Source organism: Pseudoalteromonas sp. OF5H-5 (genome assembly GCF_021530695.1).
GTDB lineage: Bacteria > Pseudomonadota > Gammaproteobacteria > Enterobacterales > Alteromonadaceae > Pseudoalteromonas.
Map to the genome: position 1 here is coordinate 115344 of NZ_JAKGBF010000001.1, position 57671 is coordinate 173014.

The 57671-nt window shown below is 44.0% G+C and carries 56 protein-coding genes and 1 riboswitch (2 of these 57 cut by a window edge); of the genes, 36 read left to right on the forward strand and 20 right to left on the reverse strand.

All coding sequences use genetic code 11. The annotated features are described in order from the left end of the window. From nqrF to ung, 13 genes are all read left to right on the forward strand, one after another. Positions 1-1037: the 3' portion of an NADH:ubiquinone reductase (Na(+)-transporting) subunit F gene (gene nqrF, locus L1271_RS00515; protein ID WP_235366538.1), read on the forward strand. The gene continues 190 nt to the left of window position 1, outside the view; 1037 of the gene's 1227 nt are visible here — the last part of the coding sequence; the start codon falls outside the window, past its left edge; it ends in the stop codon at positions 1035-1037. Between the two features lie 108 nt (positions 1038-1145). Further along, the gene (locus L1271_RS00520; protein ID WP_235366539.1) at positions 1146-2177 is read left to right on the forward strand and encodes an FAD:protein FMN transferase; all 1032 of its coding nucleotides are present in this window, start codon (positions 1146-1148) and stop codon (positions 2175-2177) included. Positions 2178-2277: 100 nt separating this feature from the next. Beyond that, positions 2278-2490, forward strand: coding sequence for a (Na+)-NQR maturation NqrM (nqrM, locus tag L1271_RS00525; RefSeq protein ID WP_010372193.1), 213 nt, complete (start codon positions 2278-2280; stop codon positions 2488-2490). An 80-nt stretch (positions 2491-2570) separates the two neighbouring features. Next, entirely contained in the window at positions 2571-3170 is a 600-nt protein-coding gene (locus L1271_RS00530) for a histidine phosphatase family protein (RefSeq protein ID WP_102057368.1), read from the forward strand. Positions 3171-3188: 18 nt separating this feature from the next. After that, positions 3189-3316, forward strand: a riboswitch (cobalamin riboswitch). Positions 3317-3385: 69 nt separating this feature from the next. After that, positions 3386-4183 carry an ABC transporter ATP-binding protein gene (locus L1271_RS00535; RefSeq protein ID WP_206472237.1) on the forward strand — a complete coding sequence of 266 codons (798 nt, stop codon included), beginning with the start codon at positions 3386-3388 and terminating at the stop codon, positions 4181-4183. Further along, a complete protein-coding gene (locus L1271_RS00540) occupies positions 4180-5205 on the forward strand; it encodes a FecCD family ABC transporter permease (protein WP_102057366.1) in 1026 nt (341 codons plus the stop codon). The genes L1271_RS00535 and L1271_RS00540 overlap by 4 nt, the downstream gene beginning before the upstream one ends. Then, the gene (gene cobT / locus L1271_RS00545) at positions 5198-6253 is read left to right on the forward strand and encodes a nicotinate-nucleotide--dimethylbenzimidazole phosphoribosyltransferase (protein WP_235366540.1); all 1056 of its coding nucleotides are present in this window, start codon (positions 5198-5200) and stop codon (positions 6251-6253) included. The genes L1271_RS00540 and cobT overlap by 8 nt, the downstream gene beginning before the upstream one ends. Continuing rightward, on the forward strand, positions 6253-7035 hold the full coding sequence (locus tag L1271_RS00550; protein ID WP_235366541.1) for an adenosylcobinamide-GDP ribazoletransferase: 783 nt from the start codon (positions 6253-6255) through the stop codon (positions 7033-7035). The genes cobT and L1271_RS00550 overlap by 1 nt, the downstream gene beginning before the upstream one ends. Continuing rightward, positions 7035-7574, forward strand: a complete 540-nt coding sequence (gene cobU / locus L1271_RS00555; protein ID WP_010606107.1) for a bifunctional adenosylcobinamide kinase/adenosylcobinamide-phosphate guanylyltransferase — start codon at positions 7035-7037, stop codon at positions 7572-7574. Before L1271_RS00550 ends, cobU begins: the two co-directional genes overlap by 1 nt. Next, positions 7571-9043, forward strand: a complete 1473-nt coding sequence (locus L1271_RS00560; protein WP_235366542.1) for a cobyric acid synthase — start codon at positions 7571-7573, stop codon at positions 9041-9043. The genes cobU and L1271_RS00560 overlap by 4 nt, the downstream gene beginning before the upstream one ends. Before the next feature lies 1 nt (position 9044). Beyond that, positions 9045-9641 carry a cob(I)yrinic acid a,c-diamide adenosyltransferase gene (gene cobO / locus L1271_RS00565; RefSeq protein WP_235366543.1) on the forward strand — a complete coding sequence of 199 codons (597 nt, stop codon included), beginning with the start codon at positions 9045-9047 and terminating at the stop codon, positions 9639-9641. Further along, positions 9641-10492 carry a cobalamin-binding protein gene (locus L1271_RS00570; protein WP_235366544.1) on the forward strand — a complete coding sequence of 284 codons (852 nt, stop codon included), beginning with the start codon at positions 9641-9643 and terminating at the stop codon, positions 10490-10492. Before cobO ends, L1271_RS00570 begins: the two co-directional genes overlap by 1 nt. After that, positions 10489-11157 (forward strand): uracil-DNA glycosylase, encoded by a 669-nt coding sequence (gene ung / locus L1271_RS00575; RefSeq protein WP_128728468.1) that lies wholly within the window; start codon positions 10489-10491, stop codon positions 11155-11157. The genes L1271_RS00570 and ung overlap by 4 nt, the downstream gene beginning before the upstream one ends. Positions 11158-11197: 40 nt before the next feature. Here ung and L1271_RS00580 read toward each other — a convergent pair whose 3' ends face one another. Beyond that, complete coding sequence (locus tag L1271_RS00580) at positions 11198-11389, reverse strand: DUF3545 family protein (protein WP_010606112.1); 192 nt, start codon at positions 11387-11389, stop codon at positions 11198-11200. A 406-nt stretch (positions 11390-11795) separates the two neighbouring features. Beyond that, complete coding sequence (tal, locus tag L1271_RS00585; RefSeq protein ID WP_235366545.1) at positions 11796-12746, reverse strand: transaldolase; 951 nt, start codon at positions 12744-12746, stop codon at positions 11796-11798. Positions 12747-13018: 272 nt separating this feature from the next. Between tal and yaaA the strand changes: the two genes are divergently transcribed. Beyond that, positions 13019-13795: a peroxide stress protein YaaA gene (yaaA, locus tag L1271_RS00590; RefSeq protein WP_010606114.1), complete on the forward strand. Its 777-nt coding sequence runs from the start codon at positions 13019-13021 to the stop codon at positions 13793-13795. Continuing rightward, complete coding sequence (locus L1271_RS00595; protein ID WP_158299126.1) at positions 13792-14070, forward strand: hypothetical protein; 279 nt, start codon at positions 13792-13794, stop codon at positions 14068-14070. The genes yaaA and L1271_RS00595 overlap by 4 nt, the downstream gene beginning before the upstream one ends. Positions 14071-14074: 4 nt before the next feature. Here the strand turns inward: L1271_RS00595 and L1271_RS00600 are convergent, their stop codons facing one another. From L1271_RS00600 to L1271_RS00620, 5 genes are all read right to left on the reverse strand, one after another. Beyond that, positions 14075-14860 (reverse strand): hypothetical protein, encoded by a 786-nt coding sequence (locus L1271_RS00600; RefSeq protein ID WP_102057359.1) that lies wholly within the window; start codon positions 14858-14860, stop codon positions 14075-14077. Positions 14861-14919: 59 nt separating this feature from the next. Continuing rightward, entirely contained in the window at positions 14920-16899 is a 1980-nt protein-coding gene (locus L1271_RS00605; protein ID WP_235366546.1) for a flavohemoglobin expression-modulating QEGLA motif protein, read from the reverse strand. Further along, positions 16883-17929 carry a glutathione synthase gene (gene gshB / locus L1271_RS00610; protein ID WP_010606117.1) on the reverse strand — a complete coding sequence of 349 codons (1047 nt, stop codon included), beginning with the start codon at positions 17927-17929 and terminating at the stop codon, positions 16883-16885. The genes L1271_RS00605 and gshB overlap by 17 nt, the downstream gene beginning before the upstream one ends. A gap of 147 nt (positions 17930-18076) precedes the next feature. Continuing rightward, positions 18077-19717 carry a methyl-accepting chemotaxis protein gene (locus L1271_RS00615; protein ID WP_235366547.1) on the reverse strand — a complete coding sequence of 547 codons (1641 nt, stop codon included), beginning with the start codon at positions 19715-19717 and terminating at the stop codon, positions 18077-18079. A gap of 377 nt (positions 19718-20094) precedes the next feature. Then, positions 20095-22326 (reverse strand): S9 family peptidase, encoded by a 2232-nt coding sequence (locus tag L1271_RS00620; protein WP_102057356.1) that lies wholly within the window; start codon positions 22324-22326, stop codon positions 20095-20097. A 112-nt stretch (positions 22327-22438) separates the two neighbouring features. On the opposite strand from L1271_RS00620, the gene L1271_RS00625 reads away from it, so the two are divergent. From L1271_RS00625 to L1271_RS00635, 3 genes are all read left to right on the forward strand, one after another. Next, a complete protein-coding gene (locus L1271_RS00625; RefSeq protein WP_010606120.1) occupies positions 22439-22831 on the forward strand; it encodes an HIT domain-containing protein in 393 nt (130 codons plus the stop codon). Between the two features lie 136 nt (positions 22832-22967). Beyond that, on the forward strand, positions 22968-23249 hold the full coding sequence (locus tag L1271_RS00630) for a hypothetical protein (protein ID WP_010606121.1): 282 nt from the start codon (positions 22968-22970) through the stop codon (positions 23247-23249). Between the two features lie 181 nt (positions 23250-23430). After that, the gene (locus tag L1271_RS00635) at positions 23431-23667 is read left to right on the forward strand and encodes a hypothetical protein (protein WP_235366548.1); all 237 of its coding nucleotides are present in this window, start codon (positions 23431-23433) and stop codon (positions 23665-23667) included. A 63-nt stretch (positions 23668-23730) separates the two neighbouring features. Here the strand turns inward: L1271_RS00635 and L1271_RS00640 are convergent, their stop codons facing one another. Beyond that, a complete protein-coding gene (locus tag L1271_RS00640; RefSeq protein WP_235366549.1) occupies positions 23731-25431 on the reverse strand; it encodes a dipeptidyl-peptidase 3 family protein in 1701 nt (566 codons plus the stop codon). A gap of 403 nt (positions 25432-25834) precedes the next feature. On the opposite strand from L1271_RS00640, the gene L1271_RS00645 reads away from it, so the two are divergent. Next, on the forward strand, positions 25835-26674 hold the full coding sequence (locus L1271_RS00645; protein ID WP_010606124.1) for an HDOD domain-containing protein: 840 nt from the start codon (positions 25835-25837) through the stop codon (positions 26672-26674). A 76-nt stretch (positions 26675-26750) separates the two neighbouring features. On the opposite strand, the gene L1271_RS00650 is transcribed toward L1271_RS00645, so the two are convergent. The 3 genes from L1271_RS00650 to L1271_RS00660 form a co-directional block, all read right to left on the reverse strand. After that, the gene (locus L1271_RS00650) at positions 26751-27644 is read right to left on the reverse strand and encodes an EamA family transporter (RefSeq protein ID WP_442960402.1); all 894 of its coding nucleotides are present in this window, start codon (positions 27642-27644) and stop codon (positions 26751-26753) included. Between the two features lie 347 nt (positions 27645-27991). Beyond that, positions 27992-28906: a recombination-associated protein RdgC gene (gene rdgC / locus L1271_RS00655; RefSeq protein WP_010606126.1), complete on the reverse strand. Its 915-nt coding sequence runs from the start codon at positions 28904-28906 to the stop codon at positions 27992-27994. Positions 28907-29054: 148 nt separating this feature from the next. Beyond that, the gene (locus tag L1271_RS00660) at positions 29055-30815 is read right to left on the reverse strand and encodes a sensor histidine kinase (RefSeq protein WP_010606127.1); all 1761 of its coding nucleotides are present in this window, start codon (positions 30813-30815) and stop codon (positions 29055-29057) included. A gap of 198 nt (positions 30816-31013) precedes the next feature. Between L1271_RS00660 and L1271_RS00665 the strand changes: the two genes are divergently transcribed. The 14 genes from L1271_RS00665 (at position 31014) to L1271_RS00730 (ending at position 46823) form a co-directional block, all read left to right on the forward strand. Beyond that, positions 31014-31379, forward strand: coding sequence for a response regulator (locus L1271_RS00665; RefSeq protein WP_010372125.1), 366 nt, complete (start codon positions 31014-31016; stop codon positions 31377-31379). Positions 31380-31619: 240 nt separating this feature from the next. Continuing rightward, positions 31620-34034: a bifunctional aspartate kinase/homoserine dehydrogenase I gene (gene thrA / locus L1271_RS00670; protein WP_235366703.1), complete on the forward strand. Its 2415-nt coding sequence runs from the start codon at positions 31620-31622 to the stop codon at positions 34032-34034. Between the two features lie 5 nt (positions 34035-34039). Beyond that, complete coding sequence (gene thrB / locus L1271_RS00675) at positions 34040-34978, forward strand: homoserine kinase (RefSeq protein ID WP_010606129.1); 939 nt, start codon at positions 34040-34042, stop codon at positions 34976-34978. Continuing rightward, on the forward strand, positions 34978-36261 hold the full coding sequence (gene thrC / locus L1271_RS00680; RefSeq protein WP_235366551.1) for a threonine synthase: 1284 nt from the start codon (positions 34978-34980) through the stop codon (positions 36259-36261). Before thrB ends, thrC begins: the two co-directional genes overlap by 1 nt. A 257-nt stretch (positions 36262-36518) precedes the next feature. Continuing rightward, complete coding sequence (gene glyA, locus L1271_RS00685) at positions 36519-37775, forward strand: serine hydroxymethyltransferase (protein ID WP_099030155.1); 1257 nt, start codon at positions 36519-36521, stop codon at positions 37773-37775. An 85-nt stretch (positions 37776-37860) separates the two neighbouring features. Further along, a complete protein-coding gene (gene nrdR, locus L1271_RS00690) occupies positions 37861-38310 on the forward strand; it encodes a transcriptional regulator NrdR (protein ID WP_010372109.1) in 450 nt (149 codons plus the stop codon). Beyond that, positions 38307-39419, forward strand: coding sequence for a bifunctional diaminohydroxyphosphoribosylaminopyrimidine deaminase/5-amino-6-(5-phosphoribosylamino)uracil reductase RibD (ribD, locus tag L1271_RS00695; protein WP_235366552.1), 1113 nt, complete (start codon positions 38307-38309; stop codon positions 39417-39419). The genes nrdR and ribD overlap by 4 nt, the downstream gene beginning before the upstream one ends. A 1-nt stretch (position 39420) precedes the next feature. Beyond that, the gene (locus tag L1271_RS00700) at positions 39421-40077 is read left to right on the forward strand and encodes a riboflavin synthase (protein ID WP_010606132.1); all 657 of its coding nucleotides are present in this window, start codon (positions 39421-39423) and stop codon (positions 40075-40077) included. A 28-nt stretch (positions 40078-40105) separates the two neighbouring features. Beyond that, the gene (ribBA, locus tag L1271_RS00705) at positions 40106-41218 is read left to right on the forward strand and encodes a bifunctional 3,4-dihydroxy-2-butanone-4-phosphate synthase/GTP cyclohydrolase II (protein ID WP_010606133.1); all 1113 of its coding nucleotides are present in this window, start codon (positions 40106-40108) and stop codon (positions 41216-41218) included. 116 nt (positions 41219-41334) lie between these two features. Further along, positions 41335-41799, forward strand: a complete 465-nt coding sequence (gene ribH / locus L1271_RS00710; protein ID WP_010372096.1) for a 6,7-dimethyl-8-ribityllumazine synthase — start codon at positions 41335-41337, stop codon at positions 41797-41799. Positions 41800-41810: 11 nt separating this feature from the next. After that, complete coding sequence (nusB, locus tag L1271_RS00715) at positions 41811-42221, forward strand: transcription antitermination factor NusB (protein WP_010372094.1); 411 nt, start codon at positions 41811-41813, stop codon at positions 42219-42221. Positions 42222-42264: 43 nt separating this feature from the next. After that, positions 42265-43227: a thiamine-phosphate kinase gene (gene thiL, locus L1271_RS00720; RefSeq protein ID WP_102057345.1), complete on the forward strand. Its 963-nt coding sequence runs from the start codon at positions 42265-42267 to the stop codon at positions 43225-43227. 8 nt (positions 43228-43235) lie between these two features. Beyond that, positions 43236-43718 (forward strand): phosphatidylglycerophosphatase A family protein, encoded by a 483-nt coding sequence (locus tag L1271_RS00725; protein WP_235366553.1) that lies wholly within the window; start codon positions 43236-43238, stop codon positions 43716-43718. Positions 43719-43742: 24 nt separating this feature from the next. Continuing rightward, positions 43743-46823: a ligand-binding sensor domain-containing diguanylate cyclase gene (locus L1271_RS00730; RefSeq protein WP_010606136.1), complete on the forward strand. Its 3081-nt coding sequence runs from the start codon at positions 43743-43745 to the stop codon at positions 46821-46823. A gap of 54 nt (positions 46824-46877) precedes the next feature. On the opposite strand, the gene dxs is transcribed toward L1271_RS00730, so the two are convergent. From dxs to xseB, 3 genes are all read right to left on the reverse strand, one after another. After that, the gene (gene dxs / locus L1271_RS00735) at positions 46878-48740 is read right to left on the reverse strand and encodes a 1-deoxy-D-xylulose-5-phosphate synthase (protein ID WP_102057344.1); all 1863 of its coding nucleotides are present in this window, start codon (positions 48738-48740) and stop codon (positions 46878-46880) included. Between the two features lie 164 nt (positions 48741-48904). Then, positions 48905-49804, reverse strand: coding sequence for a (2E,6E)-farnesyl diphosphate synthase (ispA, locus tag L1271_RS00740; RefSeq protein WP_102057343.1), 900 nt, complete (start codon positions 49802-49804; stop codon positions 48905-48907). After that, positions 49804-50043, reverse strand: coding sequence for an exodeoxyribonuclease VII small subunit (gene xseB, locus L1271_RS00745; RefSeq protein ID WP_010606139.1), 240 nt, complete (start codon positions 50041-50043; stop codon positions 49804-49806). Before xseB ends, ispA begins: the two co-directional genes overlap by 1 nt. Positions 50044-50277: 234 nt before the next feature. On the opposite strand from xseB, the gene pomA reads away from it, so the two are divergent. The 3 genes from pomA to L1271_RS00760 all read left to right on the forward strand — a co-directional run bounded on the left by pomA (position 50278) and on the right by L1271_RS00760 (position 52659). After that, entirely contained in the window at positions 50278-51045 is a 768-nt protein-coding gene (gene pomA / locus L1271_RS00750; protein ID WP_010606140.1) for a flagellar motor protein PomA, read from the forward strand. 2 nt (positions 51046-51047) lie between these two features. After that, entirely contained in the window at positions 51048-51977 is a 930-nt protein-coding gene (locus tag L1271_RS00755) for a flagellar motor protein MotB (protein WP_010606141.1), read from the forward strand. Positions 51978-52155: 178 nt separating this feature from the next. After that, positions 52156-52659, forward strand: a complete 504-nt coding sequence (locus tag L1271_RS00760) for a hypothetical protein (RefSeq protein WP_147389350.1) — start codon at positions 52156-52158, stop codon at positions 52657-52659. Between the two features lie 25 nt (positions 52660-52684). Here L1271_RS00760 and L1271_RS00765 read toward each other — a convergent pair whose 3' ends face one another. The 6 genes from L1271_RS00765 to L1271_RS00790 form a co-directional block, all read right to left on the reverse strand. Then, on the reverse strand, positions 52685-53887 hold the full coding sequence (locus L1271_RS00765; RefSeq protein ID WP_199539660.1) for an aromatic amino acid transport family protein: 1203 nt from the start codon (positions 53885-53887) through the stop codon (positions 52685-52687). Positions 53888-54140: 253 nt separating this feature from the next. Continuing rightward, positions 54141-55217 carry a tetratricopeptide repeat protein gene (locus L1271_RS00770; protein ID WP_017216359.1) on the reverse strand — a complete coding sequence of 359 codons (1077 nt, stop codon included), beginning with the start codon at positions 55215-55217 and terminating at the stop codon, positions 54141-54143. 180 nt (positions 55218-55397) lie between these two features. Then, complete coding sequence (gene lipA, locus L1271_RS00775; RefSeq protein ID WP_102057338.1) at positions 55398-56363, reverse strand: lipoyl synthase; 966 nt, start codon at positions 56361-56363, stop codon at positions 55398-55400. Next, positions 56360-57013 (reverse strand): lipoyl(octanoyl) transferase LipB, encoded by a 654-nt coding sequence (lipB, locus tag L1271_RS00780; protein ID WP_235366554.1) that lies wholly within the window; start codon positions 57011-57013, stop codon positions 56360-56362. The genes lipA and lipB overlap by 4 nt, the downstream gene beginning before the upstream one ends. 18 nt (positions 57014-57031) lie before the next feature. Beyond that, a complete protein-coding gene (gene ybeD / locus L1271_RS00785) occupies positions 57032-57310 on the reverse strand; it encodes a DUF493 family protein YbeD (RefSeq protein ID WP_010606146.1) in 279 nt (92 codons plus the stop codon). Between the two features lie 166 nt (positions 57311-57476). Further along, a protein-coding gene (locus L1271_RS00790; RefSeq protein WP_235366555.1) for a hypothetical protein crosses the window boundary here: on the reverse strand, positions 57477-57671 show its end. It continues 354 nt past the right edge of the window; 195 of the gene's 549 nt are visible here — the last part of the coding sequence; its start codon lies off the right edge, out of view — the gene reads right to left on this strand; the stop codon is at positions 57477-57479.

Here is a 57671-nt window from a genome sequence, read left to right on the forward strand (position 1 = left end):
TTTTCGTATCGTCTGCATGTGGTGGCGGTGGCTCATGTGGTCAGTGTCGCGTACATATTAAAGAGGGTGGTGGTGATATTCTACCAACCGAACTTGACCACATCTCTAAAGGTGAAGCACGTGAAGGCTGTCGTCTAGCGTGTCAGGTTAACGTTAAAAACGACATGGAAATCGAAGTTGAAGAATCAATCTTCGGTGTTAAAAAGTGGGAATGTACTGTTATCTCTAACGATAACAAAGCAACTTTCATCAAGGAGCTAAAACTAGGCATCCCTGAAGGTGAAGTTGTACCTTTCCGTGCCGGTGGTTACATTCAGATTGAAGCACCAGCTCACCATGTTAAATATGCAGACTATGATATTCCTGAAGAATATCGTGCTGACTGGGAACGTTTTGGTTTCTTTAAGCTAGAGTCTAAAGTTGACGAAGAAACGATCCGTGCATACTCAATGGCTAACTACCCAGAAGAGTTTGGCATCATCATGCTAAACGTACGTATCGCAACTCCGCCGCCAAATAACCTAACATTACCTTGTGGTAAGATGTCATCATTCATCTGGTCACTTAAAGAAGGTGATAAGGTTACTATTTCTGGTCCATTCGGTGAATTCTTCGCGAAAGACACAGATGCAGAAATGGTATTTGTTGGTGGTGGTGCTGGTATGGCGCCAATGCGTTCACACATCTTCGATCAGCTTAAGCGTCTTAACTCTAAGCGTAAGATGTCTTTCTGGTACGGTGCACGTTCTAAGCGTGAAATGTTCTACGTGGAAGACTTTGACGGTCTAGCTGAAGAAAATGATAACTTCCAATGGCATGTTGCCCTTTCAGATCCTCAACCAGAGGATAACTGGGAAGGTTACACGGGCTTCATTCATAACGTACTTTTTGAAAACTATCTTAAGGACCATGAAGCGCCAGAAGATTGTGAGTTCTACATGTGTGGTCCTCCAATGATGAACGCGGCAGTTATTAACATGCTTAAAGACTTAGGTGTTGAAGACGAAAACATCCTACTTGATGACTTCGGTGGTTAATTAGGTTTCGGTCTAACAATGAACTTAAGTTAGAATATAAGCCCTCCAGCAAAATACTTTGCTCGAGGGCTTTTTTATACCCGTTGGTACTAAACTCAGGGAATTCTGATGCAAGCAAGTTACGCTTTTTTATCTCGATTTTTTATTATTTCGTTTTTATTCGTTTTTTTAACAGGGTGCCAAGACGCCAAACCTGAAGCCAAGGAAATTGTGCTGTCTGGTAAAACCATGGGTACGACTTACAACATCAAGGTATTCCCCGGCGAAAAGCCGCTCGAACAAGCGCAGTTACATGAGGAGGTTGAGCAGGCATTAAAGGTTGTTAATCAATCTATGTCCACCTATATCCCAGATTCTGAGATTAACCAGTTCAACCGTTTAGCAGCGAATACCGTCATGCCTATCAGTGAAGACTTTCGCTTGGTAGTTGCAGAATCTATCCGTCTTGGAAAGTCGACCAAAACGCTTGATGTTACGATGGGACCGCTTATCGATTTGTGGGGATTTGGTCCTGACAAAAGACCAACAATGCGTCCGTCACAGGCTGAGTTAGACGATATGCGCACTCGTATCGGTGTTGATAAGCTTATTTTAAATGACCGTGGTCTTGCGAAAACAGTTACGGGGCTGGAATTATCATTTTCTGCAACCGCTAAAGGCTATGGCATAGATAAGGTCGCTGAGGTGATTGAGAGTCATGATATTCATGACTATATGGTAGAAATCGGTGGCGAGCTTCGCGTTTCTGGCAAGAAGCCGGATGGTGAGTGGCGTATTGCTATCGAGAAACCCGATGCGCCTGTTGGTCAACGCCAAATTCACCGCGTGATAGAGCCTGGTAAAAACGGTATTGCAACTTCAGGAGACTACCGTATTTTTTATGAAATGGACGGTGAAACCTTTACACACCTTATTGACCCTACAACGGGTCGCCCAGTTAAACATGAGCTGGTGTCTGTAACGGTACTACATCCATCTGCGATGACGGCTGATGGCCTAGCGACAGCATTGACTGTGATGGGCACTGAGCGTGCAAAGGCGTATGCCACTGAGCATCAACTCCCCGTGTATTTGATGTATAAAAGTCCTGAAGGGATCAAGAGTTACGCGAGTGAAGCATTTCAGCCGTACTTGAATTAAGCTGTACAACACCCCATAATTTAATTGTGAGTGACGCCATGAAAGCGTATAATTTGCGCGTCGTCACTCAATTCAATGTAGCAATAAAAGGGGCTAGATAATGTCTTTATTCCTCCTTACTTTCGGTTTACTTATGCTTATCGCTGTTGCGATGGCTGTAGGCGTTATCGTACAAAAGAAATCCATGGCAAGTAGCTGTGGTGGTTTGGGCTCAATGGGCATTGACAAAATTTGTGATTGCGACGATCCATGCGACAAACGCAAAAAGCGGTTAGCAAAAGAAGAGATGTGGAAAGAAAACCAGATCCTATAACCGTAGAATGGTATTAATTGAAAACGCAAGCTTAGCTTGCGTTTTTGCTTTTTGGGTAACAAACCTCAGGTTAAGTAAAAATGCAGCGGCAGCTATATTTTGTTCGTCATGGTGAAACGACCCTATCAGGCCATTTACTTGGAGTTACAGATCCCGAACTCAGTAGTACTGGTGCTCAGCAATTGCTGCAATCGTTAACGAGCCTAAGTGGCCTGCAGGGTATTATTAGCTCTCCAAGGAAGCGCTGCCTGAATACAGCCACAGCCTTTGCAAAGCAGTATCAACTCCCCGTTGAGGTGGAGCCAAATCTCGCCGAATTTGATTTTGGATTATGGGATGGACAACCTTATGATACGCTTTGGCGAGAAACCCAATTTCCAAGTATTGGTGACTTTTGGCAAAACCCTTGGCTGCACACGCCTCCTGAGGGCGAGTCTATGTATGATTTTCATCATCGGGTTGCCACATGGTGGCACAGCATTTTGGAATCGCCAAGTGAAGAGTGTACCGCCGTCGTAGCGCATGCTGGAGTAATAAAAGCGCTTGTAGCACTTATTCTTGACCTATCGCCTGAGCTTACTGCATACCAATCGAAGATAGATATTCCTTATGCGGGTATAGTAAAAGTTGAGGTGTTTTACGACAGCAGCCAAACTGCTTGGCCAAAAGTTGTATTTTAGACGTCTAGACTTCATAATATTGCAAATTTCGTGATAGGCAGATATTGGGAATGAGGTGTGAGTCCTCAACTGTCCCCGCAACTGTATGTGTATGAGTGTTACCTCTTGCATAAGTCAGATACCAAGGCCTATCTATATACTTAAGCGGGCAGACTTAAGTCAAAGTTGTCGCTTGTCTATAAGCTACTACTTTGCCGTGCCCAATCAGAGGTGCTATGGCAGTCACTCCACAGTTTCAAGTCGATAAACTTAGCGTGCAGCTTGGTGGTAAAGCCATCTTAAAGGCACTCAGCTTTGCTATTAATTCGGGTGAATTTATTGGTTTGCTCGGACCGAATGGTGCTGGAAAGTCGACTTTGCTGCGCACTTTATATCAATACACAGCGCCAAGTTCTGGGTCGCTACTTTTCAATGGTAAGCCGCTAGCTAGTTATGGACGTAAAGCCTACGCGAGACATGTTGCTGTGGTGCTACAAGAGATCCCCGCTGAGTTTACTCTGCCATTATTTGATATGGTATTGATGGGGCTAACACCGAACAAATCACTGCTCGCGACAACGACGGCTGCTGAAAAACAGGCAATCTTACATGCCATTGAGCAGGTTGGATTGAGCCATAAATTAGAGCAATGTTTTAGCTCCTTGTCTGGTGGGGAGAAGCAAAGGGCAATGATCGCACGTGCCATGGTGCAAGCGCCTCAAGTATTGATAATGGATGAGCCCACCAGCCATTTGGACATTAAATATCAAATCCAAATTATGGAGCTGGCCAAACAGCTTGGTGTTACTATCATTGCGTCTTTTCACGACTTAAATTTGGCTAGCGCCTTGTGCGACCGCTTATTAGTATTAAATAACGGTGAGCTTGTTGCAGATGGGTCGCCACTTGAAGTCATTACCGAAAGCCTATTAAGCCAAGTTTTTGGGGTATGTGCAGAGGTTTCTACTGTCCGCCATCCGCCAAATAACAGTGAGATCCCACATATACGCTTTCATTACGGGTATCAATTATGATTGCCGCAAAGCGGATCGCGTTGATATCGATACTGCTATTGAGCTTGTGCTGTTTTAGCATGCTGATGGCACTTAAGATCGGTGCGATTGATTTATCTTGGCATACGGTTATACAAGCGATTATTAATTTCGATCCCAACGTACTTCAACAACGGGTGGTAGTTGAGCTTCGTCTGCCACGGACGTTACTGGCGATGAGCGCGGGAGCAGGACTGGCGATAGCGGGTCTTATTTTACAAACCGTGACGCGTAACCCGCTAGCTGATCCTTATTTATTTGGTATTTCTTCAGGTGCTTCATTCGGTGTGGTGGTGCTTATTGCGCTATTTGGTGCACAGTCTAGCCTAATGATGTCTGGGGCTGCATTTGTCGGAAGTTTGCTGTCTATCTTGCTGCTTTTATTTGTGGCAAAACGCAATGCACTACAGCAGGTAGAAACTATGCTCTTGGCGGGCGTCGCACTTTCTTTTCTGTTCAGTGCCTTTACTAGCTTGTTGCTCTATTGGAGTGACCCTCAAGCCATCAGTGCAATCTTGTTTTGGAATCTAGGCTCGTTTGCAAGGGCGAGCTGGCAATGGCTATGGCTTCCATGTTTGGTCGTGTTGCTGAGTTTTATCACGCTTTTAGTGATGCGTCGGCCGCTCAACGCCTTGTTACTCGGAGATGAGAGCGCCACCACGCTTGGCGTGAATGTAGGACGAGTGCGAATAGGTATGTTGTTATTGAGCTCCTTACTCACCGCAGTACTTGTGGCTGCGTGCGGCGGAGTCGGATTTGTAGGCTTGATGATCCCGCATATCGTACGCTTTTTTATCTCGCAAGCAAAGGTCATTGGGCTTGTGGCCACCGCGCTTTGCGGTTCGCTTTTGATGCTATGGGTGGATGTATTGTCGCGCACGCTTATCGATAATCAGGAACTTCCTGTGGGGGTGATCACCGCCGCCATTGGCAGCGTGTTTTTCTTAGCATTGCTTATTTTCAAAAATCGCCGCTCTGGAGGCGTCGGAGTTACCCATGGTTAAACCGTTAGATACTCGCTTAAACACGCTTATTCAACAGCGCATCGACTTAAAAACCAAACCGCTAGGTGCGCTAGGTAAGCTTGAAGCTTTAGCTGTGCAGCTAGTACAGATCTTCTCACAAGGGCAGACGCAATTAGACATAGAGCAGTTAGCAATAACACGCCCTGCAATGTTTGTTTTTGCGGGTGACCATGGTATTGCAAGCCAAGGGGTTTCTATTGCGCCAAGCGAAGTAACTGGGCAAATGGTTGCAAACTTTGTGCAGGGGGGGGCCGCGATCAATGTTTTTTGTCGACAACTTGGTTGGCAGTTAACCGTAGTAGACTGTGGCACATTAGTGCCATGCGAGCCTTCGCCGAATTTGCGCTCGCAGCGACTTGGCGATATTACTCATGCTTTCCATAAACAGCCCGCGATGAGCGAAATGCAGCTCAAGCAAGGACTTGAATATGGAGAGCAAGTGGTGATGCCCGCTATTGAAGCGGGTAGCAACGTGATTGCTTTTGGTGAGATGGGGATTGGCAATACCAGTTCTGCAGCTGCAATTTTAGCGGCGCTCAGCGGGGCGAGTGTGGAATTATGTGTGGGGCGCGGTACAGGCATTGACGATGAAACGCTTTGCAAAAAACGGGCACTTATCAAACAGGCTCTAGAATATCATCAAGATAAGCTTGCGACACCAGAACAAATTTTGCAGCGCCTAGGTGGCTTTGAAATTGTGCAAATGGTTGGTGCCATGCTGGCGGTTGCACGGGCACAAAAAGTAATCATAGTGGATGGCTTCATCTCTACCGCAGCGGCTATGTTGGCAAGTAGAATTGCACCGCAAAGTAAGCAATATATGGTGTTTGCTCACGGCTCTATGGAGCAAGGCCATAAGTTAATGTTAGAGCAGTTAAACGCTGAGCCATTACTGCATTTAGATATGCGCTTGGGTGAGGGAACGGGCGCCGCTCTAGCGCTTCCATTATTACAAGCTGCGCTAGGCTTCTTTTGCGAAATGGCAAGCTTTGCCGATGCCGATGTTACGCAAGTGGTAGACGCATAATGCAGTGGCAACAAGAGTGGCGACTGTTTAAGTTTGCTGTGGTGTTTTTAACGCGGGTGCCAATTCGTTTGGAACCAGCCCCTTCTTCTGATGAACTCAGCGAAGTGAGTGGTTACTTTGCTTTGGTTGGTTTATTTGTTGGTAGCTTCTCGGCCATGCTTGGCTATGTTGCCAGTAGTGGTGTATCGCCGATGTTTGGTGCCGTTATCGTACTGGCTGCGAGTATTTTACTTACCGGGGCTTTTCACGAAGATGGTCTTGCCGATGTTTTTGACGGTTTTGGCGGTGGCTGGAGCCGTGAACAAAAGCTTGAGATCATGAAAGATAGCCGTCTTGGTACATACGGTAGTTGTGCGCTGATATTGCTGTTATTGGCCAAATTTTCGCTTTTGACCATGCTCTTTAATGACTTTGCTGTGACACTCGCTGCACTTATTTTAGCCCATAGCCTAAGTCGTGCCTTTGCGGTGTCTTTAATCGGTGCGCTTAACTATGTACAGGCTGATGAGCTGAGCAAAGTTAAGCCGGTAGCGAAACATATATCGAGTGCTGCGGCGACCCGCCTTACGCTCACTACCATTGCGATTTTAATTTTCTGTTGGCCATGGCTTGCGCTTTCACTGTTCGACTTGTTGATGCTGTGTACTTGCTTGTTTGTGCTAAGACTTGTGTGCATTAAATGGTTTAACGCTCAGCTTGGTGGTTACACCGGAGATTGTTTAGGGGCTGCGCAACAGCTTGCTGAGCTTGTTATTTTGCTTTTTATTGTGGGTCATCTCTAATGGCACAAATACAGTTAATACTGGGCGGTGCTCGCTCAGGCAAAAGTCGCTTGGCAGAGCAGCGCGCTATTCTATTGTTAGAGCAAGGTGCGGTGAACGAACTTTACTATGTTGCAACTGCAAAAGCCCAAGATGAAGAAATGAAAAGCCGAGTGTTTGCTCACCAGATGCAGCGTGATAGCCGCTGGCAGCTAGTGGAAGAGCCGTGGCATATTGATAAGCTTATTGCTACTGCACGCGAAGATGCGCTGTTACTTATCGATTGTTTGACCTTATGGCTGAGTTTTGGCTTATGCGAAATGGGTAAGGCCGCGACCATAGACAAAAAAGAACATGTGCTGGCGGCACTAGAAAGCTGTGCTGCCACTGTTATTTTGGTGAGTAACGAAGTGGGGCATGGGATAATTCCGCTTGGCGAGCTAAGCCGTGAGTTTGTTGATGAATCTGGTTGGCTCCATCAAGACATTGCTAAAGTGGCCGACAGAGTCGATTTTGTTATTGCAGGCTTGCCACAATGTTTAAAAGGTCAAGACGTATGAAAACCTTAATGGTGCAGGGCACCACGTCTGATGCCGGTAAAAGTACACTGGTTGCGGGACTTTGCCGGGTGCTGCAACGAAGAGGCTTATCTGTTGCGCCTTTTAAGCCGCAAAATATGGCACTAAATAGTGCCGTCACACCTTGTGGCGGTGAAATTGGTCGGGCACAAGCACTCCAAGCCGAAGCCGCAAAAGTCCCGCTATCCACAGACTTTAATCCTATTTTGCTTAAGCCAAACTCTGACACTGGCGCACAAGTGATCATTCACGGCAAAGCCATTAGCAATATGGAAGCAGCCGCTTATCATGATTACAAAAAGGTAGCGATGGAGGCCGTACTTTCCTCACATCAACGCCTCAGCGAACAATTTGAGCTGTGCATAGTGGAAGGGGCGGGGAGCCCTGCTGAGATCAATCTGCGTGAAAATGACATTGCCAATATGGGGTTTGCCTGTGAAGTTGCATGCCCCGTGATCATTATCGCTGATATCGACAAAGGCGGGGTGTTCGCACACTTGGTTGGCACACTTGCGCTATTAAGTGACTATGAACGAAGCTTAGTTAAAGGCTTTGTGATCAATCGCTTCCGTGGTGATATTGCGTTATTGCAATCAGGACTTGACTGGCTCGAGCAAAAAACGGGTAAGCCTGTACTTGGGGTATTGCCCTATTTGCATGGCTTAGCGCTCGATGCAGAAGATGCGGTGACGGTGGACAATATCTGTGAACGGGGATCGTTAAGCGTTAGGGTTTTACTATTTCCTCATATTAGCAATCACACCGATTTTGACACCTTGCGCTTAAACCCTGAAGTGGATTTGCGTTATGTACGCTATCAAGAATCTATCGGTCCTTGTGACTTAATCATTCTGCCCGGCAGCAAAAATGTGTTGAGCGATTTAACCTTCTTACGCAAACAGGGTTGGGCAGAAGAAATCAAACGGCATCTGAGGTACGGTGGTAAGGTACTAGGTGTGTGTGGCGGTTTGCAAATGTTAGGTAAGTTCATCAGAGATCCAAATGCGGTGGAATCAACACTCGGTGAAGTCGCAGGACTTGGTCTGGCTGACTTTGAGACCACACTCTCAGAGCAAAAAGTACTGACGCAAGTGTCTGGCATTTGCCAATTGGATGAGCAAAGTGCTGAAATTTGTGGTTACGAGATCCATGCAGGGATCTCTTCTGGAGCGGCACTAGAGGTGCCATTCTTGCGATTTAACACACATCCAAATAACAGTGTGCAGGACGGTTTTATCTCCCGAGATAATCAAATTGCAGCCACCTATTTACATGGTTTATTTGATACGGTCGCCGCCACACAGGCTATCTTGTCTTGGGCCGGTAGTAAGCAAGCGGGAACAGCCGCGATTGATTTAGCGAAGCACAGAGAGCTGCAAATTACGCGTCTTGCCGACAGCTGTGAAGCACATTTAGATTGGCAAAAATTGATGAAAATAATTGAGGAATAACATGAGCGAACAACAAGATAAGCATCAGCAACGACAGCAAAAAGTAAAACAACAAGTCGATGAAAAAATTGCCGCAGCGCAGCAAGAGCAGGGCATTTTACAAGTGATCACAGGTAACGGTAAAGGTAAGTCAACATCTGGTTTTGGCACCGTTGCGCGTTGTGTCGGTCATGGTATGAACGCTGCGGTTGTACAGTTTATTAAAGGAACTTGGGATTGCGGTGAACGCAATTTGCTCGAAAAAGTCGGCGTGCCATTTGCGGTAATGAAAACAGGCTTTACGTGGGAAACGCAAAACCGTGAAACTGACACTGCCGCTGCCCAGGCGACGTGGCAGCAAGCAAAAGTATGGCTACAAGATGAACGCATCGATTTGGTATTGCTTGACGAAATTACGTATATGTTGAGCTATGACTATCTAGATTTGGACGAAGTCATAACGGCGCTAGAAAACCGCCCTACCATGCAATCGGTGATTGTAACTGGGCGCGGTGCACATCGACGCCTGACCGAGCTTGCAGATACCGTGAGTGAAGTGCGTAATGTGAAGCATGCGTTTGAGGCCGGCATTAAGGCGCAAAAAGGGTTTGACTACTGATGCTAAAATTCGCCTTATTTATTGTTCTAGGTTTTGCCTTTAGCGTTAGTGCTAAGCCCGCAGAGCGGATCATCGCGCTTGCGCCTCATATTGTCGAAAATCTTTATGCAATAGGAGCTGGGGAGCGGATTGTAGGCACGGTCGCCTATGCTGATTATCCAGAATCAGCCAAGCAACTGCCTCAAGTTGGCGACTATCAAGGCATTTCGGTTGAGAAAATTTTGGCACTTAAGCCTGATCTTATCATTGCGTGGAAAAATGCAAGTCACGCTCCTATGCTTGAAAAGCTCGAAAGCTTTGGTGTTGACGTGATTTATAGTGAAGCGAAATATCTAGATAAACTGCCCAATGAGTTGCTACGCCTAGGTAAAATTACCGGCCTTGGAGCTCAAGCACAGCAACAGGCTGATTTATTTACTAAACGTTTAAATGAACTAAAAGATCAGTATAAACAAAGCGCTAGCTTAGCTGTATTTTATCAATTGTGGCCATCACCGCTGATGACCGTGGGAGGCGAAAGTTGGTTACAGCAAGTATTTACTGTGTGTAATGTGAAAAATGTTTTTGCCGACGCCACCACGGACTATCCGCAAATTAGCATTGAGAATGTTCTGTTGAAATCACCACAAGTGATTGTGATCCCTGAAGAAAAGACCAAACAAGAGGTTAAAGCAATTGCATGGCAGCAATGGCCGTCGATCCCTGCGGTAAAGTATCAACAAACTATTTCGGTAGATGCCGATCTGCTCCATCGTTATAGCTATCGTATGCTCGAGGGAATATCGGATTTATGTGGTAAACTCGACGCTTCTCGAAGCCATTATAATATGATGAAAAAAGGTGAAGCATGACAACGTGGAGTGACGTGTTAGGTCAGGAAAAACAACAAGATTACTTTAAACAAACCATGGATTACGTGGCAGAGCGTCGCGCTCAAGGTATAAATGTGTTTCCGCCCCATGAACAAGTATTTGAAGCGTTCAAAGTCACGCCTTTCGATCAGGTTAAAGTGGTGATTTTAGGGCAAGACCCTTATCACGGTCCTAATCAAGCCCATGGTTTATGTTTCTCTGTGTTGCCAGGGATCAAGCCGCCGCCGTCGTTAAATAATATGTATAAAGAGTTGGTGCAGGATATTGACGGCTTTCGCATACCTAATCACGGCTACCTAATTGACTGGGCTAAACAGGGCGTACTGCTGTTAAATACGGTGTTGACGGTAGAACAAGGCCAAGCCCATTCTCATAAGCATTTGGGCTGGGAGCGCTTTACTGATGTAGTGATTGAAAAGCTGAATGCCCACAGCGAAGGTGTGATTTTCTTACTTTGGGGCTCACACGCTCAGAAAAAGGGTAAAAGCATAGACACAAATCGTCACCATGTTTTACACGCGCCACATCCTTCGCCGCTCTCAGCACATCGCGGCTTTTTTGGTAGTGGCCATTTCAGCAAAACCAATCAGCTGCTCACACAAATGGGTAAGCAGCCAATCGACTGGCGATTGGCCGAGCTATAGCAGATAAAAACAAAAAAGAGCGCCGTGAAGGGCGCTCTTTTTAGTTAAAATCAAATTCGTCTAAATCAACATTGTCTGCGAAAATATCCAATTCCTGTAGTTCTTTGCGTAGTCGCTGTTTATCTTTTAGCGCTTCAATTTCACGCCATTTTCTTTTTTTGCCCTTAGATGAAGTTTTTTTCCTAGTATCCGGACTTTCTAATAATTCTAATAACTCGTCTAGGGTATCCATGAAAATCTCCTATTGATAAAAACAACCTAAAGTGGCATTTGCTTTGGCTGTTGTTAGCACTACAATTGCAATGACACCGTTGATCTCTTCATACTATTTGGCAAACCTCAATATGAGGAACCGATAAAAGTCTGATAGCTAAAGTACGCTACAAACAACCCCGCGTTGCTTGCTTTTTGTACCAAAACCAGAAAGTAGCGGCATCAATTTTCACTTCAAGTGATATTGATATACCACAGACGGGATAAAAATAAAACACAATTGTGTCTTTTGGGTTAAAAGCAAGTGACAGTTTGATGAAGGTCAATTCGGGTGATATCTAGGAGGTGTTCAGAAAGTTTTGTATTGAGAGCGATAACAAAAACGCCGCAATATGCGGCGTTTCGAAATCGAATGTTTAAGGCACTTACAGTGCTTTAAAGCGTGCGACTAATATTTCTTGTGCATCGGCAAATGAGCGAATACCTTCAGCAAGCTTTTCTGTGGCCATTGCGTCTTGGTTATGTAACCAACGGAACTCACTTTCGCTAAGCGCTGCAGGTTTTGCTTTAGGCGTAAAGTCAGCCTCAAGTAGGTAATCTTCGTTTGCAGGCATTGCAGCAAGCTCTTCTAATAGAGAAGGGCTAATCGTGAGCTTATCGCAACCCGTTAGGGCTAGAATTTCACCTGTATTTCTGAAGCTGGCGCCCATTACAACGGTTTTATAACCGTGCTGTTTATAGAATTCAAAAATACTACGAACAGATTGCACACCCGGATCTTGTAGTGGGTTAGTTGGTTTTTCTAGGCCGTTGGCAACGTGCCAATCTAGAATACGCCCAACAAATGGTGAGATTAAAAATACGTTTGCGTCGGCACATGCACGTGCTTGCGCTTCGCTAAATAGCAGCGTTAGGTTACACTTAACACCTTCTTTTTCCAGTGCTTCAGCGGCTTTAATACCTTCCCAAGTCGATGCAATCTTAATCAAGATTTTGTCTTTGCTTACGCCTTGCGCTTCATATAAATTTAATAGCGTTTTTGCTTTTGCGATAGTCGCTTCGGTATCAAAAGATAAACGTGCGTCTACTTCGGTTGAGATATATCCCGGCACAGAGTTCGCGATTTCTTTACCAATCACAACGGCAAAATAGTCACAAGCAAGCGCTAACTGCTTGTCAGCGTCACTTTCATTGGCTTTGGCATAATCCCAAGCTTCTGTTAGATAAGGCTGATAAGCAGGCGTCTCCGCCGCTTTAAGTAAAAGAGAAGGGTTAGTTGTTGCATCCTCAGGCTGTAGCTTGCGGATGGCTTCAATGTCACCGGTGTCAGCGACGATTGATGAATGTTGTTTTAGCCTATCTAATGCTGAAGTCATGTGTTCCTCATTCCAATATTGATAACAGCGAAGTGATATTAGACGCCTTATGTTGCAACACCGTGAAATAGCTGAATAGGTCATATGTCCGTATCGGGCGACATATCACACTCGCTATTTGAGGTTGTTGTTATATAAGGTCGAGTTGTAAAGCGAAGCTGTACTTTAACAGCGAATTGCTTAAACCCAAGTGAAAGCGGACAAACACTTGAAGTTACTTGGGGATAGTGTTGAAATTGACATTAATTACTAGCTAAGTCAATAGGCAAACCATGATCACAGTTATCTCTCCAGCGAAAAACCTAGACTATGAAACACCCGCACCAACCAAGATGCACACACAGCCAGAGCTGCTGGAGCATAGCGAGTCACTTATTCAAGTTTGTCGCGATTTATCACCACAGCAGATCGGTAGCTTAATGAAGATAAGCGACAAGCTCGCTGGCTTAAATGCGGCAAGGTTTGCCGAGTGGTCAGAGCCTTTTACACAAGACAATGCTAAACAAGCTATTTTTGCTTTTAATGGCGATGTGTATGTCGGTTTAGAAGCACAAAGCCTAACTGAGGCTAATTTAAATTATGCGCAAAATCATTTACGTATCTTATCTGGGCTGTATGGCATCCTAAAACCACTTGACTTAATGCAGGCCTATCGTTTAGAAATGGGTACAAAGTTAAGTAACCCGCGTGGCAAAAACCTGTATGAGTTTTGGGGCACGATTATCGCTGAAAAACTGAATAAGGTCATGGAAGGGGCACAAACACAATACTTGGTGAACTTAGCTTCAAATGAGTACTTTAAAGCGGTAGATAAGAAGGCGCTGAAAGGTGACATTATCACTCCTATCTTTAAAGATTGTAAAAATGGTCAATACAAAGTCATCAGTTTTTACGCGAAGAAAGCGCGCGGTATGATGGCAAGGTATATCATTGAGAACCAAGTATCGGATTTGGAAAGCCTGAAAGCGTTTGATATTGCAGGATACCGCTTTAGTGAAGAAGCAACGCAAAAGGCTCAAGAACCGGTGTTTTTGAGAGCAGAACAATGACAACAAAATTATGTGTAGCAGCAGTGTTCGCCGCTGCGTTTGTGAGTGGCTGTAGTGGACATTTTACAACTAGAGTCAGCAATGTGCCGGTCGATTGCGAAGGTGATTCACGTTCGTGTTCTATGAGCTGTCGCAAAGATTACTCAGATCCGATGCAAGTACAAAACTGTGAGGACAGGTGTTTCCAACAGCAAAATCAATGTCGAGTGGATAGACCAACAGAAGATAAATGGGAAATTACGGACGAAAAACCGACTTATCCCACTTCCTTCTAATTCACTACGCGCCTTTGGGTAAGCTCATATAGGCGCGTACGACCCTATCCCTAAATGCTAAATCCGTTGCCTTTTCGGCAGCTCTGTATAGTTGGCAAAACCCCTCGGGCTTTCCTGTTTGCAATAAGATGTCATCTAAAGCATCGATGCCAGTTAGGGTCTGTTGCCAGCGAGATACGATAACAGAGTCAGGCTCTGGCAGCTGACAGAGGATTTGCTCAGATAGCCTAAACTCACTGTTGGTAGCGACCTTGATCATATCGTCATTGGCCGCAGCTAACCAAGTAGCGCCTTTTGCGTTGACACAAATTAACGGTAAATAAGGCGCGATGGCTGGAAAGGCGGTGTTTTTAAACACCTCCACTTGCCAATAAGCGCGAGCAATCTTAACAAACTGCTCGAAATTAGTGATGGCTGAAAAGCCTGATTGTGCGATGGGTTTGATTTCAACTCTGGGTTTGTTTGCATTCACCGTATCGTTTGCGGTATCTATATACCAATCTCCCACCAACATCGCATTTTGAAAGTACTCATCGCGTAGCGAACCCCATACTTTTTTGAGCTCGGCATTCTCTTTAAGCATGTAATTTCTGAGCACAGATAAACGTTCTGAATTTTGCTTGAGCTCCGTGGTGACGAGTTTAAACATTTCATCGCGAATTTCTAGGCAGCGACCAAGCGGGTAGGGTTTATCTGAAAAATAACTGTACTTTGGTGCGAGCGTGAGATCGGCATTGAGACGAAGGTTTGCCAGCTCAAAAGCGAGTAAATCTATTTCCTGTTGTGTCAAAACAAAGCCACTGGGTAGATACTAGATGGCACTAGTATAACCACAGTGGCGAATTTGGCCTATTTAATTGAAGAAATTAAATAACTTAGGATTGCATCTGGCTCGGGATCTCGGTTCGTATCCGGCAGATATTTAGGTCTTGTGAATATACCTTGTTCTACTAACGCGTCCAGTGCATCTAAGTGCGCAATGCCCGTTTTACCGAGATATAAATTATCTAAGCTGCGGGTATTGGCAAGCTGCACTATGTCTTTAAAGCCTTTTAAGTAGAGATGATCTTTAGTAAAGCCACCACCACGGAAAATTCGAGTGGTCAGCGCAAAGGCTTCATTGACGTTTAATACACCCGAGTCAGCTAAAAACTCATACACTTGATAGAATTTATCGCCTTTAAGTAGCATGTTAACCGCAATCACCCTAAGCGCTAATACTTTCAATCGTGTCAGATTTATTTGCCCTGATTGATACTCGCGGTAGATGGCAAGGCCCTCTTGAGTATAGGTATTGCCAGGTAAACCTAAGTGCAGCACTTTAAGTTGTTGGGCGTCAGCATTTAAAGTCGTGAGTAAGTGCACGCCAATTTCATGCTCTATCAAGGCATTGATATCAAGCTCAGATAGCATCGCACTGCTATTTACAAGCAGAAGACGCTTACTATTGTCGACCATTGCTTTGGCAACGAGCTTGCTTGATATAGCGACCTTACAAGGTAAGCCCATAGCCTCAATCGCTTGATTAAAACGTACCAAGGCTTGCTCGGCTGTAATGTCTTTTTTTGGCAAGGTCTCTGTTTCGCGCGCGTGCAGCAAGAAGGTCGCATTATTTATATCGTTGTAATCCGGCTCACCATAATAGCGTAGCGAGTTATACAAAAAGGCTTCGCGACCAATTTGGGTGATCAGTTCGATTTTAGTCGCGTAGTTGTCGATCACTTTACGATATAAATCTTTTACGATCGGATCTTGGATTTTTCCAACGGGCAAGCGATAGAGTTGCTCTTTAAACTCATACGGGTCAATTTTCAGCGGGCGATATTTAAACGCAGGCTGATAATGACGTTTCGAGAAAAAGCGACGTTTCTCTTGTGCGATATTGCTTGGGTTAACATAATGCAGCGTTTCAAGGTTTCTGGCTATGCGGTACAGCGCAGAGTCCACGTTAATCAGCGCAGGGTCAAGCTGCGACGTTGATTTTGCTTTGCGAAGTGGCTTATAGCAGTGATTTTTAGCAAATGTTTTTGCCGTTTTACTCAAAGCAACATGCATGTTGCGCTGTAGTTTTTCAAACACCACAGGGAATAATTCGCCGCTGTTTTCGTCCATAAAGACTTTTTTTACTTCAAGCGGTACCACTAAGGTGTTATCAAAGTGGCTGGTAATATATTGCGCTTGATAACCATGGCCCTGAAAGACGGTATTTTCAGCACAATCCACCAGCTGGCCTGCCAGTTTTTTCAGTTCTAGCTGTTTTTTCAGCTCATCTAATACGGCGCGAAAACGCAAGGTATCAAGTTGTGCAGTGCCAATATTAAAGGTTGGTGCATAAGGGTAGCTACGAATTTGATAATTATAGCTGTGTACATCAAATAGCAAGCAGGCACCAAACTTGCGCTCAAGCGTGGTTAACAGCGCACTGAGCACACGGTAATAGGCTGCATGCTTAGACAAGCTAACATCTATGTCTGCATTTGGTAGCGCTTGGCTCCACACTTGTTTACCCCATGCTTCTTTGTATATCGCAAGCTCTGGCGCACGGTTAAGATCGTATTCGTAACGTGAGTCACGCGCGATAAGCGTGATGGGTAATGATTCAATCATGCCGTCGGTAAACGGATCTTCCTCTTGTAAACGCTCAGCATCGCTAATGGCGAACAAGCCTTTTAGGCTAGCACGGGTGCGGTGGCCTGCGTGTACAGCAGTGGCGACATAAGGCACGTATTCCCTCACTTCGAGGTGAAAAGCACCTTCAGCAAATTGTCCACTGATGGGTTTGCCGGCTTCAAGCGCGGCAATGATGGCTTGTTCAGATAGCATGAGCATCTTCTATTACTTGACGGAATTGGTTTTTGCGATGCGTTACTAGCTCTTTGGCGTGCACCACACTCTCTACAAAATCGATAACTTGCACTTGCAGCTTACAGCGGTTTAAACGGTTAATACGGGTTATCCCGCCAGGCGAGAGCACGTTAACTTCAATAAGCTTGCCGCCTATCACGTCAATGCCAACAAAATACAAACCATCACGCACAAGCTTAGGGCCGATGTGCTTACATAGCGCTTTTTCTTGGTTGGTGAGTTTGTGTTTCACTACTTTGCCACCGGCATGTACGTTGGCACGCACTTCATTTGCTGCAGGCACACGTTTCATGGCGCCAATCGGTTCGCCGTTAAGCATTAGAATACGAACATCACCCTCGTCGGCACCTTCAACATAGTCTTGTAAAATGACGTAGTTGCTGCCTTTACCAGCCTCGTCGCCACCAATATAAAACTCAAGGAGTGAGCTAAAGCTTTGTTTCGCGCGTTTTTCAACGACGATAACACCGCGACCGCCAAAGCCATCAAGCGGCTTTAAGATCATTTTCTCTTGCTCTGATTCAGAGAATATACGCTCTAAATACTCTTTGTTTTTAGATACATGCGTATTTGGAATAAATTCTCTCGCGATGCCTTGGAAAGATGCCGTGTATAGCTTGTTATTTGCGATACGCAGGCCATCGATGTCGTTGATGATGAAAGTATCATCACGAACAGAGTCTAAAAAGTTCATCGCCAAGGTATCAAGCGGCGGATTGGCGCGCATAAATATTGCGTCAAAACCTGCCAAAGGAAGCTGTACTTTTTTAAACTCAGCTTTGTTGTAAAAGCTCACTAAGTTGTCAGATACTTTTTGGCCCGCAACAAATACATCACAGAAGGCACTGGCGACACTTTCGCGAATAGTGAGGTTGTTTACGGTGGTGATGGCAACGACGTGACCGCGCGATACGGCTTCGTGGATAAGTCTTAGCGTGCTGTCGTTTTCAGCTTCTACACGCTCCCAAGGGTACATAATAAAACAGATTTTCACGGGCTATTTTTGCTCAGCAAATAAATTGGCAATATAGCGGTAAAATAGCTTAGACGCTCACGGATTATTTTTATCGACAAGATAAGGAATATCAATCATCTATTGGGCAAGAAGCAGAGCACTGACAGGTGCTCTGCAGGGTGGATATCATACTCTAAAGCGGTTAACTATGTCACTCAATTCGTGACTTGCTCGTGTTAGTTGCTCACTGGTGTTGTTGAGCGAATGCGTGGTATCCAAAGAGTGATGGGTGGAGTCAGAAAGCTGAGCTATTCGCTCATTAACTTCTTGTGCTGCAAGACTTTGCTCGTCGGTGGCTTTGGCGATGTGGGTACTCATATCCGAGATAGCGTCAATAAGGCGCTCAATTTCGGTTAATGCGTTATCGGCAAGCTGTACCTGTTCAACCGTTTGCTCCGAGATTTGTTGGCTAACTTTAACTGCTGCTACGGCCTGCTGCGCTTCTTTTTGCAGTCGCTCGATCATGTTGTGGATTTCATCTGTGCTTTGACCCGTACGACTTGCAAGGGTGCGAACTTCATCTGCAACAACGGCAAAGCCTCGTCCTTGTTCACCTGCTCGAGCGGCTTCTATTGCCGCGTTTAGTGCAAGTAAATTGGTTTGCTCCGCAATACCTCGAATAACATCGAGCACCGATCCTATATGCTGACTCTCTTGTGCAAGGCTTGTCGTTGTCACGCTCACAGATTGAATTTGCTCCGACAGCTTTTTAATGGCGGCAATGGTTTGAGAAATAGTTTGTTTGCCTTTTTCACTGTAATTGCGTGCGTCTGCGGCGGAATGCTCGGCAGTATCTGCATTGCTACTGATCTCACGAACTTGCATGGTCATTTGTTCGGCAGCCGTGGCGACTTGGCGGCTATTGTCATTTTGCGACTCAATAAATGCCAAGTTTTCTTCGCCAGCCGCTTTTACCTGATTGGCCAGTGTTTCAACTTCTTTAGCGTTATGGGCCACTGTCGCGATGGAATGACGCATCTTCTCAGTATACAAGTTAAAGTATTTGGCAAGCGCGGTTATCTCATCTTTACCGCTTTCGTCGAGTTGTCGAGTCAAATCGCCTTCGCCTTGAGCGATATCTTTCATCATGTCTTTGGCTTGTTGAATGGGGGTGATGATGCTCTTACCTATGATTGCACTAAATGGGAATAGCAGAATAATAAGCACCACCATCTCAATTAATAGCAAATTTCGAATATAGGCAAACTCAGCTTCGATAGTGTCGAGGTACACACCGGAGCCGATGATCCAACCCCAAGGTGTAAACGCTTTGACGTAAGATATTTTTTCGACAGGGGCTTCTTTACCGGGTTTTGGCCAAAGGTAGGGAACAAATCCCGCACCACTTTTTTCTGCCACTTGTACCATTTCAACGAATAAGCGCTTGCCTGTGGGATCTTTTGATTGGCTGAGATCTTTGCCGTTGAGCTCGCTTTTAAATGGGTGCATCACCATTTTTGGATGATAGTCGTTGATCCAGAAGTAATTGTTACCTTCGTATCGTAAAGCGGCAACGGCATCAAGGGCTGCGGATTTCGCTTGCGCCTCTGGGAGTTTCCCAGATACATATTGTTGGTGAAAGTAAGCCACTAAACTATAGGCATTTTCAACAAGGTTTTGAGTTTTATGATATTGCTGCTTTTCGAGTGCATCATACTGTTGCGATAAGCTTACTGCGCTTTGAAGGATAACGCCGATAATAACGACAATGATCAGTAACGCGAGGCGCTGGAAAATGGTGAGATTTCGAAAAAACTGTTTGGACATAACGCAATCCTTATGTCGTTTTTATTATTGAGAGAAGCAGGCGCGAACGCCTCATCAATTCATACTAGTTAATCTTAGTAGTAATACCAATTGCGTTAATTCTCCAACCAATTTGAAGGGTGAAATACCATATTAGCTTAGTTAAAAATTTCTCATTTAGAACAACTAAATAGCAAAATTTTTGCCTTGCTACTAAAGCTATTTCTCCACTTCAAATAGCTCATTTACTTAATGCAATTGATATATAACTTGAGATAGAACAATAATTTCAGTTTTTCTTAGTCTAGAAGAATAAACAATTAGACCAATGGATTAGAACTAAATGGAGAGAAAAGAAGAAGCGCCCAGCTCATAGGAAGCTAGGCGCTATTAAGTGTTTACTTAGCTTCAACCTCAAAATGACGATTAAAGAAGTCAGTAATGGTTTGATGCAAGTGGGTTTGTACTTTTTTGCCACGTAAACTGTGCTTCGATCCAGGGTAAGTCATCATTTCAAATGGCTTAACCTCGTCCTGCAACTGCTTAAATAGTTTCGTTGCATGGGTAAATAGCACGTTATCGTCCGCCATACCATGATAGATCATCAGCGGGCCTTTTAGTCCATCAGCATAAGGGAACACCGCGCTTTGCTCATAGCCCTTAGCATTTGTATCTGGGTGACCCAAGTAACGCTCAGTGTAATGGGTGTCATATAGAGCCCAATCTGTTACTGGCGCACCAGAGACACCAGCTTTAAAGTAGTCGCCTGCTTTAAACATTGTCATCAGCGCCATATAACCACCATAGCTGTGACCATAAATACCGATACGCTCAGGGTCGACGTACTCTAGTGTACGTAAGAACTCAACGCCTTTAATTTGGTCAGCCACTTCCACTACACCTAAGTGCTTGTAGATTGGATCTTCAAACTTTTTACCACGGTTGTAAGAACCTCGGTTATCTAATTGGAAAATCACATAACCCTGCTGGGCAAGATATTGGAAGTACAAGTTTTTACTACGCCAGCTGTTGGTCACGCGTTGTGCATGAGGTCCGCCATACACGTTCACAATAACAGGATATTTCTTACCGTTTTCAAGCTTTGCTGGCTTAAATAAGCGGTAATACATAGTTTGACCATCTTCCGCTTTAAGTGTGCCATATTCTGGCGTAGCTAGATTGCTCAAATAAGGCGTTAACGGATGTTCGTTATTCAGCGCATTTTCTTCAAGCCAAGTCACAAAGTCACCATTCACTTTTCGTAGCGCAACCGCTGGTGGACGGTTTACAGAAGAGCTTTTATCGATAAAGGTACGGTTATCTTTTGCCAGTACGACACTATGATAGCTGCCTTTTTCGGTAATACGTTTTGCATCGCCATCTTTAAAAAGTGGTACGCTGTATAGGTGGCTTTCAAGCGGCGTGTCTTTGCGGCCGGAGAAGTATACGATGCCTTTTTTCTCATCAATTCCCTGAAGGCTCTCAACAATCCAATCGCCTTTAGTGATTTGGCGCACCAGTTGGCCATTGGTTCTGTACAGGTAAAGGTGTTTAAAGCCATCGCGCTCAGATGCCCAAACGAAATGCTTTTTGTCCTTTAAGAATTCAAGGTCAAAGTGTAGGTTAATCCAAGTATCACTGGTTTCGGTTAGGGCGACTTGCTGCTTTTTGCTTTTAGTATCGTAAAAGCGCAGTTCCAGTTTTTGCTGTGAGCGATTTTGCCACTGATATGACAATGTTTTATTGTCTTTTAACCAATTTGCACGGGCAATATAGATATCTTTATCTTCGCCTAAATCAATCCAATCCACCTTTTGGTCATTGATCTTTACAACACCTAATTCAATCTCAACGTTAGCAGTCCCGGTGTATGGATAACGTTGATTGAATAGCTTGACCTCTTCGGCATAGATTTCGTTACGAATGGCTTCCTGAACTGGGCTTTCATCAATGCGAGTAAAAGCAATTTGTTGCTCATCACCCGACCACCAATAGCCTGTCATACGGCTCATTTCTTCTTGAGCAACGAACTCAGCCATGCCGTTTTTAATTACGCCACCGCCGTCTTTAGTTAATTGCGTTTCTTTACCCGATTTAAGATTAATGGCATAGAGGTTTTGCTCACGAATAAAAGAAACAAAATTGCCTTTTGGCGAGAAGCGAGCGTCGGTTTCGAATGCTTCAGTTTCCGTTAGTTTCTTACTCTTACCAGAAGCGATTTCATAGTAGTACAAGTCGCCATTGAGTGGGAAAAGTAGCGCTTTGCCATCTTTTGACCATTTGTATTCTAAAATACCACGGCCAAAAATACGTTGACGCTCACGACGTGCTTTTTCTTCATCTGAGAGGTTCTCTGGGCCAGAAAATAGTGCCGCAGAATCTACCAACAAGCGGTTTGTATTGTCTTTGAGATTGTATTCCCAAAGGTCGTAACGGTTATAGTCTTCTTTTTTACCTTGAAGATAAGTAACACGAGAACCGTCAGGAGAAAATTGCAGTTTTACAGGTGCTTTACCTGAAAGAGACGGATCGTCAAAAAGTCGCTCTAGCGTTAGTTGCTCTGCGCTAGCGGTGACAGAGGCAAGTGCTAATGGAAGAGCGATGGTGTAGTGTTTAATGCGAGAGTGCACGGTAGCCACCTTGTTATATTTTTAAAGTCTGATTGGATGGTAATGAAGCCGCTTTGCAATAGCAACAAATTCGGATAGAGTGCCGTGTAAATAGGATTTATAGAATTTCACTATGTCATTTGAATTAGCTAAAGAATTACAACGAGACTGTATCTTAATTACCGAGTGGCCGCTGTGTAGCGTGTTGTTAATGAATGATGTTCAGTACCCTTGGTTTATCTTAGTCCCTAGGGTTGTGGGCGCGAAAGAAATTATTGATTTACCTGAGTCGCAGCAAGTTCAATTTTGGCAAGAATCGGCCAAACTTAGTCAGCTGTTACAAGACACCTTTACCCCAGATAAATTAAACGTGGCTGCGCTTGGTAATATGGTGCCACAACTACATGTGCACCACATCGCACGATTTAAAACTGATATTGCATGGCCAAAACCGGTTTGGGGGCTCTATCCAGCAAAACCCTACAGTGATGAGGAAATTGAGCAGCTAAAGGCGAGTTTTGCTTAAAGCCTCAAAAAGGCAATGAGACTGTAAACACATCAAGCGCTTTACAAACTGTTAAGTTCTACGTGTTTTGTGTTTATATCTGGAACTGTTATAACTGAAATTGACTTTTGCCGTTTTAAATCAATGAGTACGCGATATGAATAAAAGTTTAGTTGTTATTTTGGCAGTATCATTATTATCCGCCTGTAAGGCGACTGTGCCAGAGCCTTATCAAAAAGATCGTGAACCAGAGTCCAGAACTGAATATAGTGGTGTGGAAGGGTTGGCGCAGCAACAGCAAGATCAAAACTATTTAATGCGCAAAGAGCTACAAGACAAATGCGATGATGCGAAAGTAAATTTAGCGATTGCTAAATCTGACAAAGCCACAAAAGCCATCAAAAAACACCAAAGAGAAATCAAAGATTATTGTATCTAGGGTTAATTACCGAGCAACTGTTATCTTGCTTAAAGGTAACATCAACAGGAATATTCGTTTGTTAGTATCTGAATTAGCTTATTTTTTATAGTTTGATGGCTCTTTTATGAGAGGCAAAGTAAAAGTAAGATGTTGATACTGTTGTTTCGTAATTAGATGGTGTTTTCAAGTTTAAATTATAATGAGTTTTGTTTGGCGAGAATTTTTTGATAAGATGAAGTTACCTTTTTTGGGTAATTTAAAGGATGAAATTATGAAACTTGTTTTGCTTGTATTACCTTTGACTCTAATCGGCTGTACCTCTTCTAACAATGCTCAATTAGTAGAAAAACATGCTGAGATGGCTGTTGTAGAGTGTGGCAAGGGTAATGTTAAATCGGTATCAACGACAAGCTTTACCTGTAAAGAAAAAGCTTAAGCGTGAATATTGGATTAAAAGGCGTTTCATATGAAGCGCCTTTTGTTTTTGATGATACTGAAGTTACAGTCCTAGCACCTGCTTACCTTGCTTAAAGGTAACATCAACAGGAATGTTCGCTTTGGAAAGCTTATCTAGATCTTTTTGCAGTTCCGCTTTGATATCGCCGTGTGTGGCGATCAGTTGATCTACTTTTTGATAGTCGCCGTCACCTTGTAGCGTTAGGATAAGGTTAGACAGTTTTTCCATCGCTGCGCCCATCTTTTCCATATTCACTTGATATAGACCATCCGTGGTCTTAGAAAATGCGCCTTCTTCTTTAAAGAAGTTAAAGCGGATCATGTTCGCTTTACCATGTGCACTGGATGCACCAAAACGTACTGAGCGGAAGATACCAGCCATAAAGGTGATGTAGTAATCCTCAAGCGTACCTTCGGTGATCTCGCCTTTTTTAAGCAATTGCTCGACCATGTATAGACCTAGGATATCAGCTTTACCTTCTTCAAGCGCACTGGCGTGTTCTTGCAGTGATTGGCGCACGGTGCCTTTACCTGTAATGGTATTTTTAATGCCTAGACCATGGGCCACCTCATGGAACATGGTATTAGCAAAGAAAGCATCAAAGGTGATGTGCTTACGTTGCTCAGGGACGATAAGTTGGTCAGCAATTGGTACTAAGATCTTATCGAATTTTGCGCGCATGGCGTTTTTAAGCTGTAGGCGACGTGTACCTTTTTGGAGTTGCACTTCTTCGTCATTTGGCAGGTTAATCGCAATGGTTTTACTACCCGCGTTTGAATGGCCTGCATAATAAATGACGTCATATGCGTTTAGGTCGGCATCAGAGCCTGGTACTTCTTGCTTGTATTTATCATCAACAGGCAAGCCGGTTTGTAGCTCAGGTAAGAAGGCGGCAAATTTAGCGAGACGCTCACTCCACGCTAAGTCTTTAACCAGAACGTAAGACTCAAAAGCGGCGCGATAGCCAAATAGCTGGTCTTCATAGGTTTCAATTGGGCCGATCACCACATCAATCGGGTTATTCTTCATGTCCATCCAAGCAAAATCAGACGCTTGGTAGCTATTATTGACTAACGCATCTGCACGCAAGTTTAAGTAGTTTGCAAACTCTTTGTCTTGTGCCAGTTTACTTGCTTGGCGTAAAAGCTCTGCGGCTTTATCCAATTCAGCTTTATACGCGGATGAGTAAGAAGTGCTGTATAGTTTGCCGTTTTCATCGCGGCGGATAACAGAATACAATCCTGTTTTATCTTTTACTTCGGCGTTATTTAGCTCGTCTTTGGTAATGTCGCTTGGGTAAAATTCTGCACCCAGTGCTTTTTCTTCAAAGCCAGAAAGAAAAACTTGGTCGCCATTTAAACGATCCCAAGGCCCATAGTTAATGTCCGCGAATTGGCGTACTTTTTCGTCTGAGATTTTGCTTAGGAATGTTGCTTTGTCTTCGCCGAACGCTTGCTGCCAAAATAAATCATCCATAATAACCGAAGCATCGATGAGTAAAGCTAGCATCTTTTTCTGGTTATCGTTTAAGTGACTCAAGTCTGTTTCGAGTGTTACTGGGGTATAAATATCTAGCCGGTCTTGAGATGCATTAACTAGCTTATAGCCTGATTGTTTAGTATCAACTTGTCCTTGCTCAGTTTGTGCACTAGGTTTCTCAGAAGAGGTTGATGGCTCAGAGCAGCCAGTTAGGGTGAGACCTGTTGCAAGTGCGATTGCAACCGAAATCATTGAGTGTTTCATAATGCTCCCTTGTTGTCTGTATTCTATTTATTTATGTGGCGATCACCTTACACGATTTTGTATCACAATACTTAGTTAACTTTGGTTGGCGTGTGATACGCAAGCCGCTGTTAACGTGAAAGGTCATCATTTGTGTCCAGCTATGGGTCATCTTCAGTATTTTTGCGGCAAAGTTTGCCACAAAGCACCATATGCTATGAATTCTAACTTGCTAATTATTGAGGGTATATAAATAAAATATTATTTTTTTAGATTTTCTTAACTTTATCCGAAAGTTAGACAATACTTACGTCATAGATACTAAAAATCAGCAGTGTGACCTCCAGCAAGCAAGTGCTTACTTTTGCCATAAGCTTACGCTTGTAGTCGGGTCTTTTATTCAGTTATTAAGGGATTTGGTTTCATGTCTACAGAAAATGCTTTGCTCACGATTCTAACTGACAGAATTAATAACGATACCTTGGTATTGCCGACATTACCTGAAATTGCAGTGCGGGTTAGGCAAGCGGCAGATGACCCTGAAATTAACTTGATGCAGATGGCAGATGTTATTTCTCACGACCCAGCCCTTGCAGCACGTATGATCAAAGTTGCCAACAGCGCATTTATGGGCCGTTCGGTGAAGGTAAACACCTTAAACCAAGCAGTAACTCGTATCGGTCTCAGACAAATCAAGAATATAGCGACTGCAATGGCGATGGAGCAGCTATTTGTTTCTAATAACAAGCTTATTAAAACTTACATGGACAAAGCTTGGCAGAAAACGCTAAAAGTTGCTTGCCAAGCGATAACAACGATGGATTTTTATCTTCGCGTCAATAAGCACACGTCGCTTAACAAAGATACAATCACGCTGGCTTCTTTGGTGTTTAATATCGGTGTTTTACCGATTTTGACGGAGGCCGAACGTCACCCTGAAGTGTTTGCCAATCCAAGCTTTTTGGCTCATGCAATCCAGAAATTAGGCGGCAAAATTGGGGGGGCAATAATGCGAGAGTGGGAATTCACCGATGAGTTTGTTGAAGTTGCAGAAAGCTGGGCAAATCCTAATTATCGACCTGAACATGTTTGTTATGTCGACTTTATTCGTGTTGGTGCGATTGTAGAAGGTATTTTGCAGGTGTCGGATAAGTCTGCAGCGCTAAAGCAATATGAAGAAAAGGGGGTAATAAGAGAGGTGAATATGTTTGCTGATGACACTTATTTGCATGTACTCGAAGACGTTAAAACAATGTTTGCCTAATCCTTGTAACTTAATGCGCAGTTTCAGCGCCTTCGTTTGCCGTGAATATAAAGACCTCTGTTGAGGTCTTTACCGTTTAGGGGATAGCCTCGGCCTGGGGCTTTCTAAATATTTTACTTATCCGAGCACCTGTAACTGAAATCGTTAAGCCACATAAAATAAAACCACCCCCGATGGCTTCAATTAGCATCAATCGCTCATTAAGTAATAAGGCTGAACCTACAATGCCGACAATAGGGATTAATAAAGCAAAAGGCGTCACTGCTGCGGCCTTGTGATTTTTAAGTAGCCACCCCCATATTGCGAATGCAATCAGTGTCGAGATATAACCCACATAGGCAATGGATAACCAAGACTGTGTTGTAGTGTTTAGTAGTAAGGTCAATGGGGCGTCAGTTTCAATAAAATAAGACAGTGTAAAAAGTGGCAACGGCGGCACTAGGCTTACCCAAACAATAAAATGGAGTAAATTCACGTCTTGCAGGCGCTTCATAATGAGGTTTGAAAACGACCAAAATAATGCCGCGAATAGAATGAGTACCGCGCCCAACATTGTCGTTGACCCAGAGGAGTTGATAAAAAACAAACTAAAGCCAAACGTTGCAATGCTAATCCCTACCACTTGAAAGCGATCCATGGTTTCCTTTAACAACAAAACACTTAGCAAAATCGTGAAAATGACTTGGGCTTGTAGCAGCAAAGAAGCAATGCCGGCTGATGCATTTGATTCCATCGCAATAAACAGCAAGCTAAACTTAAGCACACCTAAAAATAGCCCAACCCCGAGTACGTTCCATACCGACGTGTTAGGAAAAGGAATGAAGAATACTGCTGGGATCGCGACTACCAAAAAACGCAAGCCTGAGAATAAAATAGGAGGTAACTCTGCTAGGCCAAATTTAATGACCGAAAAGTTAAGCCCCCAAATTATCACTACTATTAAAGCCAATGAAATGCTTTTTACATTCACGCGAGTCAAACTCCGTTTAATTGTACGAGTTACCGTTTTCGGGTATCGGACTACTGGCGTAAATTGTCTTCGATGCCTGAAATTCAGGTTAGCAAAGCGTTACTGCCAAAGCCGAATTGCTATCATGCCATTGAAGAGTAAATAAAGCGCGACAAATACGTTGGTTAGTGCAAATAAACTCGCGAGTCAGTAACTATACGCTCGTACTTGAGTGCGTGCAATCTGCTTGCTATTGGCGCAAAGTGACCTTGTGAAGATAGCGTATTGAGCTGGATAAAGAAAAATTGATAGCCATATCCGCTATCAATTTTTCGTACCCAAAGCTCAACAGACTATAGATGGTAAAATTAAGACTCTAGGCCTTCGTCGTCACCAAGACCTTTGGTTAGATCTTCTAACAACTCTTTGATTTCTTCCGATACCAAAATAAAGTCAGCATCAAGTTTAACGGCTAGATCTTCTTTTGGGATATCTGCATTTTGGTCTTTAAGTGCTTCTGCATAGCTTAAACGTTTTAATGTACCATCGTTTTGTAAAACGAATTTCACGCGCTCACGCCAATCTAACGCGAGTTTAGTCACACGTTTACCATTTTCTAGGTGCGTTTTGATTTCGTCTGATGAAAGGTCATGTTGTTTTAACTTGACTTGAGCGCCGTTGTCATCTGGCTCTTGCAACTCAGCGTCGGTGCCTATTGCAAAGCCTTCAGGTGCACTAAACTCGGTGAGCCAGTGTGTTAGCTGTAAGTCTAAATCATAGTTTGCAAACGCAGGTACAACAGGAAGCGTGCCCAGAGACTTACGCAGTAGTGCAAGTAGTTCTTCCGCTTTATTGAAGCTGGCACTATTTACAATCACCCAACCTGATTTTTGGTCGATAAAAGCAAATTGTAGGCTCGATTTTTTAAACGCTTGAGGCAATAAAGTGGCTAGGATATTTTCCTTGATATCGTCTTTTTCTTTTTTCTTTACTGGACGATTTTCTTGTTGCTCTATTTGCTCAATTTTTTCGGCGACCATTTCATTGACTACGGCTGCAGGAAGCACCTTTTCTTCACGCTTAGCACAAACTAAGATACTGTCTTGAGAAAAATGTGAAAGCATCTGACCATGTTTACCGAAGGCTTTTGTCCAGCCAAAAGTGGTCATGTCTTGGCTACCACAAGGACGAAAAATATCCTGCTCGAGTGCTTTTTCGAAATCTTCTTGTGCGTAAGTTACATCTTGTTTGAATTTGTAGCAGATTAAGTTACTGAACCACATAGAAATATGCCCGTCTGGAATAAAATTGCGGTCATCATAGCAAAAAGGTCACAGCTTGTATTCCACTAGATGATGTTGGGAGATATCTTGCGCCAATACGCCACTTTGCAGTATGGCGTATTGGATGGTTGTTGTGCTCTAAACTTGGTTAGCTAAACATCGCCATTGGTTTTTGTAAGTCTTTTGGGAAACTGATGTAGTAGGTGAGGCCTTTGCCTTCTTCACTATTTACTTCGATATCCCCATTCAAGGTTTGTTTTACGAGGTTTAAGGTAATATGGGTACCAAGCCCACTGCCACCTTGATCGCGTTTGGTCGTAAAGAAGGGGTCAAACAACCGGTCTAGTTGGGCTTTACTTACGCCCTTGCCGTTGTCTTTGTAGACGATATTTACCATACCATTGTCTTCTTTAATCTTAATATCTATTTGTCCTTGGTCTTGATTTTCAAAACCGTGGATCAAAGAGTTCATGATCAGATTAGTGAATATTTGGCTAATTGCCCCAGCTGGTAAATTTAGCGTCATGTCTTCAGGGCACTCAATATTCACTTGATGATGAGTTTTCTTCAATTTTGGATGTAATGAGCGGATCACTTCACCAAGGTATTGCTTCAGGTTAATGGTACGAACCGCCTCACTGGCCTGATCGACTGCAATTTGTTTAAAGCTTGCGACAAGCTCAGATGCGCGGTCTAAATTGGTGGTAAGTAGGCTAGCACTTTGCTTTGCTTCGCTAATGAATTCTTCTAACGCTTTTGGTGATAAGGTTTTTCCGTTGTAAGCCGCCTCAAGCTGATCTAAACGCTCCTGTAAGAACGACGTCGCAGTCACGCCAATACCAACGGGGGTATTAATATCGTGCGTAATACCGGCAACGAGACCACCAAGTGCCGCCATTTTTTCAGAGCCGACTAAGCGCTCTTGTGCCATGTTCAGCTCATCTACGTATTTCTCAAGTTCTTTTTGTTTCGTTAATAGTTCTTCTTCTGTTTGTTTTCTTAAATCAATCTCTTCTGTGAGCGTTAACTTCTGCTTTTCTAATTCATATTTTTGTTGCTGAAGATCCATCATCGCTTGGCTCAGGTTTGAGGTCTTACGTGCGACTTCTTGTTCCAGCTGAATGTTATGTTGATCAAGTTTTTCATTGCTGATCAAAAGCTCTTTTTGAGTTTGATCGAGCTTTTTACGATATTCAGAGACCTTATCAATTAGCTTATTGAATGCCTCTTCCATGATCTTTAGTTCATTACGCTCTTTTGCGCCGATATCTATTTTATGGCCATCAACGTTGTCGACCTCAAAGTCTTCAATTTGTTCGGTGAGATCGCTTAATGGTTCGGTAAGTAGCTTTCTGAAGGCAATTAAAAATAGAATAATCAAGAATGTTGTCTTGATCATCGCATTACCTATCAAAAAGTAGATAGAGATCATGATGCGACTAAAGACCACCTCTCGGCTAGAAAATAATGTTACGTCGCCGACTTGCGTTGCGCGTCCCGAGAATTCAAAAATCAACGGAAACGTATAACCAAACAAACCGGATGGCGTATCTTCGATTATTGCTTCTTCTTGAACAAGCTGTTGGCTATACAGCTCGTGAATATCTAGTGAGCGGCCAAGCTGTGAAATAATTTCGCCGCTGTCATCTCGTACAATAATTCCTTCGATCATGGGGATCGCAAGTAGCCCCTCAGCCGTAGTAACGGTCTGCTTCGTATTGAGTTCCCATATGGCACGGGTCAAACTGCGGCTAAAGGTTTTTTGCAGCATAGTAAGTTCATTGCGAATATAGTCTTTAGTATTGACGTATTCGGCAACGATTTGACCACATGTGACGACAAAGGTTAGAAGGAAGTAAACCGACAGCACATTGGTGAGCAATTTTTTTGAGAGGCTTTTTTGCAGCATGAATTAAGCTGAGCTCCTACGGTAAGTTCATCGCCTTTGTATAATCTGTTTTTAAAGTTAGCCAATAAATGGTTAAAAATAAATAATTATCTTCATTAATTATGCTTTTTAGCGCCTTACCTAGGAAAGTTTAATGTGTTATAAGATAGCGATATCCAGTGACCGTTTTATTAACGATAGTACAAGACTGACCACTTTATGAGTTATTCCGTCTTAGTTTGCGATGATTCGGCTGTCGCCCGTAAACAAGTCATTAAAAACTTACAGAGCAAATTAGACCTGACCTTGCACCAAGCACAGAATGGCCAGCAGGCGATTGATTTACTGAAAACTCAGCAAATAGATTTATTGTGTCTGGATTTAACCATGCCAATACTTGATGGGATTGCTGTGTTAGAGGCAATAAAAGCACACCGAATTGAATGTTTCGTGGTGGTTATTTCGGCAGATGTTCAGGCCAAGATGAAAGAAAGAGTAGCAAATTTGGGGGCGTTAGGGTTTTTAGAAAAACCGGTTAAAGCAGAGCAGTTATTAGGATTACTGCACCAGTTTGGGATCCGATAACTTATCTATGCAAATTACAAATGTCACTATTAAAAATTTGCATAATCTATTTTGCTCTTTCGTATTGACAGCGCGGCTAAACTTCAGGCACTCTAAAATTATGAAAACGAATATTATCACTACGACCATTATTACAACCACCATCCTAACGGGATAGTGGCATAGGTCAGTGCGAGTTTGAAAAAGGCCTGTGTTCACTAAGAACACAGGCCTTTTTTGTTTTTGGAATGAGGAAAAATGATGCGAGTACTAAAGTTTGGAGGGTCTTCCCTCAAAGATTTTGCCTGTTTACAAAGAGTCAGCGAGCTAGTTAAAGACCATGGCCAACAACAAGCGCTTATCGTGCTGTCGGCTCCCGGTGGCATGACAGATCAGCTCGTTGAGCTTGCTGATTTGGCTGGACGAGGAGATGCGTTTGACTCCCAGTGGCAGTCATTTACTTCCCGCAGCCAAGGCCTATACGATGAAGTACAAGCGGTGTACGGTAGTGTTGTAGGCTGGCCTGACTTTGAATTACTTAAGAATAAATTAGATGGAGCCAAGTTACTGGGACACTGCCCAGATCAAGCAAGAGCCTATGTCATTAGTTTTGGCGAACGCATTAGCGTTGCGCTGATGGACACTATGCTGCAATCAGATTCAGTAGCGCTTAGTGCTGACGCTTGTGTAAAAACGCAGGGCGGGTATCTTGATGCCGAGGTTGACCTTAAGCTAAGTAAGTTATGTTTTGCAGAATTAGTGCGTGCCCAAGCGTCGCGTTTTTATATCATGGCAGGATTTACGGGAAGCAATGAAGCGGGCGAACTGACAACGCTTGGTCGCAACGGTTCTGACTACTCTGCAGCTGTCGCAGCTGCGTGTCTTGAAGCTGAAATCTGTCAAATCTGGACTGACGTTGATGGCGTCTACAGTGCAGATCCTCGTCTGATAAAGAAAGCGACTAAGGTCGACGTGCTATCTTATAAAGAAGCCATGGAGCTATCTTATTTTGGCGCCAAAGTGCTGCACCCAAAAACCATTTTACCTTGCGCCAAAGCAGATGTGCCTTGTGAAATTAAAAATACTCATGACCCAGAAGTGCCGGGTTCACTGATTTGTGCTCAAGGCGGTGGCGAGGCTCCAGTAAAAGCGCTTTCGAGTCTTGATAAACTGGCTATGTTGACCGTGGCAGGACCTGGAATGAAAGGCAAGGTTGGCATGGCTGCTCGGGTCTTTTCTGCACTGGCAGCAGATAACGTATCCATTGTACTTATTACGCAATCTTCTTGTGAATTCAGCATCAGTTTCTGTGTCCATGAGCAAGACTTAACACTTGCGCTGGTTGCGCTTGAACAGGCATTTGAGCTTGAAACGCAAGCAGGATTAATCGACCCAATTGAAGTGCAACGTAACCTTGCTATCGTTACTTTGGTTGGCGACAACATGAAAGCGCACAAAGGTCTTGCGGCCAAATTCTTTGCGTCACTTGCACAGGCTCAGGTGAATATTGTTGCCATCGCGCAGGACTCAACGGAGAGTTCTATTTCGGCGGTGGTTGACGGTGAACTTTGCCAAGATGCAGTAAAAGTGTGTCACGAAAACTTCTTCACGCACGTGCCATCCATTGATGTTTTCTTGATTGGCTGCGGTCTAGTGGGTCAAGAATTAATGAAGCAGTTTCATAAGCAGCAAGCATGGCTTGAAAAACGCAATATCCGTTTGAACCTCTATGGCATTGCAAACTCAAGTAAGTGTTACTTAGACCCAGAAGGCGTACCGTTTGATAACTGGGAATTGGCGCTTGAGAAAGCGGAGTCGGGCTTTGATTTACAACAGGTTAGCCAGTTTGTTAGACAAAATCATTTAATTAACCCTGTGATTGTCGATTGTAGTGCGGCTCAATTCGTTGCCGATGGCTATTTAGACTTTCTTAACGCGGGCTTTCATGTCGTTGCGGCTAATAAAAAAGCCAATACTGGCAGCTATGAGTATTATCAGTCACTGCAGCAGGCTGCACTAGCTAAGCGCCGTCACTTTCTATACGAAACCAACGTTGGCGCCGGACTCCCTGTATTAGACAACCTTAAATTGCTGTTTGGCGCAGGAGATGAATTGCTTTCATTCAGTGGTATTTTGTCTGGCTCGCTATCGTATATTTTTGGCGTATTGTCGGATGGTTTATCGCTATCGGAAGCGACAGAGAAAGCCAAACAAAGCGGTTTTACAGAGCCAGATCCGCGCGATGACTTATCTGGTACGGATGTCGCACGTAAGCTGCTTATCATTGCCCGTGAATCGGGACTGCCGTTGGAACTCAGTGATATTGAAGTTGAATCAGTATTACCTGAAGGGTTTGCTGAGGGTGCCAGTGTTGATGAATTTATGGCGCAATTACCGCAATTAGATGATGCTTTCGCAGCGCGTATTGCGGCGGCCAAAGCACAAGGCCAAGTGCTACGCTATGTCGGTTCAATTGTTGACGGTAAATGCCGCGTTGGCATTGAAGCGGTAGATAAAGAACATGCTCTGTACGATATTCGCGATGGTGAAAACGCACTGGCTATTTTGAGCCAATATTATCAACCAAAGCCTTTTGTGATCAGAGGTTATGGCGCGGGCGCAGAGGTAACCTCTGCAGGCGTATTTGCTGATATCCTAAAAACGCTGTCGAGGTAGGAGCTATGAAAACATTTTATGCACCAGCGTCAATGGGTAATTTTTGTGTTGGCTTTGATGCCCTTGGCGCCGCACTCCAGCCTATTGATGGCAGTTTACTGGGTGATCAGGTCAGCGTTGAAGCCGCAGAGCGTGATACGTTCAACTGTATTGGTCCATATGCTGAAAAGCTCTCCGCTGATCCTAAAGACAATCTAGCGTTTCAGTGTTTACAGCACTTCAAACAGCATGTGGCACCCAACATGCCGGCGGTTGCCATGACCTTGTATAAAGGCCTTCCTGTTGGTTCAGGTCTAGGCTCTAGCGCTTGCTCTGTGGTTGCCGCTTTTGCTGCACTCAATGATTTTGCCAATACGCAATTAAGCCAAGAGGCGCTTATTGAATTAATGGCCGACTTTGAAGCTAAGGTCAGTGGTGGTCGTCACTACGACAACATCACGCCCTGCTACCTTGGTGGGCTACAACTGACAGCAGACTGCATTCCAAGTAAAGCAATCAGCGTTGCGCATGATGAAAGCTGGTTTTATGTTATTGCATATCCTGGCTTTGCCTTGAATACAGCGAAAGCAAGGCAAGCACTACCACAGCAGTTTTCTTTGCATGATACGGTGGAGTTTGCCCAGCGACTGTCGGGCTTTTGTTTATTGATGCAGTCAGGTCAATTTGACAAAGCACTGTCGATGATGAAAGACAGCATTGCCGAGGAAGCGAGAGCGCCACTCATTGCTGGCTTTAACGAAGCAAAAGACGCGCTACCAGCCCTAGGTGCCGAGCTGGTGAGTATTTCAGGGGCAGGTCCCACACTATTTGCTATTTGTAAGTCTGAGCAACAGGCAAATGCAGTGCAGCAATGGTTGCAACAAAATTACATTAACGAAGCGGGTTTTAGCCATATTTGCCGATTAGATGCGCTTGGCACAAGAGAATTAAAGGATCAAAAGTAATGAAATTAGTGAATTTAAAAGACGAGCAGCAGGTTGTTTCATTTGTTGAAGCGGTAAAAATTGGTTTAGGTCGTAACCAAGGAGTTTTTTTTCCTCCTACATTTGAGCGTATTGCAGATGTTGATGCACTACTTGAATTACCTTTTGCAGAGCGCAGTGCCAAGATATTACATCACCTTATTGGTGATGAACTACCACAAGATACCCTCGATGCGATGGTAAAGCGCGCCTTTAATTTCCCTGCTAAATTAGTCGAAGTTGCTAAAAATCAGCATTGTTTAGAGCTTTTTCATGGGCCAACATTGGCGTTTAAAGACTTTGGCGGCCGCTTTATGGCGGAATGCATTAGTATGTTTAATCAAGGTGAGCGCGTGACTATCCTCACCGCAACAAGTGGTGACACGGGCGCCGCCGTTGCCCATGCATTTTACGAAAAAGAAAATGTCGATGTTGTGATCCTTTATCCTCATGGCAAAATTTCGCTTGCCCAACAAAAGCTGTTTACAACACTTGGGAAAAACATTCATTGTTATGCTGTAGATGGCAGCTTTGATGACTGCCAAGCGATGGTAAAGTCTGCATTCCTTGATGACGAAGTAAAGCAAAAGCTTGGTCTTAATTCGGCAAACTCCATCAACATCAGCCGTTTAGTGGCGCAAGTGTGTTATTACTTTGAAGCGCTAGCACAATTACCTAAATCTCAGCGTGATAAAGTGCATGTTTCAGTGCCAAGTGGTAACTTCGGTAATGTCTGTGCAGCAATGATTGCGGCAGCGATTGGATTACCTATTGCCAAGTTAAGTGCCACGACAAACCAAAATGATACTGTGCCCCGTTACATAGCCTCGGGTGAGTGGCAACCAAACGACACTTTGGAGTCACTCTCTAATGCGATGGACGTGAGTAAACCTAATAACTGGCCTCGTGTTGAAATCATGCTAGAAAGAGGGGATTTTAACAAACATGACTTTTATTCACGTTCGGTGACGGAAGCGCGAACTCAGACAGTAATGCAAGAATTACATGATAAAGGTTACTTGGCTGAGCCGCACACTGCGATAGCCTACGAGGGATTAGCGTTGGACTCTCAAGCGGATGAAACCGGAATTTTCCTTGCCACTGCGCATCCTGCGAAGTTTAAGGAATCTGTAGAAGGTGTTTTAAATCAGCAGCTTGATATGCCGAAACCGTTGGCCGATGCATTGCAAAAACCATGTTTGGCAGAGCCGCTTAGTGCAGATTATGATGCTTTGAAGGCAGCAATGTTAGCAAAACTCAACTAAATCAGAGTGCCTATCTGAGTGGGTAGAACGCCCACTCAGATAAGGTCAATTTTAAGACTATATTAGCTTTTCAAATGCAACTTAGGTTGTCTTATTTAAAATATTAATGTTTAAATAAAAAAATATCATCGCGATAGGGGTGTGAAATAAATTCAATCCCTGCTTAAATATGTCCATGCTGATTTCATAGGCAAACTGGTTATCTTGTGATGCTAGATTGTCTTTAAAAATACCCTTACGTTTACCTAGGAGAAACCATGTTAGAACGTAACATGAATATTGCAGATTTTGACCCAGAACTATTTGCAGCGATTGAAGCAGAAACTTCACGTCAAGAAGAGCACATCGAGCTTATCGCTTCTGAGAACTACTGTAGCCCACGTGTACTTGAAGCGCAGGGTTCTCAGCTAACAAACAAGTATGCTGAAGGTTACCCAGGTAAGCGTTACTATGGCGGTTGTGAGCACGTTGACGTGGTTGAGCAACTAGCCATTGATCGTGCAAACGAGCTATTTGGTTCTACTTATGCAAACGTTCAGCCTCACGCTGGCTCACAAGCAAATGCGGCGGTATTCCAAGCGCTACTTCAGCCACATGACACTGTGCTAGGTATGAGCCTTGCTCACGGTGGTCACTTAACGCACGGTTCACACGTAAACTTCTCTGGTAAAACGTACAATGCTATCCAGTACGGTCTAAACGAAGAAACTGGTGAAATCGATTACGCGCAAGTTGAAGCGTTAGCACTTGAGCACAAGCCAAAAATGATCATCGGTGGTTTCTCTGCGTACTCAGGTATCGTTGACTGGGCTAAGTTCCGCGAAATCGCTGATAAAGTAGGCGCTTACCTACTTGTTGATATGGCGCACGTTGCAGGTCTTGTTGCCGCTGGTATATACCCAAGCCCAGTGCCTCATGCACACGTTGTAACAACAACAACGCACAAAACGCTAGCGGGTCCTCGTGGTGGTCTTATCATCTCTGCTTGTGATGATGAAGAAATCTATAAAAAGCTAAACTCTGCCGTATTCCCTGGTGGTCAAGGTGGTCCTCTATGTCACGTTATCGCTGCAAAAGCGGTTGCGTTCAAAGAAGCACTACAGCCAGAGTTCAAGTCATACCAAGAGCAAGTGGTTAAAAATGCACAAGCTATGGTTGCGGTACTTCAGGAGCGTGGTTATAAAGTGGTTTCTGGCAAAACTGAAAACCACCTGTTCCTACTTGATCTGATTGATAAAGACATCACAGGTAAAGATGCGGATGCAGCGCTTGGCCGTGCAAACATCACAGTAAACAAAAACTCTGTACCAAACGATCCACGTTCACCGTTCGTTACTTCTGGTCTTCGTATCGGTTCTCCTGCGATCACTCGTCGTGGCTTCAAAGAAGCTGAGTCGAAAGAGCTTGCTGGCTGGATCTGTGACGTACTAGACAACATCAATGATGAGTCTGTACAGGCACAAGTGAAAGAAAAAGTAAAAGCAATTTGCGCTAAATTACCTGTTTACGCATAATTTCGCTCACAAAAAAGCAGTTTTTTGTTATGATTAAGGCCGCATTCAAGCGGCCTTTTTTGTTTTTGAGTCAACGAGAGCGTCTATGCATTGTCCATTCTGTACAGCCAAAGATACCAAAGTAATAGATTCACGTTTGGTTGCTTCCGGCCACCAAGTCCGTCGCCGTCGTGAGTGTATTTTATGCCACGAACGCTTTACTACCTTCGAGGGCGCAGAGCTCTTAATGCCGCGCGTGATAAAGCAAGATGGTACCAGGGAGCCTTTCAATGAGGATAAGTTACTCAATGGCATGCACCGAGCGTTGGAAAAGCGTCCTGTTAGTACAGAACAAATAGAAGAAGTAGTACACCAAATTAAATCTCAAATTCGTGGTACTGGCGAACGTGAAGTACCAAGCGACATGATTGGCGAATGTATTATGGAAGCCCTCAAAAAGCTCGATAAAGTGGCTTATGTGCGATTTGCTTCAGTATATCGCTCTTTCGAAGATATTCGTGAGTTTGGTGAAGAAATTGCGAGGTTGGGGGATTGAGCCAGTTCACAACGCAAGACCATGATTATATGAGCCGCGCCATCACGCTTGCAAAGCGCGGTAAATACACCACAACACCCAATCCAAACGTCGGCTGTGTGATCGTAAAAGACGGTGAAATCGTCGGCGAAGGCGCACACTTAAAAGCAGGTGAAGGCCATGCTGAAGTACATGCGCTTAAGCAAGCTGGAGCTAAAGCCGCAGGTGCAACTGCCTATGTAACGCTTGAGCCATGTAGTCACTATGGCAGAACGCCGCCGTGTGCAAAAGGTCTGATTGACGCAGGCGTCAGCAGAGTGGTTGCAGCCATGGTTGATCCCAACCCACAAGTTGCAGGGCGTGGATTGGCAATGTTAGAAGCCGCGGGAATTGCAACGGCTTTTGGTTTGTTAGAGCCACAAGCAAGGGCACTGAATACCGGATTCTTGAAGCGAATGGAGTATGGGTTGCCGTTCGTGACTTGTAAGCTTGCCGCTTCTGTTGATGGTAAAACCGCACTAAACAATGGCCAGAGCAAGTGGATTACCTCAGCGGCAGCGCGCTTAGACGTACAGCGCCACCGCGCGCAGAGCTGTGTGGTCTTGACCGGAGCCGATACGGTTATGGTAGACAACGCAAGACTCAATGTTCGTGAGGAGTTTTTGCAAGACACCGATTATCCTCAATCTGAGCTACGCCAGCCGATACGTGCGATTATTGACTCACAAAATCGTCTGACACCAGATCTTGCGCTATTTACAATTGCATCTCCAGTGATTATTTTCCGCCGTACTATTGATAATTCAGTGCAATGGCCTCATTTCGTAGAGCAAATTGTCGTGCCTGAAATCAACGGTAAGCTCGACCTAAAAGCCGTGCTCAACAAGCTGGCTGAAAAGCACTGTAATTATGTTTGGCTAGAAGCCGGTGCCACCCTTGCGGGGGTAATGCATGAACAAGGGCTAATCGATGAATATATCATCTATTTGGCACCGAAAATAATTGGCGCTGGAAAAGGGCTGTTTAACACCACACCACTGAGTGCCATGTCGCAAATACCTGAGTTAGTGTTTGGCGACGTTTGCCAAGTGGGGCCTGATCTCAAACTTATCGCGACTAAAGAGAAGTAAAATGTTTACAGGTATTATCGAAGCAACAGGAACATTAACTCAATTGCAGCTCAAGGGCGGCGATTTAATTGTTCGTGTGACCACAACATCTCTTGATATGAGTGATGTAAACTTGGGTGATAGTATTGCCACGAACGGGGTTTGCCTGACCGTAACTGAGAAGTTTCATGATGGCTTCAAAGCCGATGTTTCTAACGAAACCTTAAGTTTGACGCGTTTTGCCGAGTACAAACAAGGCCAAAAGGTAAATCTTGAAAAGGCACTGCAGCCGATTTCACGCCTAGGCGGTCATTTGGTGTCAGGCCATGTGGATGGTATTGCTGAAGTGGTTGAGATAACCGCTAATGCCAGAGCGACTGACTATTGGTTAGCCGCGCCGTCATCGCTAATGAAGTATATTCCGTATAAAGGTTCGGTTGCCATTGATGGTATCAGTTTGACGGTCAATGCCGTGGAACAAAACCGCTTTAAATTGACCATAGTGCCACACACGGCGCAAGAAACGACGATTGCAGGTTTTCAAGTCGGGTCAAAACTAAACCTAGAGGTTGACCAAATCGCCCGCTACCTCGAAAGACTAATTCAGGGTGAGCCAAGCGCTGCCAGCGAGTCCACTCTCACAACCAGTCTATTGGCGAAAGCTGGCTTTATAAAGTAGCCACAGACAAAGTAAAAATGGGAAAACTATGAGTTTAAATAGTGCTGAGGAAATCATCGCGGACATTAAAGCCGGTAAAATGGTTATTTTGATGGACGATGAAGACCGAGAAAATGAAGGTGATCTGATCATTGCAGCAGAGCACATTACACCAGATGCAATTAATTTCATGGCAACATATGGTCGCGGGTTAATCTGTTTGACCATGACACAGGAGCGCTGTGAGCAGCTGAACTTGCCACTAATGGTGAAAACCAATGGCGCTCAGTTCTCTACCAACTTTACTTTGTCTATTGAAGCTGCGAAAGGCGTAACGACAGGTATTTCAGCGGCAGATCGCGCCCGTACAGTACAAGCTGCAGTTGCCAAAGGTGCAGTACCTGAAGATATCGTACAACCAGGTCATATCTTCCCAATCATGGCGCAACCAGGCGGCGTTTTAACGCGTGCAGGCCATACTGAAGCCGGATGTGATTTAGCGCGTTTGGCGGGACTGGAGCCTGCATCTGTGATTGTTGAAATTCTCAATCCAGACGGCACTATGGCACGTCGCCCACAACTAGAAGTATTCGCAAAAGAACACGATATTAAAATCGGCACCATTGCTGATTTAATTGAGTATCGTAACTTAAACGAAACCACTATCGAAAAAGTAGCAGAGTGTAAACTGCCTACTGAGTTTGGTGAGTTTAACCTAGTGACGTACAAAGACACCATTGATAATCAACTTCACTATGCGATGGTAAAAGGTGAGATCAAATCGGAAGAAGCCAATTTAGTACGTGTGCATCTGCAAAGCACGTTTAACGATATCCTCCATTCAGATCGCAGCGCGGATAGAAGCTGGACACTGCAAAGTGCCATGAAGCACATCGCCGACAACGAAGGCGTATTAGTCATTCTTGGAAAACAAGAACGTAGCGAAGAGATGGAAGCGCTGGTTAAGGCATTTGCTGCGGAAGATGCGGGTGAACAGGTGAACTACCGTAAATTCCAAGGTACTTCGCGCACCGTAGGTGTGGGATCGCAAATTTTGGCTGATTTAGGCATTCAGAAAATGCGCCTAATGAGTCTACCTAAAAAATATCATGCACTGTCTGGTTTCCACTTAGAAGTGGTTGAATACGTCGAACCAAAATAATTCCAAAATGCCAAATTGATCGCAATCGCCTATATTCAGATAGTAGGCGATTGCCACATTACTGTGCTATCATGCGCCTCAATTTGGCAATTGCTCATACAGATTAGGAACATCTAATGAAAGTAATCGAAGGTAATAAATACGCTCCTGGCAAAAAATTTGCCATTGTCATTTCACGTTTTAACGATTTTATCGGTAGCAGCTTACTTGAAGGCGCTGTAGATGAATTAAAACGTACCGGTGGTGTTAGCGATGAAGACATCACGGTTGTATATGTACCCGGAGCGGTTGAACTACCACTAGCAGCAAAGCGCGTTGCGATGAAAAAAGAGCACGACGCGATTATTGCGCTAGGTGTGATTATTCGTGGTGGTACGCCACACTTCGATTTAGTTGCTAACGAGTCTAACAAAGGCTTAGCTAGCGTTTCATTAGATTATGACATCCCTGTTGCTTTTGGTGTACTTACTACCGAAAGCATTGAGCAAGCTATCGAGCGCGCGGGCACTAAAATGGGCAACAAAGGGGGAGAAGCCGCCCTTGGAGCTCTAGAAATGGTGAACGTGCTAGAGCAAATTTAAGAGGAATCTCAGTGAAACCAGCAGCTAGACGCAAAGCACGTGTACTTGCTTTACAAGCTATTTATTCTTGGCAGCTAAGTGGTAACCCAATTGCCGATATCGAACAGCAAATGCTGATCGAAAACGACGTAACGAAAGTCGATGTAGAATACTTCAAAGACTTAGCGCGTGGTGTTGTTGTTAACCAAAAGCAGCTAGACGAAGCAATTCGTCCGCATTTAGCTCGTCCACTTGAAGAATTGGATATGGTTGAGCTTGCCGTGTTACGTGTTAGTGCTTATGAGCTTAAATTCCGTGAAGATGTGCCATACAAAGTGGCTATCAACGAAGGTATTGAGTTAGCGAAAATGTTTGGCGCTGAAGAGAGCCACAAATTCGTTAACGGTGTACTAGACAAAGCGGTTAAGTTTATTCGCAAATAAGCTTTACTATAGGAATAGCCGGCCTTGGCCGGCTTTTTTGTGTATGAAAGAATTTGAGCTAATCAATCACTACTTTAAAGGCCGTGGCATTACTCGCCGAGATGTAGAGCTTGGGATCGGTGATGACTGCGCCTTGGTTTCAGTTCCTGCTGGCAATCAACTTGCGGTAACTACGGATACGCTAGTTGCGGGTGTGCACTTTTTTGAAGATATTCCACCTCGAGCACTAGGCCATCGGGTTATCGCGGTAAATCTTAGCGACTTAGCTGCTATGGGTGCAGAACCTACTTGGGTGTCACTTGGTTTAACGCTACCTAAGGCTGACTTGGAGTGGTTAGAAGCCTTCACTGAGGGCATGCATGAAATTGCTGAGTACTATAACGTACAAGTAATAGGTGGCGATACAACGCAAGGTCCATTGACTATCACTGTATGTGCAAAAGGTATTGTACCAACTGGTAAAGCACTCAAGCGCTCAGGAGCGCGGGTGGGTGATTGGATTTATGTAACAGGTCCACTTGGTGACGCAGGGCTTGCTATTGAAGCGCGAAAACAGGGCTGGACACTTGAGCCAAAACATTACAAAGCGGCGCTTGAAAAGTTTAACTACCCAGCACCAAGGGTTGCTGCGGGCCAAGTTCTTAGGGGTCTTGCTACCTCTGCAATTGATATCTCAGACGGTCTACTCGCGGATCTTAAGCATATTTTACGTAGCTCGTTAGTTGGCGCTAAGATAAACGCCGATAAAGTTCCTCAGTCTGATGCGCTGCGCTCAAGCCTTGATGAAGATGCACGCATGCGGCTCGCGCTCGGTTTTGGCGATGACTACGAGTTACTCTTCACGGTCAATGATAATAACAAAAATGCCGTGGAAACCAGATTGAAGCAATATGGTGTTGAGCCAGTTTGTATTGGCCAAATTACGGCTAATAATGGCGAAATTCAATTGCTCAAAAAAGGTCAACCTTACCAGCTCACAGGGTTTGGTTTTGAGCATTTTAGCTAGGAGTTGGTTTGGCTAAGCAGTATGTATTTAATTTAAAGAAGCCGCATCAATTCTTTGCACTCGGGTTTGGTCTTGGTTTAGCGAAAAAAGCACCTGGTACTTTTGGCTCCTTCGCCGCATTACCGTTTATTTTTGCAACCCAAGGCGCACCAATTTGGCTGCAATGTCTGGTTGCGATTGTCATGACGTTATTTGGGATCTGGGTGTGTGGTAAAACAGCAGACGATGTTAATGTTCATGACCACCCAGCCATTGTCTGGGATGAAGTGGCAGGTTTTTATATTACCATGATAGGGGCGGCGCTTAGCTGGCAGTCATTAATCGTTGGCTTTATTTTGTTCCGCTTTTTCGATATTTTGAAACCGGGTCCGATAAGATGGCTCGATAAACGTTTGCATGGTGGCTCGGGGATTATGCTAGATGATGTATTAGCTGGCATTTTTTCATTGATTTGCGTGCAAGCTTTGTTTAAAACTGGCATTTTAGTCTAACTGTGCTGATGTGATGGAATCGAGATGACAAGGCTATTGTTTTTCATTTTCACTTTGCTGCTACCAATTACGAGTTTTGCGGCGATAGATGATTACGTAGTTAAACAGTGGAATATCCAAAGTGGGTTACCGTCACAAAGCGTTAAGAGTGTCGTTCAAGACAATCAAGGCTACATTTGGCTCGGAACTCAGTTTGGCTTAAGTCGGTTTGATGGTCATCAATTCCAAAACTTCAACACCCAAAATACCGAATTCTTAAATAGCAATGCCATTAATAAATTGGTGGTGGATCGATTTGGCATGCTCTGGGTTGGCACGCGTCGAGGATTGTTAAGACTCAATCCCCAAACCTTAGAAGCTCGGCGTTTCGATCTGCAGGGGCCTGTACGAGATATCTTGCAAGATGAAGATGGCGGGATCTGGATTGCTGCGAATGGTCTGTATTATGTTTCTGCGAAAAAGCTGACGTTAGCCGCCAATAACATCGAACAAAGTACGTTAGATGTTACCCAAATCAATCAAATTGTAGGTTCCGTGACTAAAATGGCGTTGGTGCCTGATGGTATTTGGCTAGTGAATGAACGTCACCTACTTAAAATCAGTGAATCAAGCAATCGCAACGGTGATGGCGTTAGGCTTGAGCTGGCGAGTAAGGTTTCACTACCTGAGCAGTTAGCGCAAACCATTATACATGACTTAGCTTGGGTCGATGGTAAGTTGTTCTTAGCATCAGAGTTGGGTGCGTATTTTCTAGATATTGACGAAGTACTACGCCGTTATCAAGATGCGGGTAACAATGCCGTATATAAGTTTCTAAATGATAAGGAAGGCGGGCTATGGGTCTCTACTTATGGTCGGCTGTTATATCGACAGAATAACGGTGTTTGGCAAGCTGTCGAGCCAATTCAGTTGGATCAAAGTATCTGGTTTGCAGATATCTTTATGGACAAAGATAATAATATCTGGCTTGCCAGTTTAAATGAAGGCTTGTGGCTGGCCCACTCAGGAAAAGTGGAGCGGCATCATATTGGTCCTAGAGTAAACCAAGCAATTTCAGCCATCACACAGGGGCCCTCTGGTCAGTTATGGGTCGCTAGTCGTGAGGGGCTTGGCATTATGGGATTGAATGATAGTTATCAACCCGTGCTAACTAGTGCGCAGTTAAATCGTTCCGTGATACACGACTTGGAGTTTATTGGCGAAAAACTCATTCTTGGGACAGACCGTGGTGCACTTATCTACGAAAATGGCACACTACAAAAATTAACTGAGCGAGAGCTCAGACAGAATCCAGTCTTTTCATTAAGCCCTTCAAACCGAGGGGGAATGTGGTTTGGTACAGGGAGAGGTTTGTATCGTCTTGATTACAAGGGGATAACGCCATTTGCCTACAACGCTTTTCTTGGTAGTCAATTTGTTACTTTTGTTGAGGATTTTCCGAGATATGGTTTTATCGGTACTAACAAAGGTGCGTATCGCTACAATGATAAAGGCATCGAAAAAATAGGCTCGCAAACTTCGTTAGATACAGCTTATATCACCAGCATATTACACTTAGATACCGTAACGACTTTGGTGGGTTCACTCAATGACGGATTATTCTATCGTACCTCAGATGGTGATTGGTATCAGCTTGATGCTTCAAATGGATTGCCTTACGGATCGATATTTTCTTTGCATTATGACAAGAGCAATCAGCTCATCTGGGTGAGCACAATGAAAGGGGTATATCGCATGCCCGTTGCGCAATTTGGTCACGTTATAGAGAGTTTGCAAGTTGAACAAGTAATAAGCCCATTCGATAGGCAGCTTGATGGCAGACCAAGCCAATGTTGTTCAGGCCTTGGGCATGATGCCGTGGTTGAAACCGAGTCAGCTATTTTTTACCCCAGCTTACAAGGCGTTGTTGAGATCCCTAAAAATGTCCAGCTTTTTGGCGGTGGGGATTTATTGCCAAGGCTAGAGTCATTGTCTACCCACGATAGAGTATTTAGTACAGAATCATTAAATCAAGTGATCCAGCTTGAAACATCGGAACGCGATTTAACTATCAATTATACAGCCATTGATTTTTATGCGCCTCATAGCATTGAGTTTAGATACAAACTTAATGGCCATGATACACAATGGCGGGATGCACAATCACGGCGTGAAGCCATTTACACCAATTTGCCTCCAGGCAACTTTACCTTTGTGTTAGAAGCTAAGCGTCAAGGACAAGATTGGGAAAAGGCTAAAGTGCTAAGCTTATCAATTGTACTACCTCGGCGCTTCGACGAAACGATTTACTTTAGATTGTTTATTACTTGTGCATTTATCTTTATGTTCTATCTGATTTTTTGGGTGTTTAGAGCACAAGAAAGAAGAAAGCAGGCCGCATTAGAGGCGTTAGTTGCAGAGCGTACAACGGAGCTTAGAAAGGCAAATGAAAAGCTAAATCAAGTTAATACACAACTTAAGCTGGTTAGTCATTCTGATGAGCTGACAGGCTTGCGAAGTCGTCGCTTTTTGTTTGATCAACTTCCTAAAGATGTTGAGCACTACCAGCGCAATGCTCAATCACTACAAGCCCAAAATAAGAGCCTAGTGCTCATGATCATGAATATCGATGACTTTAGTAAGATTAACGATTCTTATGGTCCTATTGGTGGCGACAGTTGCTTACAACAGTTAGCGACACTTTTAAATACCCGTACTCAAGGTTCAGACTATGTTGTTAGATGGAGTGGGGATGAATTCTTATTGTTATTGCGTGATTTCAGTCGAGATGACATTGAAGAGTATGTTAGTGATTTATGTAAAGCCATTGCTGAGACGGACTATCGACTTCCTAATGGAAAAACCACTAAGCTGACAGTTTCTATGGGGTGGTCTTATTACCCTCTACCACTACTCGGTGGCAAAGTGATTGGTTGGGAATCATCAGTGAATTTGGCTGATATTGCGCTGCATCAAGTTAAACAACGCGGTGGGGATGGTGCTGCAACAATTACTTTTGATGATCAGTTAGATGCTTTTGAGTTTGAACAAAGTGCGAATATAGAGTCTCAATTACAGTTATTACAAAGTAATGGGCTTGCTGAAATCAGTGTATGGATGAGGTAAAACTCATAGCAAAAAGGCTTCCAAATGGAAGCCTTTTTTAGGTTGAATGCAGACTCACGCAAGCCAAGCCTTAATTTGTTGACTGATGCCTTCGCTGTTTAAGCCCAGCTCGGCATGGATCTCAGTTTGTGAACCATGCTTAATAAACTCGTCAGGTAGACCAAGAAGTTTAATTGGTTTTTGATGGCCTTGAGCAATTAAATACTCGCTTACTGCGGAGCCTGCGCCACCGGCAATAGCATTATCTTCAAGTGTGACGAAGCGCTCGTGAGTTACAACCAACTCTTCGATAAGGGCGCAGTCTAAGGGTTTGACAAAACGCATATCTACAAGTGTGGCATTTAGCTCTTCGGCTACGGCTTGAGCGTTTTCAAGCAATGTACCAAAGCTTAAAATAGCCAGCTTTTCACCTTCTCTTACTACCTTGCCCTTACCAACTTCTATTGCGGTCATTTCCGTATCAATCTCGGCGCTTCCCGCACTACCTCTGGGGTATCTCACTGCTGCTGGCCTATCTAGGCGATGACCTGTGTAGAGCATTTGGCGGCACTCATTAAGGTCGCTTGGTGCCATGATCACCATATTCGGGATACAGCGCAAGAAACTTAAGTCGTATGCGCCTTGGTGCGTCTCACCATCCGCACCAACGACACCGGCACGGTCAATAGCGAACAACACTGGCAGATTTTGTAGTGCGACATCATGAATGAGTTGGTCGTATGCGCGTTGCAAGAAGCTAGAATAGATTGCAACCACTGGGTTGAGGTCTTCACAAGCAAAACCCGCTGCCAGTGTTACAGCATGTTGCTCAGCAATGGCAACATCAAAATATTGAGCAGGGTACTCTTTAGAAAAGCGTACCATGCCCGAGCCTTCACGCATTGCTGGTGTGATTGCCATGAGCTTATTATCTTGTGCAGCCATATCGCAAAGCCAATCTCCAAACACCTTTGAAAAGGTTGGTGCACTAGGTTTTGATTTGGGTAAGCTATGGACGCTTGGATCGAACTTAGGCACGGCATGATAACCAATAGGATCTGCTTCTGCAGGTTTATAACCTTTCCCTTTTTGGGTTTTAACGTGTAATAGTTGAGGGCCTTTTAGGTTACGCATATTACGCAGCGTATCTACCAAAGTATCTACGTTATGTCCGTCAATTGGGCCAATATAGTTAAAGCCTAGCTCTTCAAAGAAAGTACCAGGGATTATCATCCCCTTTAAATGCTCTTCCATACGGCCTGCAAGCTCTTTAACCGGCGGCACACCAGACAGCAGTTTTTTGCTGCCTTCTCGAATATTGGTGTAAAAGCTACCAGAGAGGATCTTCGCGAAATGATTGGTGAGTGCGCCAACGTTTTCAGAGATAGACATTTCGTTGTCGTTTAGGATCACTAACATATCTGGATTGATGTCGCCTGCGTGATTCATGGCTTCAAACGCCATGCCCGCGGTCATTGCACCATCACCAATAACGGCGACGGTCTTACGTCCAATCCCTTCTTTTTCAGCTGCGATAGCCATACCAAGTGCCGCTGATATAGAAGTGCTTGAGTGGCCAACACTAAACGTATCGTATTCGCTTTCTTCTCTATAAGGGAAAGGATGCAGGCCATCTTTCTGGCGGATCGTATGCATCCTATCTCTTCTACCTGTAAGTAGTTTGTGCGGATAGGCTTGATGACCTACATCCCAAACGAGCCTATCGCTTGGTGTGTTATACACATAGTGTAAAGCTACAGTAAGCTCTACAGTGCCTAAACCAGATGCAAAGTGACCGCTGCTTTGAGAGACTGAGTTCAGCAAATACTCGCGAAGCTCATCACTAAAGGCGGTTAACTTGTGCTGGGGTAATTGACGGAGTTGACTTGGCTCGTCAATTAACGCGAGTAAGGGATACTTGCTACTATCAAGTTTCATGGTATTTATCAGAGTCCTAAGTGAATCTCAGCGCAATTACTCACGTGGTCCACTTCATAATTATTAAAATTCTTCACTAACTTGTCATAATATTATGTTAGCCAGTGTTTACAAAGTTCTTGTGAATATTTTCTTAGCTTGGCGTAGCTATTTTATACGTCAGCTTAATATTCTCGATCTATGATGTATTTTGCTAAATCTGCAAGTATTTCTGTATTACCGTTGATACGTGTAAGCGCTTCTAAAGCTTCATCTATCAAGTGTTCAGCTTTTTCTTTTGCTTGTTCTAACCCCAATAATGCTGGATAGGTAGATTTATTATGTTCTAAATCAGAGCCTTGAGGTTTACCAAGCACAAATGTGTCACCTTCTACATCAAGAATGTCATCTCTGACTTGAAATGCAAGGCCAATTGCACGTCCATAAGTACGTATCGCATCACGTGCTTGCTCTGAAACACGTTCCGGATCGCTACATAAGATCCCAAGTTCTACTGCACAGCTTAGTAGTGCACCTGTTTTTAGCTTATGAATACGTTCGAGCTCATCTATCGTAATTAAACGATTGGTTGCTGCTATATCGAGTGCTTGACCGCCTATCATACCTTGTAGACCCGATGCCTTGGCTAGCACTGAAATCATTTTTATTTGGGCATGGTGGCTTACCGCGAATGGATGTTCACTTAGCAGTTCAAATGCCAGCGTTTGCAAAGCGTCACCAGCTAAAATCGCGGTCGCCTCATCGAATTGGATGTGGCAAGTTGGACGGCCGCGTCTGAGATCATCATCATCCATAGCAGGTAAATCGTCGTGCACCAAAGAGTAGCTATGCACACACTCTATTGCGGCTGCAGCTTTGTCTAAATCTTCTGGAGCAGCACCAAATAATTCACCAGTACAATACACTAAAAACGGTCGCAAGCGTTTGCCGCCGTTTTCTATACTATAGCGTGTAGCCGCTTTTATATTCTCTTCAGTTTCAAGCACACTATCAAAATAGTGTAAAACGGTGTTTTCTACACGAGTTTTAGCAAACTGGAGCTTTTCTTGTAATTTTTTCGACATTAGGCTTCGTTATCAAATGGCTGTAATTGTGCTTGTTCATCCTCGCCCATTAAAATAGCGACTTGTTGTTCAGCTTGCTGAAGTTTCTGATTTGAAGCTTTTGCGAGTTTTATCCCGCGTTCAAACTGTTTAAGTGCTTGATCTAAAGGTAAGCTACCGTTTTCCATGTCTGCAACGATTTGCTCCAGTTCTTGCATGGCTTCTTCAAAGCTCAAGTTGTCTGGTTTTTTTACTGCCATATGTCACGCTGACCCGTAAAGTAAAAGTGTGGCAATTTTAGGGTGATTGTGCGCCAAGGTCAAAAAAACCAGTGACTTTTTGATCTGACCGAGTATCAGCATTACAAGATCTGCTATAAACTCGCATTTTAAACACTTTTTAATATAATAGTGTTAAGTTGTAGAAAAACTTGCCGATAACTCAAACAACAATAACTGCGTGATTTATCACAAATAACTTCCCCCGGAGGACATGTGGATTTAGCAACGGTAATAGGGATCCTGGGTGCCATAGGTTTAATTGTAATGTCCATGGTACTAAGTAGTGATGGCCAGATCGCTATGTTCTATAACACGCCTTCCGTCGTTATCGTATTTGGTGGTTCAATTTTTATCGTATTGTCTAACTTTACGCTTGGACAGTTTTTCGGAATTGGAAAAGTGGCCGGGAAGGCCTTCATGTTCAAGATTGAAACTCCGGAAGAGCTGATTGAAAAAGCCGTTGAGCTTGCTGATTCAGCTCGCAAAGGTGGTTTTTTAGCGTTAGAAGAAGCCGAAATCCCCAACCAGTTTATGCGTAAAGGTGTCGATATGTTAGTCGATGGGCATGATGCTGATGTTGTGCGTGCCACATTGCAAAAAGATATTGCCCTAACGTCCTCAAGACACGAGTTAGGCGCTGGCTTATTTAAGTCCCTCGCCGATATCGCTCCTGCTATGGGGATGATTGGAACGCTCATCGGCCTAGTAGCGATGTTATCTAACATGGACGATCCAAAAGCAATTGGACCTGCTATGGCTGTTGCGCTTTTGACAACTTTATACGGTGCGTTTTTGGCTAACGTGGTTGCAATCCCAATTCAGGTTAAGCTTGAACTTCGTAAAGACGAAGAAGAGCGAAACCAGCGCCTTATCTTAGATGCAATCTTAGGCATTCAAGATGGCCAAAATCCAAAAGTCATTGAAGGTATCTTGAAAAACTATCTGCCAGAATCTAAACGTGGCGCTGAGGCTGAGGAATAATCATGTCAGATGAGAAAGAATGTAAATGTCCCCCCCCAGGTCTTCCTGCCTGGATGGGAACGTTTGCTGATCTCATGTCGTTGTTAATGTGCTTCTTCGTACTGCTATTGGCATTCTCCGAAATGGATGTACTGAAGTTTAAGCAAATTGCAGGATCGATGAAGTTTGCTTTTGGTGTGCAAAATAAAATTGAAGTAAAAGATATTCCTAAGGGGACCAGCGTGATTGCGATGGAATTTACTCCAGGAAAGCCAGAACCAACACCGATTGAAACGATTCAACAGCAAACCGTAGAAATGACGCAGCAAATGCTAGAGTTCCAAGCTGGTGACGAGGCTTCGGCGGGTGGCAGGCAGGAGCAACGAGGTAATAAGCGTGGTGGTGAGTCTGCCAGTACTGCACAGGAAATGGCGTCAACGCAAGCAATTGCTTCTGCGGACCAAGAGCAAGTAAACGAGCTCGTTAAAAAGATTGCACAGCAGCTAGAAAAGCAAATTATGGATGGTGCAATTGAACTCGAGTCATTAGGGCAGCAAATTATTATTCGCATCCAAGAAAATGGTTCTTTTCCTGCGGGAAGTGCGTTTCTACAACCTAAATTTGAACCTGTGATTGCCGAAATTGCAGAGCTGCTCAAAGATGTACCTGGTGAAATTACAGTGTCCGGTCACACTGATGACTTTAGAGTGACTAACGAACTTTATTCGAATAACTGGGATTTATCGGCAACTAGAGCGGTAGCCGTTGCGACTGTAATGGAGCGTGTCCGTGGCTTTGATAAGAACAGAATGGTTGTAGTTGGTCATGCAGACACTAGACCTTTAGTACCTAATGACAGCGATGCAGATAGGCGCCGAAACCGGCGTGTCGAAATCTCGATTTTACAGGGTAAAGCGAAAGAATCAGACCCTATTGAAGTTAGGAAAAATTAGTTACAGTTTGTTGCCAAATTACAGGGAATTCGCTATTGTTCCGTTTGGTTCTACTTAAAGGAGAAATAGAATGATTTCAATAAAAAAACCCCAAAATTATAGATTGCCAGGTGGTAACGGCGATGGTGGTGACGCCGATGATGGTTCTGTAGAAAAGAAGCCAGAGTAGCGTTTAGCTATGTTAGAAGCTTGGGAACCTATTCGTATATTTTTTGCACATAACAGTGTGTGGATTGCTTTGCTTTCTGTTTTTCTTTGCTTTGTGTTGAAAGATAAAAAGGCGCTTAGATATTCACTACTTGTTGCGATTTTTTATATTGTGGGTACGTTCTCGAGCGACTTTGTTCGCTCTATTGATGAGCACCAAGTCATCCGTTACGTATACTGGGCCTTGAATGACATCCTATTTATGGGGATTGTTGCGTATTGGGCTGTAAAAGATAAAATGTATATGTGGCAGAGTATATTAGCCCAGCTCGTTGTTTTACCCGCGCCTATTTTACAACTGTTTAGATTAACTGATTACCATTTAATGGATTTGAGTTATTCGACTTATTTATACGCAACTATCATACCCATCACCAATGTGGTGACTTTGTGTTTGGCTTTTGCTCCAATAATTATGTTTTGGAAGCTTCATTACATTAGCGATGATATGGAAAAAGCAGGAGCTAGCCGATAGTGTTCGGCCAGCTATTGAAAAATACTCACCCCAAACTAGGAATAAGGCCAGCCATTTGCATTAGCTGAGAGGTGATGATCATCACACCGAAAACAGCGGCAAGTCCTAGTCCAAGCGTACCTCCTTTAACCTGATATCCATCATTACCTCTGGTTTTTCTCTGTTTCCATACCATAGCAACTGGTAGAAATACCGCTAACACCACGAGCGCAATCGCTGCATATCCCAGTGCCATAATAAAGCCCTTTGGATAAAAGAGGGCAAAGCCAAGCGGTGGTAAAAAGGTAATGAATGCCGTTTTGATCCGGTCTTTCTTAGTATCTTGCTTCTTAAAGGCATCTGCAAAAAAGTCGAATAAGCCGAGACTCACGCCTAAGAATGAAGTCGCGAGAGCAAGATCTGCAAACACAGTTACAAATAATTGTACGTTGTCGTTGTGTGCGATAGAAGAAATACTGGTTACAAAACCCGGCAGTCCCTCACTTGCCATTAAGCTCTCTTGCCCCATAACACCTTGGCTTAGTAATTGCCAAAACACATAAATGATAAGGGGGAGGGAGGCACCAAACATCATCACCTTACGTAATTGACGAATATCTACACCAACGTACTTGACGATTGACGGGATTGAGCCATGAAACCCAAATGAAGTGAAAATTACAGGAATTGCCGCAATTACAAGCCCTTGCTCCACTGGCATATCGATAAGATGTTGGCCATGAACATAGGGAGTCAGGATAAAAAATAAACTCGCGAGCACGATAACTTTAATGGTAAATAGTAATTGGTTAAGCTTATCGACGGTACTTGTACCTAATGTCACTATGGTTGCAATGATAACAGCAAGTAGTACTGAACCGAGTTGGGGAGTGATCCCGTCACCCAATACACTAACTAGTTTGCTTTGAAGTTGTGCACCACCTCCCGCTATATAAGCTGCACACAGCGCATAGAATAAAAATACCATAGAAAAGTTAGCGACATATTGGCCCGATTTACCAAGTAAGTTTTTCGCCAGTGTATTTAGCGTAGCGTCTTGATCCGCGTACTGATGTATTTCCAGCATAAGTAAAGCGGTATAGGTCATTAGCAACCATGTGATTGTTAATAACGCGATAGCGGTAGAAAAGCCGAGTCCTGCGGATGCAATCGGGAGGGCGAGCATACCTGCGCCAATTGTAGTACCTGCTACAATTAGCATGCTGCCCAAAGTTTTATTCTTAAGCACGTTTTGCCCCTGATTATTATTATCTGGTGAGGCAAGATATAACGAATAGCACGGAATTGAAACCGTTTTGCTGCTAATACCAATTTGCGTATAAAATTCATGTGTCAAAAACAAATAAGCCGCATATCAATATGCGGCTTATTCTAATCACCAGTATTTCCATCCAGTGAATTTGTGCTTGTACCCTTAACTTTTATATAAAGTCTTCATCTCTCATGAAAATGCACCGTATCAAGCTAACTTACCTAAGAGTCTATTGTGCTCGTACTAAATTGTCAAACCAATCTTGACCTCTCGCACTGAGCGACTTTAGCACAATAAGGTCACTTTCACCGTCAGGTAGCTTCAACCTTAGATGCTCATCAAGCGCAATTGCACGTTCCAAATGGCTGCGGATCTCACCCAGCGTCCGGACCATACAATCTAGCTCCTCAGGTAAGCCTTCGCTAAAATCTATACGAGTCTGATAACAGGCTATATTCCAATGCATACGAGCTCTGACGGACTCACTCATATCTGAAATGGAAAGTGCGCTTTCTAGCAGCTTGATGGCTTCTGCGAGCTTACCATCTCGGCTGAGTGCTCTGGCTTTTATGCCAATTGCTCTTGCATGGTTTGGGTGAATGTTGGTAAGAATGTCATCACAAACCTTAATTGCTTCATCGTATTGTGTGTTTGCAATCAATTCCCTAGCACGTTGGAGTGCGATCTCTACGGTATTCTTACGTGCTATTTCATACTCTTCTTTAACCTTTTGTTGGATGTCATTGAATTCATCTTCGCCAACGTAGCGTTTGTAGGCGCTAGAAACGAGTCCTACACCGCCAAAACCGCTTAAAATAGAGAATGAAAAGATCTTAATCCAAGTCCAAAATGCTTTATCAGAACCGGTAATTGAGTCATTTTCCCGTTTCAGATTGTGCTCTACGACCACTTTGATAATGCGGTTGATCTCAACGGCATTATCGTTATGCGCAGATGAAAACATTGCCACGGGAATGAGTATCTCGTCATTGTTTTGATGGTGGGAGTCGTGCTCACCATTTTGATATGATTTAAATGCATACTTACTGACTGGGCTGAAGTCTGCAGCGCCCGCCATGGTGAGCACACCGATTGCCATAAATGCTGAGATCACACCGGCTAGAATGACACCGAATCCACCTAAGTCCCAATACTCTGGGGCGGCGCTATTCGCACTCTTAAACTTAGGTTTGCGAAACTTATATGACGACGTTGAACGCATCGCTTGTAAGAGCCCACCTAAGCTGCCTCCAAGCACCACAACGGCAATAAAAATAGCGTAAAAGCTGATTGGTCCGTATTCCATATTAAAGTTATGTCCGAAAATTAGGGAGCAGTTCTCTCAGGTTAAGTAACTGAACTTTGGCTATTTTACATTGAATTTACAAAAATGCGTAGGGGGAGAGTGGAAATTGCATGGATATTGCTCCTACTTACGGCTAGGAGCAATATACGTTTTACTTGAACTTAAGTTCAGGAGCAGCAGTTATTTTACTTCTTTACCGGCGGCTTGCTGATCTGCATGGTAGCTAGAGCGTACAAATGGTCCGCAAGCTGCGTGGCTAAAGCCTATTTCGTCGGCATACTCTTTTAGTCCATCAAACTCTGCCGGTGGCACGTAGCGCTTTACCGGTAAGTGGTGCTTTGAAGGTTGTAGGTATTGGCCTACTGTAAGCATATCTACGTTATGCTCGCGCAAGTCTCTTAAGACTTCTTCAATTTCAGAGATTTCCTCGCCTAGTCCGACCATCAAGCCAGATTTAGTTCTCACTTCTGGGTGCATTTCTTTAAAGCGGCGTAGCAATTCAAGTGACCATTTATAATCGGCACCCGGACGCGCTAGCTTGTAAAGTCTCGGTGCAGTTTCAAGGTTGTGGTTGAATACATCCGGTGGTGTTTCACTCAAAATTTCAAGTGCTCTGTCCATACGGCCGCGGAAATCAGGCACAAGAATTTCGATTGTAATACCTGGGTTATGCTTACGGATCTCACGAATACAGTCAGCAAAATGTTGTGCACCACCGTCGCGTAAATCATCACGGTCAACAGAGGTAATAACAACGTAGCTTAACTTCATGTCTTTGATAGTGAGCGCTAGCTTTTCAGGCTCTTGGGCGTCAGGTTTTAGTGGACGACCATGAGCCACATCGCAGAATGGACAGCGGCGAGTACAAATTGCACCTAAAATCATAAAGGTTGCTGTACCGTGATTAAAGCACTCAGAAAGGTTAGGGCATGACGCCTCTTCACAAACAGAGTGTAAGCCGTGCTTACGCATTGCTTGTTTAATGCCATCGATACGTTCACTTGATTTTGGCAAACGGATCTTTAACCACTCAGGCTTTCTCAGCATTTCTTCGCGTTCTGTTGGCATGACTTTTACTGGGATCAATGCCATTTTTTCAGCATCGCGGAGCTTTACCCCAGGCTCCATTTTGACTGGTTTACTCATACGTTTTCAAACCCTTCAGTGTATTCGACATGCTCAGCATTAATGCGTTTTAGCATGTGTTTTACCAGACCGGCCCCCGCATCAGCGACGGTTTGAGGTCCATTAATTTCGCTACTTTGCACCATATTCATGCCCGCGTAACCACAAGGGTTTATTCGTAAAAATGGACCAAGATCCATATTGACGTTGAGTGCGAGCCCATGAAATGAGCAGCCACGACGGACTCTAAGTCCAAGAGATGCTATCTTGCTATCGTTTACGTATACACCTGGTGCATCGGCTTTAGCGTAAGCCTTTATCCCATATTCTTTAAGGGAGTCGATTATGCTTTCTTCTAGCCAAGTGACGAGCTCACGTACCCCTATTTTCAATCGTCGTAAGTTGAGCAGCACATAAAGCATTTGTTGCCCAGGACCGTGATAGGTAACTTGACCGCCGCGATCCACTTTTACGACGGGAATGTCACCTGGCGCCAAAACATGCTCTTCTTTACCAGCTTGACCTTGTGTAAAAACAGGCTCATGTTCTACCAGCCAGATTTCATCCGCTGTGGTGTCATCACGCTCGTCGGTAAAAGATTGCATTTTGTGCCAAATTGGCTCGTAACGACAAAGGCCAAGTTGGCGCACAATTAACTTACGAGATTCCATAACTAGGGTCCTTACCAACTACAGGATGTAGCGGACGTCTTCGATGCCACCGATCTCGGTATAAATCTGCTCGATATGCTCTTTGCTGGTTACTGTAACGACTAGAGATACGGCTTCATAGGTGCCCTTACTGCTTGGTTTAACCTTTGGTGCATAATCACCAGGTGCAATAACCTGCAGTTTGGCTAGGATCTGATCCGTCAAATTGACATTTGCTAGGCCCATAATTTTGAATGTAAATGGGCAAGGAAATTCTAAGTATTCATCAAACTTAGTATTTTTAACTGGTTTTACCACGACGGTATCCTCACAACGAACTACTTGCTGACGCCTTTATTTGGTCACTTAGGGACTCTTTCAAGCCTTGAGTTTCCAAGGTCGTCATTTATTGGCCGCATTCTATCATTTTTAAGACAAAAAAAAACGTCCATACGCAGGACGTTTTTGCTAAGCCGTATAGAGCTTAGTGAGTGTTAGAGATTAAACCCTTACAATCATCGAAAACTTCTGAGGAGAGAATGAGAAGAAAAAAGTGACTATTGTTAGCAAAGGTTAGATCATCAAAGAAAAATTGCAATACCGTAATTACGAATAGTAGCAGTACAATTCCTGTTTTTTTTCGTTTAAAACTATTAATAATATTTTCTTTAGATTGTAA

Coding starts and splice junctions, on each gene's coding strand:
- L1271_RS00520 (WP_235366539.1), top strand. CDS start 1,146: ATGCAAGCAAGTTACGCTTTTTTATCTCGATTTTTTATTATTTCGTTT.
- nqrM (WP_010372193.1), top strand. CDS start 2,278: ATGTCTTTATTCCTCCTTACTTTCGGTTTACTTATGCTTATCGCTGTT.
- L1271_RS00530 (WP_102057368.1), top strand. CDS start 2,571: ATGCAGCGGCAGCTATATTTTGTTCGTCATGGTGAAACGACCCTATCA.
- L1271_RS00535 (WP_206472237.1), top strand. CDS start 3,386: ATGGCAGTCACTCCACAGTTTCAAGTCGATAAACTTAGCGTGCAGCTT.
- L1271_RS00540 (WP_102057366.1), top strand. CDS start 4,180: ATGATTGCCGCAAAGCGGATCGCGTTGATATCGATACTGCTATTGAGC.
- cobT (WP_235366540.1), top strand. CDS start 5,198: ATGGTTAAACCGTTAGATACTCGCTTAAACACGCTTATTCAACAGCGC.
- L1271_RS00550 (WP_235366541.1), top strand. CDS start 6,253: ATGCAGTGGCAACAAGAGTGGCGACTGTTTAAGTTTGCTGTGGTGTTT.
- cobU (WP_010606107.1), top strand. CDS start 7,035: ATGGCACAAATACAGTTAATACTGGGCGGTGCTCGCTCAGGCAAAAGT.
- L1271_RS00560 (WP_235366542.1), top strand. CDS start 7,571: ATGAAAACCTTAATGGTGCAGGGCACCACGTCTGATGCCGGTAAAAGT.
- cobO (WP_235366543.1), top strand. CDS start 9,045: ATGAGCGAACAACAAGATAAGCATCAGCAACGACAGCAAAAAGTAAAA.
- L1271_RS00570 (WP_235366544.1), top strand. CDS start 9,641: ATGCTAAAATTCGCCTTATTTATTGTTCTAGGTTTTGCCTTTAGCGTT.
- ung (WP_128728468.1), top strand. CDS start 10,489: ATGACAACGTGGAGTGACGTGTTAGGTCAGGAAAAACAACAAGATTAC.
- L1271_RS00580 (WP_010606112.1), bottom strand. CDS start 11,389: ATGGATACCCTAGACGAGTTATTAGAATTATTAGAAAGTCCGGATACT.
- tal (WP_235366545.1), bottom strand. CDS start 12,746: ATGACTTCAGCATTAGATAGGCTAAAACAACATTCATCAATCGTCGCT.
- yaaA (WP_010606114.1), top strand. CDS start 13,019: ATGATCACAGTTATCTCTCCAGCGAAAAACCTAGACTATGAAACACCC.
- L1271_RS00595 (WP_158299126.1), top strand. CDS start 13,792: ATGACAACAAAATTATGTGTAGCAGCAGTGTTCGCCGCTGCGTTTGTG.
- L1271_RS00605 (WP_235366546.1), bottom strand. CDS start 16,899: ATGCTCATGCTATCTGAACAAGCCATCATTGCCGCGCTTGAAGCCGGC.
- L1271_RS00615 (WP_235366547.1), bottom strand. CDS start 19,717: ATGTCCAAACAGTTTTTTCGAAATCTCACCATTTTCCAGCGCCTCGCG.
- L1271_RS00625 (WP_010606120.1), top strand. CDS start 22,439: ATGTCATTTGAATTAGCTAAAGAATTACAACGAGACTGTATCTTAATT.
- L1271_RS00630 (WP_010606121.1), top strand. CDS start 22,968: ATGAATAAAAGTTTAGTTGTTATTTTGGCAGTATCATTATTATCCGCC.
- L1271_RS00635 (WP_235366548.1), top strand. CDS start 23,431: ATGAGTTTTGTTTGGCGAGAATTTTTTGATAAGATGAAGTTACCTTTT.
- L1271_RS00640 (WP_235366549.1), bottom strand. CDS start 25,431: ATGAAACACTCAATGATTTCGGTTGCAATCGCACTTGCAACAGGTCTC.
- L1271_RS00645 (WP_010606124.1), top strand. CDS start 25,835: ATGTCTACAGAAAATGCTTTGCTCACGATTCTAACTGACAGAATTAAT.
- rdgC (WP_010606126.1), bottom strand. CDS start 28,906: ATGTGGTTCAGTAACTTAATCTGCTACAAATTCAAACAAGATGTAACT.
- L1271_RS00660 (WP_010606127.1), bottom strand. CDS start 30,815: ATGCTGCAAAAAAGCCTCTCAAAAAAATTGCTCACCAATGTGCTGTCG.
- L1271_RS00665 (WP_010372125.1), top strand. CDS start 31,014: ATGAGTTATTCCGTCTTAGTTTGCGATGATTCGGCTGTCGCCCGTAAA.
- thrA (WP_235366703.1), top strand. CDS start 31,620: ATGCGAGTACTAAAGTTTGGAGGGTCTTCCCTCAAAGATTTTGCCTGT.
- thrB (WP_010606129.1), top strand. CDS start 34,040: ATGAAAACATTTTATGCACCAGCGTCAATGGGTAATTTTTGTGTTGGC.
- thrC (WP_235366551.1), top strand. CDS start 34,978: ATGAAATTAGTGAATTTAAAAGACGAGCAGCAGGTTGTTTCATTTGTT.
- glyA (WP_099030155.1), top strand. CDS start 36,519: ATGTTAGAACGTAACATGAATATTGCAGATTTTGACCCAGAACTATTT.
- nrdR (WP_010372109.1), top strand. CDS start 37,861: ATGCATTGTCCATTCTGTACAGCCAAAGATACCAAAGTAATAGATTCA.
- L1271_RS00700 (WP_010606132.1), top strand. CDS start 39,421: ATGTTTACAGGTATTATCGAAGCAACAGGAACATTAACTCAATTGCAG.
- ribBA (WP_010606133.1), top strand. CDS start 40,106: ATGAGTTTAAATAGTGCTGAGGAAATCATCGCGGACATTAAAGCCGGT.
- ribH (WP_010372096.1), top strand. CDS start 41,335: ATGAAAGTAATCGAAGGTAATAAATACGCTCCTGGCAAAAAATTTGCC.
- thiL (WP_102057345.1), top strand. CDS start 42,265: ATGAAAGAATTTGAGCTAATCAATCACTACTTTAAAGGCCGTGGCATT.
- L1271_RS00730 (WP_010606136.1), top strand. CDS start 43,743: ATGACAAGGCTATTGTTTTTCATTTTCACTTTGCTGCTACCAATTACG.
- dxs (WP_102057344.1), bottom strand. CDS start 48,740: ATGAAACTTGATAGTAGCAAGTATCCCTTACTCGCGTTAATTGACGAG.
- ispA (WP_102057343.1), bottom strand. CDS start 49,804: ATGTCGAAAAAATTACAAGAAAAGCTCCAGTTTGCTAAAACTCGTGTA.
- xseB (WP_010606139.1), bottom strand. CDS start 50,043: ATGGCAGTAAAAAAACCAGACAACTTGAGCTTTGAAGAAGCCATGCAA.
- L1271_RS00755 (WP_010606141.1), top strand. CDS start 51,048: ATGTCAGATGAGAAAGAATGTAAATGTCCCCCCCCAGGTCTTCCTGCC.
- L1271_RS00760 (WP_147389350.1), top strand. CDS start 52,156: ATGTTAGAAGCTTGGGAACCTATTCGTATATTTTTTGCACATAACAGT.
- L1271_RS00770 (WP_017216359.1), bottom strand. CDS start 55,217: ATGGAATACGGACCAATCAGCTTTTACGCTATTTTTATTGCCGTTGTG.
- lipA (WP_102057338.1), bottom strand. CDS start 56,363: ATGAGTAAACCAGTCAAAATGGAGCCTGGGGTAAAGCTCCGCGATGCT.
- lipB (WP_235366554.1), bottom strand. CDS start 57,013: ATGGAATCTCGTAAGTTAATTGTGCGCCAACTTGGCCTTTGTCGTTAC.